The following is a 53,362-nucleotide window of genomic DNA, read 5'->3' as shown; positions in this document are numbered from 1 at the left end:
ATCTGGAGCCGTCGCTCGACGATCCTGCCGCAGTTCGTCGGCCTGACCTTCGGCGTGTACAACGGTCAGAAGCACGTGCCGGTGGCCGTCAACGAGGAAATGGTCGGTCACAAGTTCGGCGAGTTCTCGCCGACCCGGACCTTCCATGGCCACTCCGGCGACAAGAAAGCCAAGAAGGCTTGAGGATTGAACGATGAGCAAACCTAAGCGCGAACGGAGCCTCGCCGAGAACGAGGCCAAGGCGGTCGCCCGGATGCTGCGGGTGAGCCCGCAGAAGCTCAACCTGGTCGCCCAGCTCATTCGCGGCCGGAAGGCTGCCGCTGCGCTCGCCGATCTGCAGTTTTCGCGCAAGCGGATCGCGGTCGACGTGAAGAAGTGCCTGGAATCGGCTATCGCCAACGCCGAGAACAACCACGACCTCGACGTCGACGATCTCGTCGTGGCGCAGGCCTTCGTCGGCAACGGCCTCGTGATGAAGCGCTTCGCCGCCCGCGGCCGCGGCCGCTCGGGCCGTGTCTACAAACCATTTTCGCAGCTGACGATCATCGTTCGTCAGGTCGAAGCTGAAGCCGCCGCTTAAGGGCGCAGGAGAACACGATGGGTCAAAAGATCAATCCGATCGGTCTGCGTCTCGGCATCAACCGCACCTGGGATTCCCGCTGGTTCGCCGGCAAGCAGGAATACGGCAAGCTGTTGCACGAGGACGTCAAGATCCGTGAGATCCTGCACAAGGAGCTCAAGCAGGCGGCCGTCGCCCGCATCGTGATCGAACGTCCGCACAAGAAGTGCCGCGTCACCATCCACTCGGCTCGTCCGGGCGTGGTGATCGGCAAGAAGGGCGCCGACATCGACAAGCTGCGCAAGAAGGTCGCGGACATCACCTCGTCCGACGTCGTCATCAACATCGTCGAGATCCGCAAGCCGGAGCTCGATGCGACGCTGGTGGCCGAATCGATCGCGCAGCAGCTCGAGCGCCGCGTGGCGTTCCGCCGCGCCATGAAGCGCGCCGTGCAGTCGGCGATGCGTCTCGGCGCGGAAGGCATCCGCATCAACTGCTCGGGTCGTCTGGGCGGTGCGGAAATCGCGCGCATGGAGTGGTACCGCGAAGGTCGCGTGCCGCTGCACACGCTGCGCGCCGACATCGACTACGGCGTTGCGACCGCGTTCACGACCTTCGGCACCTGCGGCGTCAAGGTCTGGATCTTCAAGGGCGAGATCCTCGAGCACGATCCGATGGCCCAGGACAAGAGAATGGCCGAGGGCGAGACGGGTGGCAGCAGTGATCGTGGTGGCCGTCAGCGCCGCGATACGGCTGCTGCCTAAAGCCGCACAGGAATTTGAGGGCTTAAAGCCATGATGCAACCTAAGAAAACGAAGTTCCGGAAGGCGCATAAGGGCCGCATCCACGGCGTTGCGTCTTCGGGCGCGACGTTGGCGTTCGGCCAGTTCGGCCTGAAGGCGACCGAGCCGGAGCGCGTCACCGCGCGCCAGATCGAAGCCGCCCGACGCGCGCTGACCCGCCACATGAAGCGCGCCGGCCGCGTCTGGATCCGCGTGTTCCCCGACGTTCCGGTGTCGAAGAAGCCGGCCGAAGTCCGCATGGGCTCCGGCAAGGGTTCGCCGGAATTGTGGGTCGCCCGCGTCAAGCCGGGCCGGGTGCTGTTCGAGATCGACGGCGTCAACACCCAGACGGCGCGTGAGGCGCTGACCCTGGCGGCCGCCAAGCTGCCGATCAAGACGCGCTTCGTCGAGCGCATTGCGGAGTAATGGCCATGGCCCAGATGAAGATCGAAGACATCCGCGCGATGAGCCCCGACCAGCAGGATGAGGCCATCCTCAACCTGAAGAAGGAGCGCTTCAATCTGCGCTTCCAGCGCGCCACCGGGCAGCTCGAGAAAACCTCGCGCCTGCGCGAGGCCCGCCGTGACATCGCCCGGATCAAGACCGTCGCCGCGCAGACGCGCGCCAAGAAGAAGTAAGAGGCTTACGAAGATGCCGAAACGTACTTTGCAGGGCGTGGTCGTCAGCGACAAGCAGGCCAAGACCATCGTGGTGCGCGTCGATCGCCGCTTCACGCACCCGATCTACAAGAAGACGATCCGCCGTTCGAAGAACTACCACGCGCACGACGAGAGCAACCAGTTCAAGCCGGGCGACATGGTGTGGATCGAGGAATCGAAGCCGATTTCGAAGTTGAAGCGCTGGGTCGTGATCCGGGGCGAACACAAGAAAAGCGCCTGATCTGTCGGCTTTAGCCGACTGACCTCAGGGAAATGTTGAGCGCCGGCTGGGCTGGCGCAAGAGAGAAGAGGACGAGGTGCATCAATGATTCAGATGCAGACCAACCTCGACGTGGCCGACAATTCTGGCGCACGCCGTGTCATGTGTATCAAGGTGCTCGGGGGCTCCAAGCGCCGCTACGCCACGATCGGCGACATCATCGTCGTCTCGATCAAGGAAGCGATTCCGCGTGGCAAGGTGAAGAAGGGCGACGTGATGAAGGCCGTCGTGGTGCGCGTCCGCAAGGACATCCGCCGCGCCGACGGTTCGGTCATCCGCTTCGACCGCAACGCCGCCGTCCTGATCAACAACCAGTCCGAGCCGGTCGGCACCCGTATCTTCGGGCCCGTGCCGCGCGAGCTGCGCGCCAAGAACCACATGAAGATCATCTCGCTCGCGCCGGAGGTGCTGTGATGGCTGCGAAGATCCGCAAGGGCGACAAGGTCGTCGTGCTGACCGGCCGCGACAAGGGCCGCACCGGCGAAGTGTTCGAAGTGCGTCCCGAGGCCGGCACGGCGCTCGTGCGCGGCATCAACATGGTCAAGCGTCACCAGAAGCAGACGCAGGCCCAGGAGGGCGGCATCATCTCGAAGGAGTCGCCGATCCAACTGTCCAACATCGCGTATGTCGGCAAGGACGGGAAGCCGACCCGCGTCGGATTCAAGATTCTGGCGGACGGCAAGAAGGTCCGCATCGCCAAGAGCTCGGGAGCTGAGATCGATGGCTGAGGCCGCTTACACCCCGCGCCTGCGCGCGGAATATGACGCGAAGATCCGTACGGCTCTGACCGAGAAGTTCGGTTACGAGAACGTCATGCAGGTTCCGCGCCTGGACAAGGTCGTTCTGAACATGGGCGTCGGCGATTCCGTCAACGACCGCAAGAAGGCCGAGACCGCCGCCGCCGAGCTGACCCAGATCGCCGGCCAGAAGGCGATCGTGACCTATTCGCGCATCGCGATCGCGACCTTCAAGCTGCGTGAGAACCAGCCGATCGGCTGCAAGGTCACGCTGCGCAAGGCCCGCATGTACGAGTTCATCGATCGCCTGGTGACGGTCGCGCTGCCGCGCGTCCGCGACTTCCGCGGCCTGAACCCGAAGAGCTTCGACGGCCGCGGCAACTACTCGCTCGGCATCAAGGAGCACATCATTTTCCCCGAGATCGACTTCGACAAGGTCACGGAAGCCCGCGGTATGGACATCACCGTCTGCACCACGGCCAAGACTGACGAAGAGGCGAGGGCCTTGTTGACCGCTTTCAATTTCCCGTTCCGGCAGTGAGACGCTGACCTAAAGCCTCTCAAACGCGGATACCCAGGAGCCAAGCATGGCAAAGAAGAGTTCAATCGAGAAGAACAACCGGCGCAAGCGGATGGCGAAGAACGCCGCTCCCAAGCGCGCCCGGTTGAAGGCGATCATCGCCGACAAGACGCTGCCGATGGAGGAGCGTTTCGCCGCGACGTTGAAGCTGGCCGAGATGCCGCGCAACTCGTCGGCGACCCGCGTCCGCCTGCGGTGCGAGCTGTCGGGCCGTCCGCGCTCGAACTACCGCAAGAACAAGCTGTCCCGTATCGCGCTGCGCGAACTTGGCTCCAAGGGCATGGTCCCGGGCCTCGTGAAGTCGAGCTGGTAAGGAGGGTCGTTTAGATGTCCACGCACGATCCAATCAGCGATCTGATCACCCGTATCCGCAACGCGCAGATGCGCTCCAAGACCAAGGTCTCCACGCCTGGCTCGAAGATGCGCGAGAACGTGCTCGAGGTCCTCAAGAGCGAGGGCTACATCCGCGGCTACGCCACGCTCGAGCATTCCTCGGGCCGCAGCGAGATCGAGATCGAGCTGAAATATTTCGACGGCGAGCCCGTCATCCGCGAGATCGAACGTGTTTCCAAGCCCGGGCGTCGTGTCTACGCCTCGGTGAAGAACCTGCCGCGGGTCAACAATGGGCTCGGCATTTCGGTGTTGTCGACGCCGAAGGGGATCATGGCCGACCACAGCGCGCGCGACGCGAATGTGGGCGGCGAAGTCCTCTTCACGGTGTTCTGAGAAGGATTTTTCATCCATGTCACGTGTTGGCAAAAGGCCTGTGGCGGTTCCGTCGGGTGTGACCGCGACCGTCGATGGGCAGACCGTCAAGATGAAGGGGCCGAAGGGCCAGCTTCAGTTCGTCGTCCATGACGACGTCGAGGTGAAGCTCGAGAGCGGCCAGATCAAGGTCAAGCCGAAGACCGAGACCAATCGCGCGCGGGCGCTGTACGGCACCGCTCGCGCCCAGGTCGCGAATCTGGTCGAAGGCGTCACCAAGGGCTTCGAGAAGAAGCTCGAAATCACCGGCGTCGGTTACCGCGCCGCGATGCAGGGCAAGAACCTGCAGCTCGCGCTCGGCTACAGCCACGACGTGATCTACACGATCCCCGAGGGGATCACGATCACCGTGCCGAAGCCGACCGAGATCACGGTGGCGGGCAGCGACATCCAGCGCGTCGGCCAGGTCGCGGCCGAGATCCGCAGCTATCGCCCGCCGGAGCCCTACAAGGGCAAGGGCGTGAAGTATGTTGGCGAATTCATCTTCCGCAAGGAAGGCAAGAAGAAGTAACGGAGCCGGTCATGTCCAAAGCCAAGGTTACGAATGCCCGGCGCAAGCGGAGTGTGCGGCTGAAGCTGCGCCGCTCCGGTGGTGGCCGTCCGCGTCTGTCGGTGTTCCGCTCGTCCAAGCACATCTACGCCCAGGTCATCGACGACCTGAAGGGCGAGACGCTGGCGTCTGCCTCGTCGCTCGAGAAGTCGATGCGCGACGGCGGCAAGACCGGCGCCGACATCGATGCGGCGAAGGCGGTCGGCAAGCTGCTGGCCGAGCGCGCCGCCGAGAAGGGCGTCAAGGAAGTCGTGTTCGATCGCGGCAGCTACCTCTACCACGGGCGCGTCAAGGCTCTCGCCGACGCGGCGCGTGAGAGCGGGCTGAGCTTCTAACAGAATTTGAGGATTGAGGCGCAAGCCTCTGAAGGATTGGAAAAATGGCAGAACGCGAACAACGTGGTGGACGCGATCAACGCGGCGGCGGGCGTGAACGCAGGGAGCGCGAGGAGCGCGACAGCGAGTTCGTCGACAAGCTCGTCCACATCAATCGCGTGGCCAAGGTCGTCAAGGGCGGCAAGCGCTTCGGTTTCGCTGCGCTGGTCGTGATCGGCGACCAGAAGGGCCGCGCCGGTTTCGGTCACGGCAAGGCGCGCGAAGTGCCCGAGGCGATCCGCAAGGCCACCGAGTCCGCCAAGCGCAACCTGACCCGCGTCTCGCTGCGCGAGGGCCGCACGCTCCATCACGACATCGCCGGCCGTCACGGCGCGGGCCGTGTCTATCTGCGTGCAGCTCCCGCCGGTACCGGCATCATCGCCGGCGGCCCGATGCGCGCCGTGTTCGAGACGCTCGGGGTCCAGGACGTGGTCGCCAAGTCGATCGGCTCGTCGAACCCCTACAACATGGTTCGCGCAACCTTCGACGCGCTGAAGCATCAGGATTCGCCGCGTTCGGTCGCAGCCCGCCGCAACATCAAGGTGTCCACTCTGCAGTCGCGCCGTATCGGCGGTGATGCCGAGGCGGCTGCCGACTAACGGAAGCTTTCGGAGTAGACTCCCATGGCCAAGGCCGCAAAGACGATCAAGCTCGAGCAGATCGGCAGCGCAATCCGCCGCCATCACTCGCAGCGCTCGACGCTGATCGGGCTCAAGCTCAACAAGATCGGTCGCGTCAGCGAACTGCAGGACACGCCTGCGGTCCGCGGCATGATCGAAAAGGTTCACCATCTCGTCCGCATCGTCGACGAGAAGTAAGAAGCGGCGTGCGATCCCGAACGCGGGCTACCCGTTCTCGGTGAAGATCGTGCGCAAGACACAAGGAGAAGGGCGATGAAGCTCAGCGATATCGCCGACAACGCCGGCTCGCGCAAGAAGCGTATGCGCGTCGGCCGTGGCATCGGTTCGGGCAAGGGCAAGCAGTCCGGCCGCGGCGGCAAGGGCCAGACCGCGCGTTCGGGCGTGCGCATCAAGGGCTTCGAAGGCGGTCAGATGCCGATGCATCGCCGTCTGCCCAAGCGCGGCTTCAACAACATCTTCCGGGTCGAGTTCGCCGAGATCAATCTCGACCGGCTCCAGGAAGCGGTCGATGCCAAGAAGATCGATACCGGCAGCGTCGTGAACGTCGAGGCCCTGGTGAAGGCCGGCGTGCTGCGGCGCGCCAAGGCCGGCGTGCGGCTGCTCGGCCGCGGCGAGCTCAAGTCCAAGCTCAACATCGAAGTGCACGGCGCCACCAAGACCGCGATCGCCGCGGTCGAGAAGGCCGGCGGTTCGGTGAAGATCCTCGCCCCGGCCAAGGAAGAAGGCGAGGCGGCGTAACAACTGCGTCATCGGCCCGCGGCTCGCGGGCCTTTACGCATGAGGGACGTGGACTTATCGAAGCCGAGCCCCAGATAATGTCCGGCGTCCGCTATATAGTAGCCCGGCCGCGGGCATGACGGCGCAATAGGCGGCGGGAGAAAGTCCAAGATGGCCTCTGCAGCGGAACAACTGGCAGCCAATCTCAATTTCGGTGCGTTTGCCAAGGCTGACGAACTGAAGAAGCGCATCTGGTTCACCCTGGGTGCGCTGCTCGTTTATCGGCTCGGGACCTACATCCCGCTGCCCGGCATCGACCCCAATATCTGGGAGCAGGTGTTCCGCTCCCAGGCGGGCGGCATCCTCGGCATGTTCAACATGTTCGCCGGCGGAGGCATCCACCGCATGGCGATCTTCGCGCTGAACATCATGCCGTATATCTCGGCCTCGATCATCATCCAGCTCCTCACCACCGTCTCGCCGCAACTCGAGGCGCTGAAGAAGGAAGGCGAGTCCGGCCGCAAGCTGCTGAACCAGTACACCCGCTATCTCACCGTGATCCTGGCCGCGTTCCAGTCCTACGGCATTGCCGTCGGCCTCGAGGGCGCCGGCAACGTCGTCAGCGATCCCGGCATGTTCTTTCGGCTGTCGACCGCGATCACGCTGACCGGCGGAACCATGTTCCTGATGTGGCTGGGCGAGCAGATCACCTCGCGCGGCATCGGTAACGGCATCTCGCTGATCATCCTCGCCGGCATCGTCGCCGAGCTGCCCGCGGCGCTCGCCAACATGCTCGAGCTCGGCCGTCAGGGCGCGATGTCGACCGGCCTGATCCTGGTCGTGATCGTCATGGCCGTGGCCGTGATCGCCTTCATCGTGTTCATGGAGCGCGCCCAGCGCCGGCTGCTGATCCAGTATCCGAAGCGCCAGGTCGGCAACAAGATGTTCGAGGGCCAGTCCTCGCATCTGCCGCTCAAGCTCAACACCTCCGGCGTGATCCCGCCCATCTTCGCGTCCTCGCTGCTGCTGCTGCCGACCACGGTGGCGAACTTCAACGCCGGCAGTGGGCCCGAGTGGTTCCAGTGGATCACCACCCAGCTCGGCCACGGCCGTCCGCTGTTCCTGATCATGTATCTGGCGCTGATCGTGTTCTTCGCGTTCTTCTACACCGCGATCGTGTTCAACCCGACCGAGACCGCGGACAACCTGAAGAAGCACGGCGGCTTCATTCCGGGCATCCGCCCGGGCGAACGCACCGCGGAATACATCGACTACGTGCTCTCGCGCATCACCGTGCTGGGTGCGATCTATCTCGCGATCGTCTGCTTGATCCCGGAGATCCTGATCTCCTACGCCTCGGTGCCGTTCTACTTCGGCGGTACTTCGCTGCTGATCGTCGTCAGCGTCACCATGGATACCGTGGCGCAGGTGCAGGGCTATCTGCTGGCGCACCAGTATGAAGGCCTGATCCGCAAATCGAAGCTGCGCGGCCGCCGTCGCTAGAGCCGCGGCGTTATGAGGCGGCGCATCTCGCGCCGCCGATTCGCCGCGCCAACAACGCGCGGCGCCTGCGAAGCCGATCAACCAACCGCTCGTCCGCTTTGGCAGAGCTGCTTTCAATGCAGCGCAATCACTGATTTCAAAGCCCTTCTTGGCGTCCACCCATCTGCTCCCCTATGATATGGGTAGCGGTGCAACGCCGATTATGGTTTGCACTGTTCTTGGACTTCAAACACAGGTGCGCGACGTATCGCTCACCAATCCGGGGGGCGTACGCCGATGAGAATTATACTTCTGGGACCGCCGGGGTCGGGCAAGGGGACGCAGGCGCAGCTCTTGGTGCAGCGCCATGGCATCGTCCAGCTCTCGACCGGCGAGATGCTGCGTGCCGCGGTTGCGGCCGGCACGCCGGTCGGGCTGAAGGCCAAGGAGATCATGGCCAGCGGCGCCCTCGTGCCCGACGAGATCGTGGTCGGAATCATCTCGGATCGGATCGACCAGCCGGACGCCCAGAACGGTTTCATCCTCGACGGCTTCCCGCGCACCGTGCCGCAGGCCGAAGCGCTGGACGAGCTGCTCAAGAACAAGCGCCTCAAGCTCGACGCGGTGATCGAGCTCCGTGTCAACGAGAGCGCGCTTCTGAGCCGTGTCGAGACCCGCGTCGCCCAGATGCGGGAGCGCGGGGAGGAGGTCCGACTCGACGACACCCCGGAGGTCCTGACCAAACGGTTAGCCAACTACCGCAGCCAGACGGAACCGCTGATTCACTACTATTCCGAGCGGCGGAAGCTTTCGACCATCGACGGTATGATGGCCATCGACGAGGTCACCCGGGCCATCGACCGCCAGCTCCAGGCGTTGGGCGCGGTCGAGGCCAAGACCCAGACCAAGAGCGCGGCCAAGAAAGCCCCGGCCAAGAAGGCCAAGGCCGCGAAGAAATCGGCTAAGAGGCCGGCGAAAGCCGCCAAAAAGACCGCCAAGTCGGCTAAAACCGCCAAAAAGGCGGCCAAGAAGGCCGTGAAGGCTCCCAAGAGGGCGGCCAACAAGGCCGTCAAGAAAGCGGCGAAGAAGGCAGCCAAAAAGACCGCCAAGAAGGCGGTCAAAAAGGGTGCCAGGAAAGCTGCAAAAAAGGTCACGAAAAAGCGAGCCAAACGCTAGCAGCGGTTGACGAAAGCCCCCGGAATCCCCTAATAAGCCCCGCATCCAAGTCGGATAGTTTCAGACGATGCCGGGCCCCAGGAAGACCGGGGGTGGGCGTCGTGTTCGCGTTTGTGAACACCTGCCCGAGAACACAAGCACTTAAAGCCCGGTCCTGACGAGGATCGGCAACAGGAGAGAAGGCCTTGGCCCGTATTGCCGGCGTGAACATTCCCACCAACAAGCGCGTGCTGATCGCGCTCCAGTACATCCATGGCATCGGTCAGAAGATCGCTGGTGAGATCCTGGAAAAGGTGAAGATCCCCGTGGATCGTCGCGTCAATCAGCTCAGCGATGCCGAAGTGCTGCAGATCCGCGAAGTGATCGACCGCGACTATCTGGTCGAGGGCGACCTGCGCCGCGAGGTCGGCATCAACATCAAGCGTCTGATGGACCTCGGCTGCTATCGCGGCCTGCGTCATCGTCGCGGTCTGCCGGTGCGCGGCCAGCGTACCCACACCAATGCGCGCACGCGCAAGGGTCCGGCGAAGGCCATCGCCGGCAAGAAGAAGTAAGTTTTCGAATCTCATCGCGGCGTGTGGCGAAAGGGGATGACCCGTTCGCCACGCGCTTTTCGTTCCACAGGTGTAGCCGCTGGCATTACGGCGGCGTTTGAGATCTTCAGGAAAGGGACTCAATGGGCAAGGAAGCCACCCGCGTTCGTCGTCGCGAGCGCAAGAACATCGCCTCCGGCGTTGCGCACGTGAACTCGTCGTTCAACAACACGACCATCACCATCACCGACGCGCAGGGCAACACGATTGCCTGGTCCTCCGCCGGCACGATGGGCTTCAAGGGCTCGCGCAAGTCGACCCCGTACGCGGCGCAGGTTGCCGCCGAGGACGTGTCGAAGAAGGCGCAGGAGCACGGCATGCGCACGCTGGAAGTCGAAGTTGCCGGTCCCGGCTCGGGCCGCGAATCGGCGCTCCGCGCGCTTCAGGCCGCCGGCTTCACCGTTACCTCGATCCGCGACGTGACCACGATCCCGCACAACGGTTGCCGTCCCCGCAAGCGTCGGCGCGTTTGATACCGGGTTGCGGGTGCATCGGCGCCCGCAATGACTTTTGCAAGAAGCCGCAGGTGCGACCTGCGGCCTTTCTCCAACGCCAGTGTCTGCAATGGCAGTTCGACTGGCCTGTATGGGTGAAACAGTGACGATCCAGAAAAATTGGCAAGAACTGATTCGGCCGAACAAGCTCCAGGTCACGCCCGGCAGCGATCCCTCGCGTTTCGCGACCATCGTCGCCGAGCCGCTCGAGCGCGGCTTCGGCCAGACCCTCGGCAACGCGCTACGCCGCATCCTGCTCTCCTCGCTCCAGGGCGCGGCGGTGCAGTCGGTGCACATCGACGGCGTGCTGCACGAGTTCTCCTCGATCGCGGGCGTTCGTGAGGACGTCACCGACATCGTGCTCAACATCAAGGACATCTCGATCAAGATGCAGGGCGAAGGCCCCAAGCGCATGGTCGTGAAGAAGCAGGGCCCCGGCGTCGTCACCGCCGGCGACATCCAGACCGTCGGCGATGTCGTGGTGCTCAATCCGGACCTGCAGATCTGCACCCTCGACGAGGGCGCCGAGATCCGCATGGAGTTCACGGTCTCGACCGGCAAGGGCTACGTGCCCGCCGAGCGCAACCGTCCCGAGGACGCGCCGATCGGCCTGATCCCGGTCGACAGCCTGTACTCGCCGGTCCGCAAGGTCTCCTACAAGGTCGAGAACACCCGCGAGGGACAGATCCTCGACTACGATAAGCTGACCATGACGATCGAGACCAACGGCGCGATCTCGCCGGATGACTCGGTGGCTTACGCCGCCCGCATCCTGCAGGACCAGCTCAACGTGTTCGTCAACTTCGAAGAGCCGCGCAAGGAAGTCGCCCAGGAGATCATCCCGGACCTCGCCTTCAACCCGGCCTTCCTCAAGAAGGTGGACGAGCTCGAGCTGTCGGTGCGTTCGGCCAACTGCCTGAAGAACGACAACATCGTCTATATCGGCGACCTTGTGCAGAAGAGCGAAGCGGAAATGCTCCGCACCCCGAACTTCGGCCGCAAGTCGCTGAACGAGATCAAGGAAGTGCTGGCCCAGATGGGGCTGCATCTCGGCATGGAAGTGCCGGGCTGGCCGCCGGAGAACATCGACGAGCTCGCCAAGCGCTTCGAAGATCACTACTGAGAAATCGTCGTTCCGGGGCGGCTCGCGAGAGCCGAACCCGGAACCTCGAGATTCCGGATCGTCGCTTCGCGCCGTCCGGAATGACTGACAGGGCGAACGCAGGCAGCCCACCTGAGCAACATGTCCGACGAACCGTCGCGGCAGTTCTAAAACAAGGAATAGTTACATGCGTCACGGCAAGGTTCATCGGAAGCTCAACCGCACGGCCGAGCATCGCCGCGCGATGTTCGCGAACATGTGCGCTGCGCTGATCAAGCACGAGCAGATCGTCACCACGCTGCCGAAGGCCAAGGAGCTCCGTCCGATCGTCGAGAAGCTCGTCACCCTCGGCAAGAAGGGCGGCCTCTCCATGCGTCGCCAGGCCATCTCCGAGATGCGCGACAAGGACCAGGTCAAGAAGCTGTTCGACGTGCTGGCGCCCCGCTACAAGGATCGTCAGGGCGGCTACACCCGCATCATCAAGGCCGGCTTCCGCTACGGCGACAACGCGGCGATGGCCGTGATCGAGTTCGTCGACCGCGACGTCGATGCCAAGGGACAGGATTCCGGTCCGGTGCAGGAAAGGGAAGCCGAGGCGGCGTAAGCCGACCGGCAATAATGGTTCAGAAAGCGGCGCCCCCGGGGGCGCCGCTTTTTTGTTGGGCGCGGCCATTGTCTCCTGACAATCGCCCATTGCCTGGAAGGCCACGGATGTAGCGGCCAGCCTCGGTGCCTGGAGCTGTCACCCAATCAAACGTGCGATTGCGCAAGGCATCGCGTGCGGCGGGTACAAGCTCAGTCCGACGATGGCGTATGTTGTCATTGGATCGCATCCGGCGTCGAAAGGGTGGCGCGCTACGCTTTGCCCGCCTTGCGGCACTGCTGATATGGCGGCCGATCCTCACGCGTCGGTGAGGGACGATTGAAGCTGCTCGCGCAGCGCACGATATCTCCGCTAACTTCAATGGAGCCGACGCATGAACATCGACCTTTCTGGAAAAACTGCGCTGGTGACCGGCTCGACCGCCGGCATCGGTCATGCCATCGCCAAGGGCTTGGCGGCCTCCGGCGCCAGCGTCGTGATCAACGGCCGCGGCCAGGACAAGGTCGATGCGGCCGTGCGCAAGCTGGAGGGGACGGGCGCCAAGGTCCGCGGCATCGCCGCCGATGTCTCCACCGCGGCGGGCTGCAAGGCCCTCGTTGCGGCGCTGCCAAGCGTCGACATCCTCATCAACAATGCCGGCATCTTCGAGCCGAAGGACTTCTTCGAGATCCCGGATGAGGACTGGAGCCGCTTCTTCGAGGTCAACGTGATGAGCGGCGTGCGGCTGTCGCGTGCGTACATGAAAGGCATGCTCGCGCGCAATTGGGGCCGCATCGTCTTCATCTCCTCGGAGTCCGGGCTCAACATCCCCGTCGAGATGATCCACTACGGCATGACCAAGACGGCCCAGCTTTCGGTCGCACGAGGCCTCGCACAGCTCACCCGCGGCACCGGTGTCACCGTCAATTCGGTGCTGCCGGGGCCGACCATGTCGGAGGGCGTCGAGACTTTTGTGAAGGACCTCGCCAAGCAGAACGGCCAGTCCGTGGACGAGGCCGCCGCCAACTTCGTCAAGCAGCATCGTCCGAGCTCGCTGCTGCAACGCTTCGCCAGCGTGGAGGAGATCGCCAACATGGTGGTCTATGTCGCATCGAAGCAGGCGTCTGCCACCAACGGCGCGGCGTTACGGGCGGAAGGCGGCATCGTCAATACGATCGCCTGAGGTCGTGCATGGCAGCCTATGTGATCTCCGAAGTCGAGATGCGCGATCCCGATGGCTTCGAAGCCTATCGCGCACTTGCCGCCAAGACGATCGCACAGTACGGCGGGCGCTATCTCGTCCGCGGCGGCAAGGCCGAGTTGGCGGAAGGCAATTTGCCGCCGAAAGCCATCGTCATCGTCGAATTCGCATCGATGGCGCGGCTGAAGGAGTGGTATGCTTCGGCTGAATATGCCGAGGCCCTCAAGCTGCGGCAGACTGCGCTCGAGCGCCGGCTGCTGTTCGTCGAGGGTGCGGCGGTGCCGTAGGGTGTGCAAAGCGAAGCGTGCCCACCATTGTCGCGATTAGCGAGAGATGGTGGGCACGGCGCAAGTGCGCCTTTGCCCACCCTCCGAGGTCTGCGCTACCACCCCTCCAGCACGATCTTGCCGCGCGACTTGCCGCTCTCGAGCAACGCATGCGCGCGCTTGAGATTGGCGGCGTTGATGGTGCCGAACGTCTGGTCGAGCGTGGTGCGCAGCACGCCCTTGTCGATAAGGTCGGCGACGTCGTTGAGCAGATGATGCTGCGCGATCATGTCGGGTGTCTGGAACGAGGAGCGCGTGAACATCGATTCCCAGTGCACCGAGATTGCCTTGCCCTTGAATGTGCTCATGGTGAATTCCGGGGGATCGTCGATCAGGCCGAACCGCCCCTGCGGCGCCATGAATTCGGCGATCGCCTTGTAGTGCTGGTCGGTGAAGGTGAGGCTCGCCACCAGCGCGACTGGCGGCAGCTTGAGCTTCTCGATCTGCTCCTTCATCGGCTTGCCGTGGTCGATCACCGCATGCGCGCCGAGATCGAGGCACCATTTTTGCGAGTCCGGCCGCGTCGCGGTGGCGAGCACCGTGAGTCCGGTGAGGCGGCGGGCGAGCTGGATCAGGATCGAGCCCACGCCGCCGGCGCCGCCCGTGATCAGCAGCGTGCGCGGATCGACGCTCTTGCCGGGTACCGCGCCGAGCCGGTCGAACAGCAGCTCCCATGCGGTGATGGAGGTGAGGGGGAGCGCGGCGGCTTGCGCGAAGGACAGGCTCTTCGGCTTGTTGCCGACGATGCGCTCGTCGACCAGATGGAATTCGGCATTGGTGCCCTGGCGCAGGATCGAGCCCGCGTAAAACACTTCATCGCCCGGCTTGAACAGCGTGACCTCGGGCCCGACGGCGTCGACCACGCCGGCCGCGTCATAACCCAGGATCTTGGTCTCGCCCTCGGGCGGCGCGGCGCGCTTGCGCACCTTGTAATCGACCGGATTGGCCGAGATCGCCTTTACGGCAACGCGGATGTCGCGTCCTTTGGGCTCGGGTTGTGCGGTCTCGACATCGATCAGCGACTCCGCGTCCTCGATCGGAAGCGATTTCTTGTAGCCGACGGCTTTCATGGCGTGTCTCCATCAGATGGCGCGCAGCTTGGCATGGGCGCCTGACCTGCTAACTGTCTCCCTGGCTCCGATTTGGCAAGTACTGTAAATTCGGGGATATAGTCCCTGTTTGGATACTATTGGGAAAACGCGCATGAAACGGCGAAATTTTGCCCGTCGTCCGGGCTGCTCGGTCGAGGCGACGCTGGACCTGATCGACGGCAAGTGGAAGGGCGTCATCCTCTATCACCTGCAGAGCGGCACCCAGCGCTTCGGCGAATTGCGCCGCCGGATGCCGGGGATCACCCAGCGCATGCTGACGAAGCAGCTTCGCGCGCTGGAGGAGGACAAGCTCGTCATCCGCAAGGTCTATGCCGAAGTGCCGCCGCGCGTGGAATACTGTCTCTCCGAGCTCGGCGAGAGCCTCAAGCCGGTCATCGACATCCTGAAGGCCTGGGGAGAGAGTCACCAGCAACGGCTGTCCTGCGCGCCGCCGCCGGTCGTGGTGAGGAAGCCGAAGCGCGCGGCGTAAATTGTAGGGAAGCTGGCGCTGCATTTTCGGTGTCGTCCCGGCGAACGCCGGGACCCATACCCCCAAGGAGGAGTTTTAGCGGGAGCTGGTGACTCCGAGTCTTCGCCAAACTACTCCCTGTGGTTATCGCGACGAGCGCAAGCGCTCGCGCGGAGGTCCCGGGTTCGCGCTCGCGCGCGCCCCGGGACGACGTGCATGGCCTCAGAACGCGAACTGCGTGCGCATCGCGACCGCATCGAACTTCGAGCCGACGTCTGCGGTGGAGACCGGCGAGGCTTGCTTCGACACGGTGCCGTGCAGATAGTCGAGCATGAAGCGGACGTTGCCGTTGACATACCAGTTGAGCGCCAGCGTGTAGACATTCTGCCGGCCGCCGGCGATCCCGGTCGCCGTGCCCAGCTGATTGTTGAGGTCGACCGTCGAGAAGCGTCCCGCGATCTCCCACGCACCCCAGCCGCCGCCTTCGAGCGAGAACGGGTGCGCCGGCTTGACGCCGCCATAGGCCGCGTTCGCCGCGTTGTAGCTGCGGCCTTCGCCCGTCAGCACGTAGCCGGCCTGCGCGTAGCCGCCCTGGAATTTCAGGCTGGGTGCGCCGACCAGCGGGACGCCGGTGTTGGCGGTGCGGTCGATATTGTACCAGAAATACTCGCCTTGAACGATGAACGGCCCATAGGTCGCGGCCGCCTCGACGCTGTAGACCTGCGCGCCGGAGGCATTGGCGATCGCGCCGGTCGAGATCAGGGTCGTTGGATCAAGTCGGAGTTCCGGGCGATCGCTGAGCGTCACCGTCTGCGTGTTGGCGATGAGGTTGCGTGGCGGCTGGATCAGCCACTGGGCGTCGGCGCCGAAATGCACCGAATAGTCCTTGCCGCTGATGGGGTTGCCGGCAACGCGCGCGACTGCGCCATATTGCTCGCTCGTGCCCGCCGGCGCCGCGCTCGAAGCCGAATGGATCGCCCCGGTCGATGGCCCCGTGACATAGCCGCCGATCCAGAGCTGGTCGTTGTACCAGCGCGTACCGGCCGCGGAACGGAAGTCGCCGGCGGCGATATTGGTCGCGATGATACCGGCCGAGGCGCGCTCCATGAACATGATGTCGTTGGAGCTCGTGGCCTCGTCGAGCGTGTAGGGCAGGTCCATGATGCCGGCTTCGACCGCCATCTTGCCGCCGAACGGCTTCAGGCCGGTGTAGCTGAGATAGGCGTTTTCGACGCCGGAGACGCCGCCGCCGGGCAGTGAGCCCGGCGCCGTGCCGCCAAAGCCGTCGGAGGAGCCGCCGAAATCGTAGATCAGCGCGAAGTTCCAGTCGTTGAGGAACTTGCCGGTGACGCCGATGCGGGCGCGGCGGACGTTCTGGCCGCTGTCGAGCTTCTGCGGCACGGTGGCTGCCGTGTTGGGACGATAGTCGTAGCCGCCAACATCGTAATGCAAGCGGCTGGTGATGGCGACGCAATTGGCCTGGTCGGCGGTGCAGATGGTCGGCCGGTTGTTCGGCATGGTCACGACGACGCCGGACGCGGGCGCCGGTCCCTTGACGGGGATCGCCGCATTCGCGTTGGCCACGACCGCCTTCGCCTCCGATCGCGCCTCGGCCTTGGCTTCGGCTCTCGCCTTCGCCGTGGCGGCCGTGTTCGCGGCGGTCTGGCTCTGCAGCTTGTCGAGCTTCTGCTCCAGCATCTTCAGCTGTTGCTTGAGCAGCGCGATCTCCTGCTCGCTGCTGCTCGCCGATTGGGCCTGGGCCTGCGAGGCCGCCAGCGCGCCGGCGAGGCCGATCGCCGTGGCTGCAATCCTTGTCTTGCTCACGTCATCACTCCCTCGTTGGACGAACTTCCCTAAGTCGCAAGCGGAGCGCCTGGGAACGGTCGATGACTGCCCCGCGACGGCGCGTGTCGATTGCGCGGTTCCCACTGATGCAATTTCGCCTCAACCGAATCCGCCGTGAGACAGAATGCAAGATGACGCGCGTCATGCCAATGCGGGAGGCCCAGCCAATTGCCGTTTTGCACGTTCCGCTTGCATGTCGGAGCCGCCGGATGGAGGCCGAATATTGCCGCCCGGCGCCCTTCTATTGGGGGGCGAACGCGCCTATATTCCGGCGTCTTTTCCAAGAGGTAGGAATGTTTCGATCGATCTCGGCCGCCGTCGTCACGGCTTTGTGCATAGCCTTTTCCGCCCAGTTCAATCCGGCCGCGGCGCAAGACCGTCGGGTCCCGTCCTCGCCGGCCGAGCTGAGGCTGTCCTATGCGCCGATCGTGCAGCGGGTTCAGCCGGCCGTGGTCAACGTCTATGCCGCCAAGGTGGTGCAGAACCGCAACCCGCTGCTGGACGACCCGATCTTCCGTCGCTTCTTCGGCGTGCCGGGCCAGCAGCAGGAACAGGTGCAGCGCTCGCTGGGCTCCGGCGTCATCGTTGATTCGTCCGGCCTCGTCGTCACCAACGTCCACGTCATCGAAGGCGCGGACCAGGTGAAGGTATCGCTGTCGGACAAGCGCGAGTTCGAGGCCGAGATCGTGCTGAAGGATTCCCGCACCGATCTTGCGGTGCTGCGCCTGAAGGATTCGAAGGAGAAGTTTCCGGCGCTCGAATTCACCAACTCCGACGAGCTGCTGGTCGGTGACGTCGTGCTCGCAATCGGCAATCCGTTCGGCGTCGGCCAGACCGTGACCCACGGCATCATCTCGGCGCTGGCTCGTACACAGGTCGGCATCACCGACTACCAGTTCTTCATCCAGACCGATGCGGCGATCAATCCCGGCAATTCCGGCGGCGCGCTGGTCGACATGAACGGCCGGCTCGCCGGCATCAACACCGCGATCTATTCGCGCTCCGGCGGCTCGCAGGGAATCGGCTTTGCCATTCCCGCCAACATGGTGCGTGTCGTCGTCGCTTCAGCCAAGGGGGGTGGCAAGGCGGTGAAGCGTCCCTGGCTCGGTGCGAAGCTGCAGGCAGTGACGCCCGAGATCGCCGAGAGTCTCGGCCTGCGCTCGCCGACCGGTGCGCTGGTCGCCAGCGTGGTGTCGAACGGCCCCGCCGCGAAGGCCGGCCTGAAATCCTCCGATCTCATCACCGGGATCGACGGCCAGACCGTGGATGATCCCAACGCGTTCGACTATCGCTTCGCCACCCGTCCGCTCGGCGGCACCGCACAGATCGACGTGCAGCGTGGCGGCAGGCCGCTGAAGCTGACGGTGGCACTGGAGACCGCGCCGGATACCGGACGCAACGAGCTCGTCGTCACCGCGCGCTCGCCGTTCCAGGGCGCGAAGGTCTCGACCATCACGCCGGCGGTGGCCGACGAGCTGCATCTGGACGCCGACACAGAGGGCGTCGTGATCACCGACCTCGGCGGCGATAGCGCGGCTGCGAATGTCGGCTTCCAGAAGGGCGACATCATCCTGGCCGTCAACAACCAGAAGATCAGCAAGACCGGCGACCTCGAGAAAGCCGCCGCAGAACGTCCGCGGCTCTGGCGCATCACGGTGGTGCGCGGTGGCCAGCAGATCAACGTCACGCTGGGCGGATGAGTCCGAAGCGACCACAGCAGACGCCAACTCTCTTCGCCGCGGCGGGGCTCGACCATGAGGCTCCGCATCCGCTGCCGGACCGGCTGCGCCCGCGCGCGCTGTCGGAGGTCGTCGGCCAGGATCACATCCTCGGCCCCGACGGCGCGCTGACGCGCATGCTGGAGACGCGCACGCTGGGATCCCTGGTGTTCTGGGGCCCGCCCGGCACCGGCAAGACCACGGTGGCGCGGCTCCTGGCGGATGCGACGGACCTGCATTTCGAGCAGATCTCCGCGGTGTTCTCCGGCGTCGCCGACCTGAAGAAGGCGTTCGATGCCGCGCGCGCCCGCCGCGAGATGGGCAAGGGCACGCTGCTGTTCGTCGACGAGGTGCACAGATTCAACCGCGCCCAGCAGGACTCGTTTCTGCCCGTGATGGAGGACGGCACGGTGGTGATGGTCGGTGCCACCACGGAGAACCCGTCATTCGAGCTCAACGCGGCGCTTTTGTCGCGCGCGCGCGTCCTGGTGTTCCGCTCGCTCGATGCGGCTGCGATCGAGAAGCTGTTCGCACATGCCGAGGCGGTCGAGGGCAGGAAGCTGCCGCTTGATGCCGAGGCGAGGGCCGTTCTGGTGCGCATGGCCGATGGGGATGGCCGCGCCTCGCTGACGCTCGCCGAGGAAGTCTGGCGCTCGGCGCGGACGGACGAGATCTTCAACGCCGCACAGCTGCAGGAGATCCTGCAGCGCCGCGCGCCGATCTACGACAAGTCGGCCGACGGCCATTACAATCTGATCTCGGCGCTGCATAAATCGGTGCGCGGCTCCGATCCCGATGCGGCGCTGTATTATCTCTGCCGCATGCTGGATGCAGGCGAGGATCCGCTGTTCCTGGCCCGCCGCGTCGTGCGCATGGCGGTTGAGGACATCGGGCTTGCCGATCCGCAGGCCCTCGTCATCGCCAATGCCGCCAAGGATGCCTTCGACTTCCTCGGCCATCCCGAGGGCGAACTCGCCATCGCGCAGGCCGTCGTCTATCTCGCCACCGCGCCGAAATCGAACGCGGTTTACACCGCCTTCAAGGCCGCGATGCAAACAGCAAAGCAGGCCGGTTCGCTGCTGCCGCCGAAGCACATCCTCAATTCGCCGACCAAGCTGATGAAGTCGGAAGGCTACGGCGCAGCCTACGAATACGACCACGACACCCCCGACGCCTTCTCCGGCCAGGACTACTTCCCGGAAGCCCTGGGCCGCCAGACCTTCTACGACCCGCCCGAGCGCGGCTTCGAGCGCGAGATCCGGAAGCGGCTGGACTACTGGGCCAAGCTGCGCAAGGAGCGGGGCGGGTCGCGGTAGAAATGGCCATTTCGCCGTGACGGGAGCCCCCTTTTAGGGTACGCAGGCAGCCATGAGCCGCCGTATCAAGAGAATGAACCCAAAGCCGCGTTCGCGTGATGAGCGCGACGAGTCGCGTCCGCATCAGGCGCGGAGCGCGAAGAAGGCCGGGCCGCGTCCCGCTGGCAAGCCGGGCGGTAAACCCGGCGCCAAGCCGTCGCGCTTTGCCGCCGAGCGCTCCGAGCGGCGTCCGCCCAAGGCCAGACTGGAGAAGGTCGAATTCGAGAGGCCGGCGCCGGAAAAATCTGCCGAGGCGCTGCTGCCGACCAAGGTGCAGACCGTCAAAGTGACGGCCGACGAGAACAACATGCGCGTCGACCGTTTTCTCGAAGCGCGCTTTCCCGGCCTGTCGTTCTCGCACATCCAGCGCGTCGTCCGCAAAGGCGAGCTGCGCGTCGACGGCAAGCGCGTCGACAGCAAGGACCGTCTGGAGGAGGGCCAGAGCGTCCGCATTCCGCCGCTGAAGGTCGATGCGCCGAAGGCCGTCGGCGAGCTCTCGGAGGCCGCGCAGAAGACGCTCAAGGCGCTCAAGGAGATGACGATCTACGAGGATGACGACGTCCTCGTCCTCAACAAGCCGGCCGGCCTTGCCGTGCAGGGCGGCTCGGGCATGACGCGGCACATCGACCAGATGCTGGAGGTGATGCGGGATGCCAAGGGCCAGAAGCCGCGCCTCGTGCACCGTATCGATCGCGAAACCTCGGGCTGCCTGCTGATCGCCAAGACGCGCTTTGCCGCCTCGCATCTGACCGGCGCATTTCGTTCCAGATCTGCGCGCAAGGTCTATTGGGCGCTGGTGCCGGGCCTGCCCAAGCCGAAGCAGGGCCGCATCTCGACCTTCCTCGCCAAGGAAGAGAGCGAGGACGACACCATCATGCGCATCGCCCAGCACGGCGACGAGGGCGCCAGCCATGCTGTGACCTATTACGCGGTGGTCGAGACCGCCGGCAACAAGTTGACCTGGGTGTCGCTGAAGCCGGTGACGGGCCGCACTCACCAGCTGCGCGCCCACATGGCTCATATCGGCCATCCCATCGTCGGTGATCCCAAATATTTCAACATCGAGAACTGGCAGCTGCCGGGCGGCCTGCAGAATCGGCTGCATCTCTTGGCGCGCCGCATCGTCATTCCGCATCCGCGTGGCGGGGTGATCGACGCCACCGCGCCGCTGCCGCCGCACATGCAGCAGTCGTGGAATCTGCTCGGGCTGGATGCGAGCCGGTTCGACCCGATCGAGAACGCGCCGGAGGAGTAGGGGGCTTGGCGAGCGGCCCCGTGGCCCGCAAGTTCCCTCATGCCTGCTGCTCGCTTTATCGGCCACAGGGCTTATCCTAAAAGCCTGGCATCCAGCGACCGGAACCGAAGACTCACATGCGCGAATTGTTCGAAGAAGCAGCAAGCCAGCCTCCGCCGGATCCGCGGGAATCGGCGCGCGCATCCGCGCGCACGCCGCGGCGCAAGCGCTTCTACAAGGAGGCCGGCGTCACCGAGACCGAGGGCGGCTTTGCCATCACGCTCGACGGCAAGCCGATCCGCACGCCGTCGGGTCGCCAGGTGGTGATCCCTGCGCGGACACTCGCCGATGCCGTAGCCGGGGAATGGGCGGCTCAGGGCGAGAGCATCGATCCGGTGAGCATGCCGTTGACGCGCATTGCCAACAGTGTGGTCGAGGGCGTGGTGGATCGCGTCGAGCTCGTCGCCGAGGACCTTGCAAAATATCTCGAGTCCGACCTGCTGTTCTACCGCGCCGGCCACCCGGAAGGGCTCGTCGCCCGCGAGGCCGCGCATTGGGATCCCGTGCTGTTCTGGGCGGCGGAGACGCTCGGAGCGCATTTCATCCTGTCCGAGGGCGTCATGCATGTGAAGCAGCCGGACGAGGCGCTTCGGGCCGCCCGCGCGGCGCTGCCGGGGGATGCCTGGTCGGTCGCCGCGCTCCATGTGGTGACGACCCTGACCGGCTCGGCGCTGCTGGCGCTGGCCCTGGCCCATGGCGTGCGCGATGCCGGCCAGGTCTGGGATGCCGCCCATGTCGATGAGGACTGGAACAGCGAGCAATGGGGCGTGGACGAGGAGGCGGCCGCCCGCCGGGCCACGCGCCTCAGGGATTTCGAGGCTGCCGTGGCGGTTTTGGCGGCGGCACAGGCCTCCGTGGCCAAAGGTCCTTAACGAGAGGTTTACGACGGCGGCGTTAGGGTGGGGCTCCCTTGGGCCCCTGAGATGCCGACGCCGGTCACTTCCATCCTTCCCGTCAGTGCCGCCAGCCCCGCGGCTGATGCGACGACGCCTGAACTCGTGCTGCAGGCCGGCAGCGTCGTGGACGCCAGGGTCCTCAGCGTGATGGCCGACAATCTGGTGCGGATCGCGATCGCCAACCTCTCGATGGATGTGATGTCGGAGGTGCCGCTGACGCCGGGGCAAAATCTCCAGCTCGCGGTGTCGCAGAACGACGGCACCATTCGTCTCGCCGTCATCAACGGGGCGGGCGAGGCGGCGACCGATCAGATCACGCTGACGCCGCGTGCGGCGTCGCTGGTTGAAAGTCCGCCGCTTGCGCCGTCCGCGAGCGCGGCACGCGCCACGCTGACGCCGGCGGAGCAGGTCGCCGTCACCGTCGCCTCCGCCGAGGCCGTCACCAGGCAGGGCAGCCAGGCGCCGCTGTTCGCCAATCTAGCGGCCGTCGTCACCGGCAGCGATCTGCCGGCGGGGCTGAAGCAGGCGGTGCTCGACGTGCTGGCGCAGCAGACGCCGCTCGACACCGCCCTCGATGGCGGCGATATCGAATCCGCCTTCCAGAAATCAGGCCTGTTCCTCGAAGCCTCGCTTGCCGCGGGCGCGACGCCGTCCTCCGGTACCGTGCCGGATCTGAAAGCAGCGCTGCTGGTGTTGCGCCAGACGCTGGCCACGATTGAAACCGCGGCGCCGCAGACCCAGGCCGCCGCGCTTCCGACGAGCGCCACGCCGACAGCGCAGGTCGCCGCCGCGCCGGTCGCGTTGCCGCCATCCGGCCCCGACGTCGCCCAATCACCGCAAACGCCCCGCAACGCCAATCCCGCCGCTGCCGTGCTCGCCGACATCGCCGGCGGCCCACCGCAGGCCGCGATGCCCAAGACCATGTCCGCAGGCCTTGCCGCGACCCTGCTGCAGGAGGTCACGCAAAACCTGCCGCGCCTGACCGGCAACGTTCCGGGCTCGAACAAGGCCGTGCCCGACGGCCACATCTTCGAATCCTCCGCGCGCGCGACACCGCCGCCGTTCCGTGGCGCACTGCCGGCGCCACAGCCCATCGCATCGCCATCGCTCGCGCCCGATACGCCGCTCCCCGCAACGGTGCATCGCCTGCTCGACGACACCGACGCCGCAATCGCGCGGCAAACGCTGTTGCAGGTCGCCTCGCTCCCTGATCGCACCGACGCCAGCGGTCATCGGATCGACCCGGCCGTGCCGCAGTGGAATTTCGAGATTCCCTTTGCGACGCCGCAAGGCACCGCGATGGCGCAGTTCGAGATCTCGCGCGACGGCGGCAACGAATCCGCCGATCCCGCCAAGCAGGCCTGGCGCGCGCGCTTCACGCTGAACGTCGAGCCGGCCGGTCCCGTTCATGCCTTGATTACGCTGAGCGGCGACAAGACCTTCGTGCGGATGTGGGCGGAGCGGCCGGCGACCGCACAGCAGCTCCGCGCCGGCGTCGGTGAGCTCAATCAGGCCCTGATGAGGGCCGAGCTCAAGCCCGGCGACATCGTGGTCCGTGATGGTACCCCGCCGCAGCCGGCGCCGGCCCGCGCCGGCCATTTCCTGGATCGCGCCACATGAGCGATCCATCCAAGCTCGCGATCGCGCTGCATTACGAGAAGGGCACCAACGCGCCGGTCGTCGTTGCCAAGGGCAAAGGCACGATCGGCGAAAAGATCGTCGAGATCGCCAAGGCCCACGACATCCCGATCGAGGAAAACGAGGTCCTGGCCGGCGCGCTGTCCAAGGTCGAGCTCGGCGAGGAGATCCCGCCGGATCTCTACAAGGCCGTCGCCGAGGTGCTGGTGTTCGTGCTGCGGCTGTCGGGCCGAGGACGCTGACGCGCTGTCATCGTTTCACCACGATAGCGGCTGCATGGTCGCGGTCGCTTTCACTGCTCAACGGATATCGCTCTTGATCACCCGCCGTTCCGCCCTCGGCCTTCTCGCCGCATCTGCCATCCTGCCGCAACGCGCGCTCGCGCATGTCGCGCCGCCGCGGAACGAGATCCGTGACAGTCTCGCAAAGCGCTTCACCGATCTCGGCACGTCGGGCACCTTCGTCGGTTACAAGGTCGAGGATTATCTGGTCGTCGCCAGCGACAAGGAGCGCTCGGGCGAGGGGAAGCTGCCGGCCTCGACCTTCAAGGTTGCGAATTCGCTGATTGCGCTGGAGACCGGCGTCGTCACTGATCCCGACAAGGACGTGTTCCCATGGGACGGCGTGACGCGTCCGATCGAGGCCTGGAACAAGGATCACACGCTGCGCAGCGCGATCGCGGTGAGTGCCGTGCCGGTCTATCAGGAGATCGCGCGCCGCATCGGCCAGGAACGCATGCAGAAATACGTCGATGAGTTCGACTACGGCAATCGCGATATCGGCGGCGGCATCGACCAGTTCTGGCTCACCGGGAATTTGCGTATCGACCCGGTCGAGCAGGTCGATTTCGTCGATCGGCTGCGCCGCCGCGCGCTGCCGGTCTCCAAGCGTAGCCAGGATCTCGTTGCCGACATCCTGCCGGTGACCAAGGTGGGGGACAGCGTCATTCGCGTCAAGTCCGGCCTCTTGGGCGCCGAGCGCGGTGAGCCATCACTCGGCTGGATGGTCGGCTGGGCCGAGAAGGGCGAGGCGCACACGGTGTTCGCGCTCAACATGGATTGCAAGGAGCCGCGGCTCGTCGGTGAGCGCATGCCGCTGACGCAAGCCTGCCTTGCCGAGATCGGCGCGATCTAACTAGCGCTGCCGCGCCAGTCTCCGGCGTCATTGCGAGGAGCTCTTGCGACGAAGCAATCCAGAGTCTCTCCTTTGAGGCAGTCTGGATTGCTTCGCGGAGCCTGTCATCGGGCCGCGCGTCGCGCGGACCCGGTGGCTCGCAATGACGGAGGATATGGTGCGGACGCCGGCGCCCAAGGCGGAGCTGCCGTAGAGTGGGCAAAGGCGCGCAGCGCCGTGCCCACGATCTCTTTCCGTCATCCGCAATTCGTGGGCACGCTTCGCTTTGCCCGCCCTACGGCAGCGGTGCAAGCCGAACTGCCACTCACCCCAGCTTGAACAACACCTGCAGGAACTCCTCCACCGCCTTGCGCGACTCCGCGGCCGTCTTCGGATTGCCACCGACATGCGGATTGAGCTCGACGCAGGAGTCCTTGTAGGTGAAGGGCGCGTTGGTGTCGCCGTTCATCAGCACGCCGCCGTCGCCTTCCTTGATCTTGCAGTTGCGCACGGTCTGCGCATTGGCGGACACCGCAACGGTGCTGACGCCGAGCAGGCCGCTGTCGAATCCGTGCGCGCTGTCGGGGTATTCGGTCAGCACCACGTCGTGCCCGGCCGACTTGAGCCGTTCGACGAACGCCTTGCAGCTCTTCACGGGATTGTAGTCGTCGGGCGTGCCGTGGAAGATGCGGATGGGACGCGCCGCGACCTCGCTGTCGCCGACATAGGTCGTCGAGCAATCCGGGTAGAACGGGACGTAGGCCGCGAACTGGATGCCGGACTTGTTCCAGAGCTTGTTGAAGCGGTCGAGGCTCGCATAGAGCGTTGCCTGTCCGCCGCGCGAAAAACCCATCAGCACGATGCGATCGGGATCGACGCGCGGGTGCTTGGCAAGGATCTCAAGCGAACGGTAGATGTCGATGATCAGATTGAGCCGGCCGAGCAGGGCCTGGTTCGGTCCGACCACCGTCAGCCCGCGGCCGGTGAAACCGTCGATCACGAAGGTCGAGATGCCCATGGCGTTGAAGGCGTGCACCCAGGCCTCGGTGGTGGCGCCGACGCCGCTCGAGCCGTGCATCAGCACCACGACGGGAAGCTTGCCGGTGCCTTGCGCGACGCGGAATTCGCCGGCGACCGTCACCGGCTTGCCGGCGGCGGCATCGCCGCTGAGGAATTGCTGGTCGGAGAGGGTGAGGGAGGGGATCGGGTAGATCTCGGCGCGGGTGGCGACTTCCTTGGGCAGGGATTGCGCATGGGCGAGCATGGTGGACGCGTAGAGCGCAATGAGCGTTGCAGCGACGCGGAATGCCGTCGGCATCGGATCCTCCCTGGTGATTTTGCGGGAGTAGAACAACGCAGCCGCGCCCTGTCAATTTGACACCGGCTGTCGCTGGGCTCAGGCCTTGTCGGCCGTCTTCTTCGCCGTGAGCGCCTGGTCGATTGCAAAGCCGCCGATCTCGCTCATCGCCTGCGAGATCACGTCGCCCCTGCGGGCAAAGCCGGCGGAGAGGACATCGAACTGAGTCCGCGCCAGCCGCAGCACCTCGATCGGCACCGAGACCACGGTCTCGTTGAAGCTGTCGACCGAGGCGCGCAAGCTGTCCAGCTCGGTCGTGAGCTTGCCGATATGGCTCTCGGCATTCTGCATCAGGTCGATCAGCTTGCCGCGCTCGGCGTCGAAGGCGGCACGCTCGGCTGCGGCTGCCGCGGTGACCTCGGCAAGCTGTGCCCGCAGCGCCTCGATCTGGCCGACCATGGCATCGGAGGCGAGCTCGGCGGCCTCGCGCAGCTCGGCGTTGCGGGTGCTCTCGATCTGCTGCTGGTGATAGAGCCGCTCGGCCGACATCGCCCGCTGGCCGAGCTGCTCGATCAGGCTCGCGGCGCGCAGCAGCATCTCGCCGTTCCGCCCCGACACCATGCTGGCCATCCGCCGCAGGAAGTCGATGGTTTCGGACGATGAGTTCGGCGGCAGGGGGACGACCGTCGCGGACATGAGGTGATGCTGAGCCAGGGCCTGGGGACCGCCGCCGTACCGACTGGGCTCACGCAACATTCGGCGCCTGATCGCAAGCGCGAAGCAAGCCTGAATCGGCCGGCCCGGTCAACTGGCCGGCGCCGGGGTTCAGGCCTCCTTTTGCCGCCCGATCCGGCCCAGATGGGTGAAGCCGAAACCGGCGGAATATTTCAGGCCATAGCCGAGTGCCCGGTCGATGCCGATATGGGCGAGCCAGATCAGAGCGATGGACAAGGTGAGCGGCGAGCCGAGGCCGAAGCCCAGCGTCAGCAGCGCCACCGGCGCCATATAGCTGTGGGCGGCGTTGTAGACCAACGCGCCGAATTTGGCGTCGGACAGGTATGCCAGGAAGCTGAGATCGGGGACGAAGAAGAGCAGGGCAAAGACCAGCCAGGAGCCGTCCCAGGCCCAGTAGAGCATCACCATCCCGATAAACAGGGTGAGGCCCTCCAGCCGGAGCAGGATGTTGACGCCGCCCGTTGCCGCACCGGTCTCGGCCATTCTCTCGTCCATGCTCGCCTCCCGGGCAAAACTTTGTAATCTCTCACGCTTTTGGCCCGGACAGGGCAGCCCTGCGGCGCGGAAAGGCGCTTTCCGGTCCGCAAAATGCCGTGTTAGAACCCCGCATCACTTAAGAACTGGCGGGAGCAAATGAAACACATCCTGGACGCCCTTGAAGATCGTCGTGCCGGCGCAAAGCTCGGCGGCGGGGAGAAGCGCATCGAGGCGCAGCACGCCCGCGGCAAGCTGACCGCGCGCGAGCGCATCGAGCTCCTGCTCGACAAGGGATCGTTCGAGGAGTTCGACATGTTCGTCGAGCACCGCTCCACCGAGTTCGGCATGGAGAAGACCAAGGTGCCGGGCGACGGCGTCGTCACCGGCTGGGGCACGGTGAATGGCCGCAAGACGTTTGTCTTCGCGAAAGACTTCACCGTGTTCGGGGGCTCGCTCTCCGAAACGCATGCGCTGAAAATTACAAAACTCCAGGACATGGCGATGAAGGCGAGGGCGCCCATCATCGGCCTCTATGACGCGGGCGGCGCCCGCATCCAGGAGGGCGTCGCCGCGCTCGCCGGCTATTCCTATGTGTTCCGCCGCAACGTGCTGGCCTCGGGCGTGATCCCGCAGATCTCCGTCATCATGGGCCCCTGCGCCGGCGGCGACGTCTATTCGCCTGCGATGACCGACTTCATCTTCATGGTGAAGAACACCAGCTACATGTTCGTCACCGGCCCCGATGTCGTGAAGACCGTGACGAACGAAGTGGTCACCGCCGAAGAGCTCGGCGGCGCTTCCGTGCACGCCACGCGCTCCTCGATCGCCGACGGCGCCTTCGAGAACGACGTCGAGACGCTGTTGCAGATGCGTCGCCTGATCGATTTCCTGCCGTCCAACAACACCGACGGCGTGCCGGAATGGCCGAGCTTCGATGACATCGGCCGGGTCGACATGTCGCTCGACACCTTGATCCCCGACAATCCGAACAAGCCCTACGACATGAAGGAGCTAATCCTGAAGGTCGTGGACGAGGGCGATTTCTTCGAGATCGCGGACATGTTCGCCAAGAACATCGTCACCGGCTTTGGCCGCATTGCGGGGCGCACCGTCGGCTTCGTCGCCAACCAGCCGATGGTGCTGGCCGGCGTGCTCGACTCTGACGCATCCCGCAAGGCGGCACGCTTCGTCCGCTTCTGCGACGCCTTCAACATCCCGATCGTCACCTTCGTCGACGTCCCGGGCTTCCTGCCGGGCACGAGCCAGGAATATGGCGGCCTGATCAAGCACGGCGCAAAACTGCTGTTCGCCTACTCGCAATGCACCGTGCCGCTGGTCACCGTCATCACCCGCAAGGCCTATGGCGGCGCCTTCGACGTCATGGCCTCCAAGGAAATCGGCGCCGACATGAACTACGCCTGGCCGACGGCGCAGATCGCGGTGATGGGCGCCAAGGGCGCGGTCGAGATCATCTTCCGCAGCGACATCGGCGACCCCGACAAGATCGCCGCCCGCACCAAGGAATACGAAGACCGCTTCCTGTCACCCTTCATCGCCGCCGAGCGCGGCTACATCGACGACGTCATCATGCCGCACTCGACGCGCAAGCGCATCGCAAGGGCGCTGGCGATGCTGAAGGACAAGAAGGTGGAAACGCCGGCGAAGAAGCACGACAATCTGCCGTTGTGAGGGAAGGGCACGTCGGTGGCAATTTGGCGTCGTCGATCGAGATTATGGCGGCGCGCCATTGGATTGCGGCGCCTGATCTTGGGCGTGTTGTCCTCAGTCCTGGCGATGGACATCTCGTGCTTCGCGCAGGGCAACGAGATGACCGTCACTGCCCGGGCGTCGGAGGAGACCGTTATCGAAGGCTACGCCGACGCCGACAATACGTGCGCGCCGGTCGAACTCCCCCGACTCTCGCTCGTGAAGTCACCGGAACATGGAATCGTCTGTTATCGTATTGAGGATTTCGAGGTGGCGGGCGACTCTGGAAGGGATCAAGCCTGTATCGGGCGCTGGATCCGCGGCATAAGCATCTTCTACTTGGCACGACCCGGTTATAGCGGGCCGGATAGTCTGCGCTATGAAGCGATCACCGATCGAAGGCGGGACCGAGTCACTGTTCGCGTCAGGGTCTTGCCCGACGCTGCAAGCGCTTCCAATTTATCGGTCGATCCCGGTGGTTCTTCGCGCGAGCCCGCTATGTCGATTGGGCCTATCCCTGCGTGTGTGATTCCGGTGTCCTAGGATGCCTTACAACTGAACTTCGTTTGTCCCTCGATCTGCGCGCTCACACATCCAATGACCGAAGACGATCCGACCGACGAAATCTCCGACATCGAAGATCGCATCGAGCGGCTCGCCGAGATCGCCGAGCGGTGCCGGAAGTACATTCTGGCGTCCAAGATCGCCATCGGCGGCGGTGCCGCGCTGCTGGTGGTGACGATCCTCGGTGTGTTTGGCTTCGGTCAGACCGCGGCGCTCGGATCGATTGCGCTGGTGCTGGGCGGGATCGTCTCGCTCGGCTCGAACGTCTCGACGTTGCGGCAGACGGACGACGCCATCAGCGCTGCCGAGGCGCGGCGGGCGGCGTTGATCGGCAGCATTGATCTGCGCGTCGTCGCCGATGCGCCGCTGAAGCTGGTGTGACGCATTCAGCGCCAGCACGCCTTATGCGGCGGACTTGAGCGTCAGCTCCGACAATTCGGTGCGGCATTCGGCGGCGAAGGCCTGAAGCCGGTCGGCGGTCTGGCGGTCGAGGATGGCCTTGGCCAGCCGCTCGGCGCGGGCGATCTGTCGCTTGAGATATTCGATGCGGACCATGGGTCACCTTTCGAAACTGCTTCCTTTCGCTGGCGAATGTATCCCGGACACGGGATTGGTTATGTGAGGCGCATCACGTTTTGCGCGCCGCATCCGCCGCAGCGAAATGCGCCATCTGGTCGGCGTGGGCCTTGATGAACGCCGGGCGGCCGGTCGCGCGCGCGACGTAGGCGCGGCAGGCGGGACTGTCCGCCAGCCCTCCGAAACCATCGACGACGCGCAGCACGTCCGACATCAGGATGTCGGCGACGGAGAAGGAGCCGGCCAGCCATTCGCGGCCGGCGAGCACCGGCTCGAGATGCTTCAGCCGCAGCTTGAGGAAGTCGTCGACGAATTTCCACGCCGCGGTGTCGGTCGGATGTCCCATGAATTGCGACATGCCCCAGGGCAGGCTCGCCATCTCCACCGAGTTGAGTGCCGCGAATACCCATTCCGTCGTCTCGGTGCGGCCGCGCGGATCGGTGGGCATCAGCTTCTCGCTCAGCCCGCCGAGATGCAGCAGGATCGCGCCGGTCTCGAAGATCGAGAGGTCGCCGTCGGTCAGCCACGGCACCTGGCCAAACGGCTGGTGCACGAGATGCGCAGCGCCGCGATCGTCGATAGGCGTGCTGGCGACGCGATAGGGCAGGCCGGCCTCTTCGAGCGCCCAGCGCACGCGCAGGTCGCGCACGAAACCTCGCGGCGCTTCGGGAACCCAATCGAACGTGGTCAGGGTGAGGTCGGCCATCTGCTGTCTCCGTGTCCGGTTTCAAAGCAAGGACGAGCGAGGAGCGTTCGTTCCGACACTCCCGCCAACTCTTTTTGTCGCCGGCCGCTGAAGCGGCTAGGTTCGTGCCAAACAACAGGAGGAAACCCGATGCCAGCAGCCTTCCTCGTCGTTCGCGCCATCGTTCCCGACGCCGAAAAGCGCGCCGCCTTCGATCGATGGTACGAGACGGAACATTTGCCCGACGCGGTGAAGGCATTTGGCGTCGGCAAGGCTTGGCGATTCTGGAGCCTCGACGACCCCTCGCTGCACCAGGCGATGTATCAGTTCGACGACGAGGCCAAGCTCGCAGCAATGCTGAAGGGGGACCGCTTGCAAAAGCTCGTCGCCGATTTCATCCGCGACTGGCCGGACGTCAAGCGCTCGCGCGAGACGCTGGTGCTCGCGCAGGAGTTTTCGAAGTAGCGCGCGCCGAATGTCCGCAGCGCAACGAATCTGAACACGAGATTCAGCCTTGGTTCATGTCGTGACCGCGACACTTCCTCTGCATCACTTGCAGCTAGCCTAGAGGATATGCTCATGGAGCGTCGGAACTTTTTGAAACTTGCATTGGGGGTGACGGCGGGCGCGGCCGCCTTCGCCGCGACCGCCGCGCAGGCTGCGCCGCTGTCGCCGCAGCCGCTCGGTGATCCCGCTCGCACGCCGCAAGGCAATCCCGACGCTCATCCTGCCGTCACCACCAGCGAGGAAGCCGCCAAGCTGACGCCCGAGCAGGTGCACTGGCATGGCCATCACCGCCACTGGGGCTGGCGCCGCCGTCATTGGCGCCGGCATTACCGGCGCTGGCACCGCCGCCATGGCTGGTGAGCCCGGCAAGGCGTGAATTGGACGGGGATCGCAGCCGGCGATCCCCGTTTCGATTCCGGGGGCTGCAATTTTCACGAGCGAGCGAATCGTCGTCAGCAGCCGCCGCAAAGAAAATGGCCGCGCAGGCTTTCGCCGCGCGGCCATCTCTACGATGCGGAGAGATCAGAACGGACGGCAGCGGCCGGCGTACCAGCGGAAGCCGTAGGGGCACACGCGCGCACGCGGCACGACGACGACCGGTGGGGCTACATACACGGGAGCCGGGCGCACCACGACCGCGCCGCGCATCGGACGGCAATTTCCATAGGGACCGCGATAGAACCCACGGCCGCAGCCCTCGGCGGCGCTGGCCGCCTCGCTGAAACCGACGACCGCGCTGGCGAGCATGGCGGCTGCGAACAGGTATTTCATTTGATCTTCCTTCTCGTCCTTTGGGGCAAGTCTTTGCGAGCTAGGCGCTCATGAATCAAAAGACACGATTCGACATGTCAAATCTTGCAACATATCGACACGGCGCGATCCAAACCTGCCAATCAGGACCTGAATGCGGCATGAACGTTCCCTCAGCATGCTGCTTGAGGCGACAGACATGGCGCCGGGGGCTGTGAGGGCTCGGCCGCACTGTGCCGCGCTGCGGGAGGCACTCGGCGCCCACTGTCAGTCCTTCGGCTTACCGAACAGCGCGGCAAACTGCTTCTCGCCGGTGCGGGTGAAGTTCACCACGCGGCTGCCGGGCGTCGCGTCACGTGCCGCCCATTTCAGCTCGGCGAAGCGCTGCATCATCGCGGCCCCGAGCGTGCCGGCAAGGTGATGCCGCCGCTCGCTCCAGTCGAGGCAGGCCTTGCACACCGGACGGCGCGGGTGGGTGAGCATGTCGGATGAGATCTGCAGGTGTTTTGCGAGAAACCGCTCGCCCTCGGCCGTCAGCTCGATGTCCTGCTTCTTCTGCCGGACCAGATTCCGCTCGCGCAAGGAATCCAGCATCTGCACGCCGAGATCGCCAGCGAGATGATCGTAACAGATCCGCGCGCGCCGCAGCGCCGGATCCTTCGGCCCGGTGCGCACCCGCATGTGGCCGGTCCGCGCGGCGAGACCCGCGAGGCCTTCGAGCACGCCGGCGACGTCGTCGTCGGTGAGGCGATAGTAGCGGTGGCGGCCCTGCTTCTCCGGCTCGACCAGCCCGCCGACCTCGAGCTTGGCCAGATGCGAGCTCGCCGTCTGCGGCGTGATGCCGGCCTCCTGCGCCAGCTCGCTCGCGGTGAGCGCGCGGCCGTTCATCAGCGCCGTGAGCATGTTGGCGCGGGCGGGATCGCCGACCAGCGAGGCGACCATGGCAATGTCGGGTCCTGATTTCATGCTTCGATGGTAGCCGAAGCATAGTGGTCGGGCAAGGGCGTAGCCTGTTGCTGCAAACACGTCATTGCGAGCGAAGCGAAGCAATCCAGTTGCTTCAGCGGCGAGAGTGTTGCTCGCGCTTCGCGCAAGGAAAGATCAGGAGCCCCTCATGTCCGTCACCGTCTTCATCCGTTACCAGCTCGATCCGTTCAAGCGCGCGCAGTTCGAGGAATATTCCAAGCGCTGGCTCACCATCATCCCGAAATGCGGCGGCGACCTGATCGGCTATTTCATGCCGCACGAGGGCACCAACAACATCGCGTACGCGCTGATCACCTTCGAGAGTCTCGCCGCCTATGAGGCCTACCGCGCCCGGCTGCGGCAGGATGCGGAGGGCATGGCCAACTTCCATTTCGCCGAGGACCACAAATTCATCCTCGCCGAAGAGCGCACCTTCCTGCGCAAGGTGGTAGTGTAGGCCGGATAGCAGCAGGAGATGCCCATGATCGCCGTGATCTTCGAGGTCTGGCCCAAGCCCGAACACCGCCAGGACTATTTCGACCTCGCAGCCGATCTGAAGCCGCTGCTGCAAACCATCGACGGCTTCATCTCGGTCGAGCGCTTCGAGAGCCTGACCGACAAGGGCAAGATCCTGTCGGTGTCGTTCTGGCGGGACGAGGCCGCGGTGCAGGCCTGGCGCAACACGATGGAGCACCGCCGCACCCAGGCCAAGGGCAGGGCACAGATCTTCGCCGATTATCATTTGCGCATCGCAAGCGTCATCCGTGACTACAGCATGAACGATCGTGAGCAGGCGCCGAAGGACAGCCGGGCGGTGCACGACGCGCGCTGACGCATGATCCGGGAGAGTGCGAAGCGGTTTTCCGGAAAGATCATGCGCAAACAACAACCTGAAGTGCGCTGACGATTCATCCAGGTCTCGTCGCGCTTCAGGCGCGAAAGGGGTATTCAATCCATGGTGGACATCTCGCGCAGGTTGTGAGATGTCTATACCGCGCTTCCTGTTTTTTGGGGGCGCGTGTCGTTGCAGTCAGAAATTGATTTCAATCCGCCCTCGATCGATGGGCGGACAAAATGCGCCGAGCGGTTAGAGCGAGGTGTTGCATATGACGATTTTCACCGGGCCTCCCTCCGATGCCATTCGAAACAAGCCCATCACGAATGAACTGAAGAACGTGCTCGACACCGCGGCCGTGGCGGCGGGGATCGACACGATCCGGATTACGTCGGGCGGACAGGATGCGATCGGTCATGGAACCCGTCGCACGGGATCCACACGCCACGATCTCGGGCGCGCCGCCGACGTGCAATGCCTCGTCGGTGGTCAGGCATTGACGTTCACCGACGACGCGGCGCCGCCGGGCATCTTGCGTTTCGTGACGGCTGCGGCTGCGGCGGGCGCCACCGGCATCGGGGCAGGCGTCGGCTACATGGGCAACCGGACGATTCATATCGGCTTCGGCACCTCCGTCGACGATCACAACAGGCTGACCTGGGGCGCTGGCGGTCGATCGGCCACGGCTCCGCAATGGTTGCGCGACGCGGCGCAGGATGGCTGGGATGCGGGCGGAGCCGTGCCGCCCGCGGCACCGGTCGCCGCTGGCGCTCATCCCGGACGTTTCGTGGTGATCGCGCGCGATGGACTGAAGCTGCGTGGCGGGCCGGGCACGAATTTCGATCCGGAAAGGACGTTGCCCGCCGGCACGGAGCTGAATGTCGTAGCGGTCTCCAACGTCGATCCCGCCTGGGTCCGCGTCGACCTGGAAGGCGACGGTCTGCTCGACGGCTATGTCTTTGCAGCCTTCCTCGCCGAGGTCGGGGCTGCGCCCGATTGAGGCCGGTCACAGGGCCCATCGTTTCCTTGTTCCAGCGACGGAGTTCATCATGGTGAGCGTCGACGATATCAGGTGGTTCAAGCAGCAATTTCGCACGCAGATCGAGGCCGCCTTGCCGGGTACGCCCTTCGATGTCGACATGATCGCTGCGATCGCGTGCCAGGAAACGGGCTACATCTGGTCCGTGATCCGCAAGAAGAACCTTCCGCTCGATCGCATCCTCGCGCTCTGCGTCGGCGACACCATCGATTTCCAGGGACCGGGCAAGGGACGGCAGGCCTTCCCGCGCAACAAGGCACATCTGCTGGGAGAGCCGCACGGGCGTGAGATGTTCGATATCGCGCGCGACGGCCTCGAACAGATGTCGGCCTTTGTCCGCGGCTACGAGCGTGCCGTGGCCAATCCCGACAAGTTCTGCCACGGGTTCGGAATGTTTCAGCGCGATCTCCAGTTCTTCAAGGACGATCCGCACTATTTCCTGGAGCGGCGCTACGAGAACTTCTCCGATACGCTCGCGCAATGTCTCGGAGAGCTGGAGCGCGGGGTGAGGAAGCTCGGCTTCCAGTCCAGGACGAAGCTGGCCGATCTCGAATTCTGCGCCGTCGCCATTGCCTACAACACCGGTGGCTACAATCCGGCGAAGGGCTTGAAGCAAGGCTTCAAGGACGACAGCGGCAAATTCTACGGCGAGCAGATCTTCGACTTTCTGACGTTGTCGCGGACGGTCGACGGCGCCGCGGTGCTGGCGCCGGGACGTTATGTCGTGATGGCTCGCGGCGGCCTGAAGCTGCGTGGCGGGCCGGGCACGAATTTCGACTCCGAAAGGACTCTGCCGCCCGGCACCGAAATCAACGTCGTCGAGACCAGCAGCCAGGATCCGGCATGGGTGCGGGTGGACCTGGAGGGCGACGGCCTGCTCGACGGTTACGTGTTTGCAAGCTTCCTCGCGCCAGCCCAGCAGCATATGGCTGGAAGAGAGGATGTCCCCGAGCCGGCCTGACGTGGCGGGTTCACTGAGCGTGTCCGCAACCATCTTGTTGGACGAGTGCGCCGCCTGAGGCGGCGCACTGGCGATCGGCGCGGTGCATCCCCATCTCTGCGGCGCAACTCATCGACATGGGGAGAAGAAACATGCACGTCACCACGGCGGACAAGCGCGCGGCCTTCAGGAAGCTGCACGAGAGCGGCTGCTTCATCCTGCCCAATCCGGTCGATGTCGGCAGCGCCAAGGCGTTGCAGCATCTCGGTTTCAAGGCGATCGCCTCATCGAGCGCGGGCTTTGCCTGGACCATCGGCAAGGCCGACAACCACGTCAACGTCGAGGACGTCTGTCAGCATCTGGCAGCATTGAGCTCGGCCGTCGACATCCCCGTCAACGCCGATTTCGAGGGCGGCTTTGCGGTCGAGCCGGACAGGGTCGCGGACAATGTCGAGCGCTGCGTGCGCACCGGCGTCGCCGGCCTGTCGATCGAGGATTCCACCGGCGACAAGGACAAGCCGATCTACGAGCGCGCGCTCGCGGTCGAGCGCATCGAGGCCTCGCGCAAGGCGATTGGCGACAGCGGTACCCTGCTGGTCGGGCGCTGCGAAGCCTATTTGTGGGGCGTGACCGATCTCAAGCTGGTCATCGACCGGCTTACCGCCTATGCGGACGCCGGCGCCGACTGCCTTTATGCGCCGGGCCTGAAGACCCGCGAGGACATCAGCGCCGTGGTGAAGGCTGTCGCACCAAAACCGTTCAACCTCCTGATCGGTGGGTCCGGCCTGTCACGGAGCGAAGCCGAGGACCTCGGCGTGCGCCGCATCAGCGTCGGCGGCTCGCTCGCCCGCGCCGCCTGGGGCGGCTTCATGCGGGCGGCGAAGGAGATGGCGGAGAAGGGCACGTTCACCGAGCTCGGCAGCGGCTATCCCGGCGGCGAGCTCAACAAGATGTTTGGCTAGCGCATGATCCGCTGACCTGCGCAGCGGTTCTCCGACACGATCAGGCTCGGATAGAACCAAACGAAAAAGCGGCGGGACTTTCGTCCCGCCGCTGTCGCAGATTGTTGCAATTCGTTACTTCGTGCTCTCGGACGGTGCGGCCGGATCAGGCGCCGCAGGCTTGCTCGGCGCTGCACCCGTGGTCACGCCCGGCTCGGTGTTGGCGCGCGGCGTCACGTCGCGCATGCCGGGAGGCGCGGCCGGATTGATGGCAGGCGCCTGCTGTGCGGTCTGCGTCGCCGGCGGGTTGCTGGCCTGGTTGCCATTGGTCGTATTGTTCAGGCCGTAGAACACGGCACCCAGCACCAGTGCAATCGCAACGGCGAATAACGCAACCTTGCCGCTGGAGGCGGGGCCTTCGCCAAGCTCGGGATCGACCTGAAGGTCTGCATCCCGGCGCGCCGCGCGAAGATACTCATCGTCGGCGAGGTTGGCGCGGTACGGATCGTTGGGAAAACGGTCGTCAGCCATGGATTGGGTCTCCTCGGTTATGACGCCCGGACAACCCGTGGATGCGAGATTCCGTTCCGCGTCTCCTCATGCTTTCGTCGCATGTTGCCCTGCCGCCGGGAATCGGGAACCTCTGTTCCGGGAATGGACCCGGGTTCCATGGTTGCGACGAGGGAACAAGCACAAGGGAACAGGGCAATGTGGACTCTGCCGCCGAGCGATACCGTGCTGCATTTCCTGTCGCTGGTTGCGATCGCCGCTCAGGGCATGACGGCTGCGCTCGCGGCCGGACGACGCAGCATGGACTGGCTGGGTGTGTGCTTCCTCGGCTGCATCACCGCGCTTGGCGGCGGCACGTTGCGCGATCTCTTCCTCGGACATTATCCGCTGGCCTGGGTGCAAAACCCGATCTATCTCGCGCTGGCCGGCGGTGCGGCCTTCCTCACCATCCTGTTCGCGCGTCTCGTGCACCGGCTCAAGGTCGCCTTCATCGTGCTCGACGCCATCGGGCTCGTCGTCTTCACCATGACCGGCTGCGACGTCGCCTGGCAGATGGACGCCTCGCTGCCGATCGTGATCGTCTCGGGCATGGTGACGGGCTGCGCCGGCGGCGTCCTGCGCGACGTGCTCTGCAACGACGTGCCGCTGCTGTTTCGCTCCGAGCTCTACGCCAGCGTCTCGGTGGTCACGGGCCTGTTCTACGCCACCGCGTTCGGCCTCAAGCTCAACGCCGAGCTCTGGACCCTCCTGACCTTCGCGCTCGGCATCAGCTTCCGCCTGCTGGCGGTGCGCTACAAATGGGAGATGCCGAAGTTTGTCTTCACGGAGGATGAGGACAAGGAGCGGTGATTTCGCCCCGCTCTTTCCCGGTGATTGCGAGCGCAGCGAAGCAATCCGAAGATGTGTCCGCGGAAACAGTTGGGATTGCTTCGCTGCGCTCGCAATGACGAGGAGGCCGTAACGAGCTACTCCTGCTTCCTCGCCTTCGCGACCTGCGCCGGCGTTACCAGCAGCCCGGCATTGCCCCAGGAATTGCGGATGTAGTTCGTCACCGCCGCGATCTCCTCATCGGACAGCTGCTTGGCATAGCCCGGCATCTCGCCGGTGTTGGGGGCGCGCGGCGTGGTCACGGTATGGGCGCCGTCGAGGATGATGCGCAAGGTGGAGGACGGATTGATCGATTGCAGCAGCGCATTGCCCGGCAGCGGCGGATAGATTCGTGGGGCGCCCGAGCCGTCGGCCTCGTGGCAGGCGATGCAGAATTTTGCGTAGACGGCCTGGCCCGCCTTCATCTCGGCCTCGTCGGGCGGCGTCACGATGGTCTCGCGCCGCGCCGGCGGCAGGCTCTTCAGGTAAACCGCGATCGCGCGCACATCGGCATCGCTCATCTTCGACGTCGAATTGACGATCACCTCGGCCATCGGCCCGCCGGCATGGCTCCTGGCATTGCGGCCGCTCTGTAGATATTCGGCGATGTCCTGTGCGCTCCACGACTGCAGCCCGGTGCGCACCGCGCCATCGAGCCGCGGCGCGTACCAGCCGCCGAGCGGGCTGCCTGCGAGGGCCTGCGCGGTCTTGTCCGCGCCGAAATAATTCTTCGGTGTGTGGCAGGCGCCGCAATGACCGAGCCCGGTGACGAGATAGCCGCCTCTGTTCCAGGTCGCGCTCTTGCTCTGGTCCGGCTCGAACAGGCCGGGCTTGAAATACATGGCGTTCCAGATCCGCATCAGGCCGCGATAGCCGAACGGCCAGCGCAGCTCCGGCGGCTTGTTGCGGTTCGCGACAGGCGCGAGCGTGCCGAGATAGGCGCGGATCGCCAGCGTGTCGTCCTTCGTCATCTTCGTGAAGTAGGGATAGGGGAAGGCCGGGTAATAGTTCGAGCCGTCGGGCGCGATGCCGCTGCGTACCGCGCGCACGAAGTCCGCGTCCGTCCACGCGCCGATCCCGGTCTCGCGGTCCGGCGTCAGGTTCGGCGCGTAGATCGCGCCGAAGGGGGTGTCGATGCGCTTGCCGCCGGCGAACGGCTTTGCCGGATCGGCCGTGTGGCAGCCCGCGCAGTCGCCGGCCTCGACCAGCGTCCTGCCATAGGCGATCAGTTCCGGCGACGGCTCGGCCGCGCTTGCAACCGCACCGCACAACGCCAAACCGGCAACAGCCAAGCCAGTCAGAATCGTCCGCATCGAAAGCCTCTCCTGCGACCAATCGCCCGCATCCGGCATGGCGGGCGCGTCATTCATTTCGCCACAGTGGGGGTATGGTGACACAAATTGAAAACGGCATGCGTGTTTCAGGCCACGAAGTTGCGATTTTTACCCAGGCCTTCCTTTGGTCCAGATTTGTGATGCGCCGCGTTAAATATCCGACATAGAGTGGCGGAGGTGGTCGGCGCGCCCTAGCTAAAAACAACGGGAAGGCAACGGCTTAAGTCAGCAAGACCTGAACAGGGCGATAAAGAGGACAGCATGGGCATCAACCAGGGTCCGATCAGTCTCGATCAAAAATACACCCAGGAAACCGGGCACGTCTTCACCACGGGCATCCAGGCCCTGGTCCGCTTGCCCATGGCCCAGATCCGGCGCGACCGTGCGGCGGGCCTCAACACGGCAGGCTTCATCTCCGGCTATCGCGGCTCGCCGCTCGGCGGCTACGACCAGCAGCTGTTTGCCGCCCGCAAACACCTTGAGCAGTACAACATCAAGTTCCAGCCCGGCGTGAACGAGGATCTGGCGGCGACCGCGGTCTGGGGCTCGCAGCAGCTCAACCTCTCGCCCGGCGCCAAATACGACGGCGTCGTCGGCATCTGGTACGGCAAGGGCCCCGGCGTCGACCGCTGCGGCGACGTGTTCCGCCACGGCAATGCCGCAGGCTCGGCCAAGAACGGCGGCGTACTGTGTCTCGCCGGCGACGACCATGGCGCAAAATCCTCCACCGTTCCGCATCAGTCCGACCATGCCTTCATGTCGGCGCTGATGCCTTATCTCTATCCTTCGAGCATCCACGAGATGATCGAGATGGGCCTGCTCGGCATCGCGATGTCGCGCTATTCGGGCTGCTGGGTCGGCATGAAGGTGATCACGGAGACGGTGGAGACCACCGCCGAGATCGACCTCACCGACGAGATGAAGCCCTTCGTCATCCCCGCCGATTTCGAACTGCCGCCCGGCGGCCTCAATCTGCGCTGGCCCGACGACCGCTTCGAGCAGGACCGCCGCCTGCAGGACTACAAGGGCTTTGCCGCGATCGCCTTTGCGCGCGCCAACCGGGTCAACCGCGTCACCATGGATTCGCCGAACGCCCGCTTCGGCATCATGGCCTCGGGCAAGAGCTACGAGGACGTCCGCCAGGCGCTGCGCGAGCTCGGGATCACCGAGGAGGTCGCGGCAAAAATCGGCCTTCGTCTCTACAAGATCGGCATGCCCTGGCCGCTGGAGCCGGAAGGCGTGCATGAATTCGCCGTCGGCCTGGAGGAGATCTTCATCGTCGAGGAGCGCCGCGAGATCGTCGAGAACCAGGTCAAGCAGGTGCTGTTCAACTGGCGCGACGACGTGCGCCCGCGCATCGTCGGCAAGATGGACGAGCACGACAAGCGCTTCCTGACCTTCGCCGCCGAGCTCAGCGTCGCCTCGCTTGCGACCTCGCTCACCGAGCGACTTCTCAAGCTCGATCTCAACCCCGAGATCGCTTCGATGCTCCGCGCCAAGGCCGACTGGTTCAACGGCCGCCAGGCGACCCAGATGCAGGCGGTCGCACCCGTCTCCCGCACTCCGTATTTCTGCTCCGGCTGTCCCCACAACACCTCGACCAAGGTCCCCGAAGGCAGCCGCGCGCTCGCCGGCATCGGTTGCCATTTCATGGCGCTGTGGATGGACCGCTCGACCGAGACCTTTACGCATATGGGCGGCGAGGGCGTGCCGTGGGTCGGCATCGCGCCCTTCACCAACGAGAACCACATCTTCGCCAATCTCGGCGACGGCACTTATTTCCACTCCGGGCTGCTCGCCATCCGCCAGGCGGTCGCCTCCAAGACCAATATCACCTACAAGATCCTCTACAACGACGCGGTCGCCATGACCGGCGGCCAGCGCCATGACGGCGATCTCTCGCCGCAGCAGATCACGTTCCAGCTCCACGCCGAGGGAATTCGCGAGATCTATCTGGTCTCGGAGGCGCCCGACGCCTATCCGGCCGACACCATCGCGCCCGGCGTGAAGAAGTACCATCGCGACGAACTCGACAACGTCATGAAGATGTGCCGCGAGTACAAGGGCACGTCCGCGATCGTGTTCGTGCAGACCTGCGCCGCCGAGAAGCGCCGCCGCCGCAAGCGCGGCCTGATGGAGGACCCGGCGCGCCGCGTCATGATCAACCCGGCCGTCTGCGAAGGCTGCGGCGACTGCTCGGTGCAGTCGAACTGCATCTCGGTCGAGCCGCTGGAGACCGAGTTCGGCCGCAAGCGCACCATCAACCAGTCGTCCTGCAACAAGGACTATTCCTGCCTCAAGGGTTTCTGCCCGTCCTTCGTCACCGTCGACGGCGGCAAGCCGCGCCACCGCGCACCCAGCGAGCTTGCCGATATCGGCGAGCTGCCGGAGCCCGCCTCGCGGCCGACGCTCGACAAGCCCTACAACATCGCGGTCGGCGGTGTCGGCGGCACCGGTGTGCTCACCATCGGCGCGCTGCTCGGCATGGCCGCCCATATCGAGGGCAAGGCCTCGATGATCCTCGACATGTCGGGCTTGGCGCAAAAGGGCGGGGCGGTGCTCAGCCACGTCCGCCTGTCGGATCATCCGGCGGAAGTGACGTGCTCGCGCATCGTCACCGGCACGGCCGATCTCGTGCTCGCGGCCGACGAGGTGGTCGCGGTCGCCAAGGACACGATCTCGCTGTGCGACACCAGCCGCACCCGCGGCATCATCAACAGCCACGTCATTCCCACCGCCGATTTCGTCCTCAACCGCGACTTCAACTTCCAGACCCGCAAGCTGAACGGGCTCCTGGAAACGGCGCTGCACAAGGACTCCGTGTTCTTCGATTTCACCAAGCCGGCCGAGCAACTGCTCGGCGATGCCATCGCCACCAACATGATGATGATGGGCTATGCCTATCAGAAGGGCCTGTTCCCCCTGTCCGCGGAATCGATCGAGCAGGCCATCGAGATCAATGGCGTCTCGATCAAGATGAACAAGGAAGCCTTCCGCCTCGGCCGCCTCGCGGTCGCCGATCCCGCACGTCTTGCCGACATGCTGAAGGGGACCGACGAGGTGGTTGCGCCGAAGACGCTGGACGCGATGAGCCTCGACGAGGTCATCGAGCACCGCGCCAGGCACCTCACGGCCTATCAGAACGGCCGCCTTGCAAAACGCTATCGCAAGCTGGTCGACCAGGTTCGCGATGCCGCGGTGAAGGGCGGCTATGGCGATGCGTTGCCGCGCGCGGTCGCAGTGAACTATGCGAAGCTCCTGGCCTACAAGGACGAGTACGAAGTCGCGCGCCTCTACACCGACGGCGCCTTCGAGCAGCAGCTTCGCGACCAGTTCGAGGGTGACTTCAAGTTCAGCTTCAATCTCGCGCCGCCGATACTGGCGAGCGGTGTCGACGCGCTCGGTCGTCCCAAGAAGCGTGCCTTCGGCCCGTGGATGCTGAAGGTCTTCCGCGTGCTGGCGAAGTTCAAATTCCTGCGCGGCACGGCACTCGACATCTTCGGTCGCAGCGCCGACCGCAAGCTCGAGCGCGATTTGATCGCCGGCTACGAGAAGGACGTCACGACCGTGCTCGGTCTGTTGTCGCCCGTCACCGTTGACACCGCGGTGGAGTTGCTCTCGCTGCCCGACCGCATCCGCGGCTATGGCCCGGTGAAGGAGAAGGCGGTGGCGGATGCCAAGGCGCGCTACGCCCAACTGGCTGCGGACCTGGCGAATCCCCCGCCGGCGCCGCGGCAGATCGCGGCGGAGTAGCCCCGTGTCCATCCGGGCGAGGTCACCTATCTCGTAAGCGGGACCGTCGACAGCAGATGAAGCTGCCCTATGAGGAAGGTTCCGTATTTGCAATGCCGCTTCCAAACGGTGGATTTGCCCGTGGAGTCGTAGCCAGAATGCCCCGCAACGGAAAAGTTCTGCTGGGGTACTTTTTCGGTCCGCATCTCGAAGCGCGGGGGGAGGCGACGCTCGATGACCTTCATCCTGATCTTGCCGTCGCCAGAATCCGCTTCGGAGACCTGGGGCTGATCGAGGGTCGGTGGTTGATCCTTGGCAATATCCCGAGTTGGAATCGGGCAGATTGGCCATTCCCCGACTTTGTCAGGCGCGATCCAATCTCGAGAAAGGCTTGGCTGGTGCGGTACGTGAACGACGATCCGCTTCGCAGCGTGTCCGAACTTCTCTCGAACTATGAAGACCTTCAGCTGCTGGACAGTGACGGCCTGTTCGGTGCAGGAGCGGCGGAAGCAAGGATTTCGAAGCTTTTGCTTGCTCAGCTGCATTAGTGGGCGGCCGCCTCTCCCGTAGCCCGGGTGAGCGAAGCGATACCCGGGGCAGTGCTCGCGGGATCCCGGATGTCGCTTCGCTCATCCGGGCTACACCCCACCGTACCATCCGTTGTGCTGTCCGTCGGGCAAAACACCCATCCCGTAGGTCAATCCGTCAGCGCAAAAACATTCCGCTTTACCGAAATTCGGAATTGTCGTATCACCCCGCCACCTCATCCCTCTCAGAGGGGCGTATCGCGATCGTCACGAAACGCGGGGTGAGCGGCGGTGGACTCGGGCTGCGTCGCACGGGCAATCGTCTCGTGCACACGACAGGCGCGGTCTCGCGTACGGCAAAATCGTGTGGTCCTGACGCCCGAGGTCTGGCGTCAAGTCTTGCGGTCACCCGCAAGGCGACGGGGGCAATAGTGCAACGCTCCCCGGGGAGAGCGCGGGATAAGCCGTCAAACCACTGCGCAGGGAAGGCCGGATGTTCGGCCGCACCTGTATGCCGCTGTGCATCTGTTCTTCGCGCATTCGCGCACAGCGGACCGTGGGTGCCCAGCCGGCACCCGGTCTTCCCTGCGCCCTCTGTTTTCGGAGGGAGCAAGACGGACGCAAAGCTCGGGCGAAACGCGCCGCGAGGATGCGGGGGTGTGTCTGGCCGTCATTGCGATGTCGAAGGAATCAGCCCTGCATAACCGTCATCCTGAGGTGCGAGCCTCTTCGGCGAGCCTCGAAGGACGACGGCCCGACTGTAGCCGCGCAGAGGCAGCTCGGCCGTTCATCCTTCGAGGCTCCCCAAGCGGCGCGTTGCGCCGCTTGCCTCGCGCCTCAGGATGACGGTGCCGGTGTTGCGCCGAGCCGCTGCCCTCTCGCAGGGCGGAATATTTCCGCGCTTGCCAATCCGCCCGGTGCGGTTCAGAAAAACGGGGCAATAAGAAACGCGAGCGGAGACCTCTGTTTTGACCATCAAGGGCAAGGCCTACATTGCCGGGATCTATGAGCACCCGACCCGGCATGCGCCGGACAAATCCACCGCCCAGCTCCATGCCGAGGTCGCCAAGGGCGCGATCGAGGATGCCGGGATCAGCAAGGACGATGTCGACGGCTATTTCTGCGCGGGCGATGCGCCCGGCGGCGCCTGGCCGATGGTCGATTATCTCGGCCTCAACACCAAGAAGCTCCGTCACGTCGATTCCACCGAGACCGGCGGCTGTTCCTATATCATCCATCTCGGCCACGCCGCCGAAGCGATCGCCGCGGGCAAGTGCTCGATCGCGCTTGTTACGCTCGCCGGCAAGCCGCGCACCGGCGCAATGCCGCCGCGCGCGGCCGGCGCCGAGGTCGATTTCGAGTCCGCCTACGGCGCGACCACGCACAATGCCTATGGCATGTGTGCCATGCGCCATATGCACGACTATGGCACCACCAGCGAGCAGCTCGCCTGGATCAAGGTCGCAGCCTCGCATCATGCGCAGTACAATCCGCATGCCATGCTCAAGGACGTCGTCACCGTCGAGGACGTGCTGAACTCGCCGATGATCTCCGATCCCCTGCATCGCATGGATTGCTGCGTCGTCTCCGACGGCGGCGGCGCGATGATCGTCACGACGCCCGAGATCGCCAAGAGCCTGAAAAAGCCGCTCGTGCGCCTGATCGGCCATGGCGAAGCCATGAAGGGTCCGCGCGGCGGCAAGGATCTCGATCTCACATACTCCGCCGGAATCTGGTCCGGCCCGCGCGCGTTCGAGGAGGCCGGCATCACGCCGAAGGACATCAAATACGCCTCGATCTACGACAGCTTCACCATCACGGTGCTGATGCAGCTCGAGGATCTCGGCTTCTGCAAGAAGGGCGAGGGCGGCAAGTTCGTCGCCGACGGCAATCTGATCTCGGGCGTCGGCAAGCTGCCGTTCAACACCGACGGCGGCGGCCTCTGCAGCAACCACCCCGTCAACCGCGGCGGCATGACCAAGATCCTCGAGGCTGTCAGGCAGCTGCGCGGCGAGGCGCATCCGAAGGTGCAGGTCAAGAATTGCGATCTCGCCATCGCCCACGGCACCGGCGGCCTTTTGGGTGTTCGCCACGCCGCCTCGACGGCCATTCTGGAGCGCGTGTGATGAGCGAAGCAAAGAAGTACCCGGCCCCGGTGACGAACCCCGAGACCGCTGCGTTCTGGGACGCGGCGAAAGAGGGCAAGTTCATGATCAAGCGCTGCACCGCCTGCGGCGAAGCGCACTACTTCCCGCGCTCGATCTGTCCGTTCTGCTATTCCGACAAGACGGTGTGGGAGGAGGCCTCGGGCGAGGGCACGATCTACACTTGGAGCCTGATGCGGAAGTCGCCGACCGGCCCGTACGCCATCGGCTATGTCACGCTGAAGGAGGGGCCGTCAGTGCAGACCAATTTCGTCGACTGCGATCTCACGACGCTGAAGATCGGCCAGAAGGTGAAGGTGGTGTTCAAGCCCACGGATGGCGCGCCGCTGCCGTTTTTCACGCCGGCCTGATTGCTTTCTTCCTTCTCCCCTTGTGGGAGAAGGTGGCGCGAAGCGCCGGATGAGGGGTATCGCTCTGTAAAGCCAGCTTTCGATGCGGAGGCAACCCCTCACCCAAACGAGTTTGATGCGGGCAGCATCTGGCCCTCTCCCACAAGGGGAGAGGGCGCATCAATAGGCGCCGCCGCCCGCTGAAACAACGCCGGGAGGAAACCACAAAAATGTCCGCCAGATACGAAGAACTCAAAGGCCTGAAGAACCTCGGCCAGAAATACGCCTACGGCGATCGCGAGGTCATGCTCTACGCCTACGGCATCGGCCTCGGCGCCGATCCCATGGACGAGAACGAGCTCGCCTTCGTCAACGAGGGCACGTTCACGCCGCGGCCGCTGAAGGTGGTGCCGACCTTTGCGTCCGTCGCCGCCTGGGGCTCGGGGCCTGGCGAGATGAATCTCAATCGCGTCATGGTGGTGGACGGCGAGCGCGACATTACCTTCCACCAGCCGCTGCCGGTGGCCGCCAACATCACCGCCGATTCCTCCGTGCTTGAGGTCTATGACAAGGGCAAGGACAAGGGCGTCGTCATCGTGCACCAGACCGTGCTGAAGAACGAGAAGGGCGAGAAGCTGGCAACGCTGGTGGCCTCGCGCTTCGCCCGCGGCGACGGCGGCTTTGGCGGGCCGAACCTGACCCAGCCCGATCCGCACAAGATTCCCTCGCGCGCGCCCGACAAGACCATCGACATCACCACGCGCCCGGATCAGGCGCTGGTCTATCGCCTCTGCGGCGACCGCAACCCGCTGCACTCCGATCCGGAGTTTGCCAAGAAGGCCGGTTTTCCGCGCCCGATCCTGCACGGCATGTGCACCTACGGCATCACCTGCCGCGGTGTGCTGCAGACCTATGCCGACTACGATGCCAGCGCCTTCCGCCAGCATGTCGCGCGGTTCTCCTCGCCGGTCTTTCCCGGCGAGACCGTGACGATGGATCTCTGGAAGGACGGCAACACGATCTCGTTCGAAGCGAAGGTGAAGTCGCGCGGGGTTACCGTGATCAAGAACGGCAAGACCGTGCTGGGTTAGGCCAGTCTCGTGCCCCGGACGCAGCGCAGCGCGCCTTCGCGGTGCGCTGCAGAGGCGGGGCCCATAGAGCCCAGGCGAAGAAAAGAACTGGGTCCCTGTGTCTGAAAAGCCTGTCATAATGATGGTGGGCGGGAAGCCGTTGGGTCCTTGGCGCTTGACGCCGTGAGCCGGCTCGGTCTCCCGCCCGTTCCATTCAACAACCTGAACAGTTGCACGAGGCTGCGCCAACAGACCTCGCATCACAGGGACAGGCACCGTGATCATATCCTCTCGTTGCGTCGGAATCGACGTCTCCAAACATCATCTCGATATTTTCGATGAGGCCGTCGGTGTATCGGAACGCATCGACAACGCGACACACGCCATCACACAGCTGGTGGCGCGTTGGCGATGCGATGCGCTGGTCGTCTTCGAGGCTACGGGGGTCTACGACCTCGAGCTTCGTGAGGCACTGCATCGGGCCGGCATCCGCTTTGCCCGTATCAATCCGGCCCGTGCCCGCGACTTTGCCCGTGCCAGCGGCCAACTCGCCAAGACCGATCCGATCGATGCGCAGATGCTGGCGGCCTTCGCCCGCGCCATGAAGCCCGCCACCGAGCAGGCCGCGACACCCGCCCGCAACGCTTTGGCAAAGCTTGCAAAACGGCGGGACCAACTGGTTGCTATGCGAGCCCAGGAAAAGAACCGCCGCAGCGAAGCCGAGGACCGCGCCATGGCGGAACGCATCGCTCGCCTCATCGAGGTCCTCAATTATGAGATCGCTGAAATCGAGACCGAGATCAATGCGCTCGTCAAAGCCGAGCCGGAGCTTGCGGACGATGCACAGCTGATGCGCTCGGTGCCCGGCGTGGGGCCCGTCGCCTGCATGCAACTCCTCACCCAGATGCCCGAACTTGGGCGTCTCGGGCCGAAGGAAGTGGCCGCTCTTGCCGGCCTGGCTCCCTTCAATGTCGATAGCGGGGCTTATCGAGGCAAGCGCAAGATCGGCGGCGGACGAAAGCGCGTCCGCGACGCCCTCTACATGGCTGCTCTCAACGCCATTCGCCGCGCCGACCGCTTCAAGGCCTTTTACGACCGGCTGCGCCAAGCCGGCAAACCAGCGAAGCTCGCCCTCATTGCTGTCGCCAGGAAGCTGCTGACCATCCTCAACGCTATGCTGCGCGACCGAAAAATCTATAAGGTCGCACCGTCAACATAACAGTTGCCGGATCTACGCGCGCTTGAGCCGCGCTTGTCCGGGACGACGAGAACCGAGATCCGATGACCCATCCCTCACCCTGGCGCGCGACGGTGCTGACGCTGTTTCCGGAGATGTTCCCGGGGCCGCTCGGCGTGAGCCTCGCCGGGCGGGCGCTGGCTGGCGGGCTCTGGCAGATCGAGACACGGGACATCAGGGCTTCCGCTACCGACCGCCACCGCAGCGTCGACGATACCCCGGCCGGTGGCGGCCCGGGCATGGTGCTGCGGGCGGACGTGCTGGCGGCGGCCATCGACGCGGCGGAGATCGGCGAGGGGCGGCCGCGCCTGCTCATGAGCCCGCGCGGTCGGCCATTGACCCAGGCGCGGGTGACGGAGCTCGCCCGGGGCCCAGGCCCCCTGATCGTGTGCGGGCGCTTCGAGGGCATCGACCAGCGCGTCATCGACGGGCGGGGCCTGGAGGAGGTCTCGATCGGCGATTACGTGCTGTCCGGGGGCGAAATCGCAGCTTTGGCCCTGATTGACGCCTGTGTCCGGCTGCTGCCGGGGGTGATGGGCAAGGAAGCCTCGGGAACCGAGGAAAGCTTCTCCGACGGCCTTCTGGAGTACCCCCAATACACCCGCCCGCAGCTGTTCGAGGGGGTTCCGATCCCGGAGATCCTGACCTCCGGCGATCACGCCAAGGTCGCCGCCTGGCGGCGGGCGCAGTCCGAGGCCCTCACGGAGGCCCGGCGGCCCGATTTATGGGCCCAAATCCCGCCCAGGCCGGCGAATCGGGCCGGGCGCCAAAAAACGCCAAAAAACAAGACAGACGGGTGACAAACGCTCCGGCTTGCCTTATAGCAGCGGCCAAATCCGCAATGGCTGGATAGACGAATTTTGCGCAGCCCCCCGTTTCCAGGGCTGGGCGCGCCGATGGAGATTTACCCATGAACCTGATCCAACAGCTTGAAAAAGAGCAATTCGACAAGCTCTCCGCCAGCAAGGAGATTCCCGAGTTCGGCCCCGGCGACACCGTGATCGTCAACGTGAAGGTCGTCGAAGGCGACCGCACCCGCGTGCAGGCCTATGAAGGTGTCTGCATCGGCCGTTCCGGCGGTGGCCTCAACGAGAGCTTCACCGTCCGCAAGATCTCTTACGGCGAAGGCGTGGAGCGCGTGTTCCCGGTGATGTCGCCGATGATCGACTCGATCAAGGTGGTGCGCCGCGGCAAGGTGCGTCGCGCCAAGCTCTATTACCTCCGCAGCCTCCGCGGCAAGTCGGCCCGCATCGTCGAGAAGACCGAGCACGCCAAGGCCGTCAACGAATAAGCTCGCTTACAGGCAAGTTTTCGAAAGCGCGGGGCTCGGCTCCGCGCTTTTTTGTTGGCCAAATGCCCTCCGGCCCCGTCATTGCGAGCGAAGCGAAGCAATCCAGAGTCTATCCGCGGAAGCAGTCCTGGATTACTTCGTCGCAAGGGCTCCTCGCAATGACGACACAGCTAGGCTCTCGCGCTTTTACCGCTGCGTGCTATATAGCCTCTAGAATGTTTCCAGATCCGACCAGCCTCGTCCCCGTCAAGCGCATCGTCATCGACGACCGCTCGCGGCTGCCCGGCCGGTTCTTCGGACGCTTCGCGACCTCGGCAACGTCAGAGCTTACGCGCGCAGCCTAAAAGCTGCGCTGACGATTTTGTTGCCCCGCGCGCCACCCGCGCCCATCCGCTTCACACATTCTTTCGGAGCTGACGCTCATGTCCAAGCCGACCACCCTGTACGACAAGATCTGGAACGACCATCTGGTGCACGAGGCCGAGGACGGCACCTGCCTGCTCTACATCGATCGCCATCTGGTGCACGAGGTGACCTCGCCGCAGGCGTTCGAAGGCCTGCGCGCCACCGGCCGCAAGGTTCACGCGCCGGAGAAGACGCTCGCCGTCGTCGACCACAACGTGCCGACCACCGACCGCACCAAGCCGAATCCCGATCCTGAAAGCATCGAGCAGATCAAGGCGCTGGCGGAGAACGCCAAGGAATTCGGCATCGAGTATTACAACGAGTTCGACAAGCGCCAGGGCGTCGTCCACGTCATCGGCCCCGAGCAGGGTTTTACGCTGCCCGGCACCACGATCGTCTGCGGTGACAGCCACACCTCGACGCATGGCGCGTTCGGCGCGCTCGCGCACGGCATCGGCACGTCCGAGGTCGAGCACGTGCTGGCGACGCAGACGCTGATCCAGAAGAAGGCGAAGAACATGCGCGTCACCGTCGACGGCAAATTGCCTGATGGCGTGACGGGCAAGGACATCATCCTCGCCATCATCGGCGAGATCGGCACCGCCGGCGGCACCGGCTACGTGCTGGAATACGCCGGTGACGCGATCAGCGCGCTCAGCATGGAAGGCCGCATGACGGTCTGCAACATGTCGATCGAAGGCGGCGCCCGCGCCGGCCTGGTCGCACCCGACCAGAAGGCGTTCGACTTCCTGCGCGGCCGGCCGAAGGCGCCGAAGGGCGCCGACTGGGATGCGGCGATGCGCTATTGGGAGAAGCTGCGCTCGGACGACGGCGCGCATTTCGACCACGAGCTGCGGCTCGATGCGGCAAAGTTGCCGCCGATCGTGACCTGGGGCACCAGCCCCGAGGACGTCATCTCGGTGACCGGATTCGTGCCGGATCCCGACAAGATCGCGGACGAAGCCAAGCGCATCTCCAAGCATCGCGCGCTGAAATATATGGGCCTGACCGCGGGTACGAAGATCACCGACATCAAGGTCGACCGCATCTTCATCGGCTCCTGCACCAATGGCCGCATCGAAGACCTGCGCGCGGCGGCAAAGATTGCTGAGGGCAAGACCGTTTCAGCGCATGTCAACGCCATGGTCGTGCCGGGCTCCGGCCTCGTGAAGGAGCAAGCCGAAGCCGAGGGTCTGGACAAGATCTTCATCAAGGCCGGCTTCGAATGGCGCGAGCCGGGCTGCTCGATGTGCCTTGCGATGAACCCGGACAAGCTCGCCCCGGAAGAGCGCTGCGCCTCGACCTCGAACCGCAATTTCGAGGGCCGCCAGGGTTTCAAGGGCCGCACCCACCTCGTCTCACCGGCAATGGCAGCAGCAGCCGCGATCGCGGGCCACTTCGTCGATGTCAGGGACTGGCGCTAAGCCTGTCCCTCCAATTTGAGCGATCGCGGCAAGCCGCCCTTAAATGATCGCCTGACACTCTCGTCCTCGCGAAGATTTCGCGAGGACGCGCGCCATGGCCAACAAGCCTGAATATGTCGACCTGATCGGCGAGGCCACGCGCCAGCACCGTCGGCGCGCGGCCCCCTTGCGCATCGCCGCCAAGCCCGAGGTCGAGGAGACCTCGAAGCTCAGCCGCTGGCCGCCCGCGATGTTCAAGCAGTGGAAGCTGGACAATCTGATGCGGTGGAAAGCTTCGTCGTGGAAGCTGAAGGATTGGCTGTAATTTGGCCCGTCATTCTGGAGCGCCCGAAGGGCGAATCTGGAATCTCGAGATTCCGGGTCTGGCGCTGACGCGCCATCCCGGAATGACGGCCTAACTCACATCACCAATAGTAGCGATACGGATGGTGCCAGCGATGCCAGCGGCAGATGCGGCGCGGGCCGTAATAGGTCCAGACGATCCGGCAGCGGCGAGGGTAATGATAGTAGGAGTAGGCGGGATAATAGCCGCCGACATAATAGCGCCGGTGGAAGTGGCGATGGCCGTAGTGAGGCCGATAGATCCCGTAGCGATGAAATCCGCCATAGCGGTGAACGCCGCCATAACGATAGCCACCGCCGTGGAAGGCCGGCGCGGCGCGGAAGCCGCCGATATGAGCGCCATGGAATCCACCGCCACGGAAGCCGCCGATGTGTCCTCCGCCACCCCGGAAGCCACCGCCGCCGTGGAAATGTCCGCCGCCGCCATGTCCACCGCCGCCGTGACGAACCTGCGTGACGAGATCGTCGGTCGCGGCCTTCGTCGCAGGTGACGTCGCCGGATTGATCAAGGTCAGCGCTTCGGCACGGCGCGCGGTGCCGGCCGACAGCATCAGCGTCGCGGCCGCCGCAATCCCGAGCAGACGCATCGGGCCTATCCTGAAACCCAAACTCCTCAGCATGGAATCCTCCCTGAATCTGGACAGCGGAGTTGCGATGCTCGTTCCCGGCCCGCGTCATCCCTGTTCAATTGCAGTCGCTCCCGGGATTAAATTGCGGACAGCGATGTGAACGCGCCATGAATGAACGAGGCCCGAAGTTGCGACGCGGTGCCGCGACGAGAGGAGTTTTGAAAGATGACCGTCTACGCAATCGCGCAGCTGAAGATGACGGACCGCGCGACCTATGACCGCTATCAGGCGCGATTCTTCGAGGTGTTCAGGAAGTTCAATGGACGGCTGCTCGCCGCCGATGAGCAGCCGCGCGTGCTCGAAGGAACCTGGCCGCACGACAAGCTCGTCATGATGTCGTTCCCCGACGAGGCCGCTTTCCTCGCCTTCTCGAGCTCACCCGACTACGAGGAGATCTCGCGCGACCGCAAAGCCGGCGCGCAGGCAACCGTGCTGCTGGTCAAGGGATTTGCGCCCGCCGG

General features: G+C 64.8%; 66 protein-coding genes (1 of these 66 running past the window's edge). 54 read left to right on the top strand and 12 right to left on the bottom strand.

From position 1 onward, the window contains the following. From rpsS to TSA1_RS14640, 24 genes are all read left to right on the top strand, one after another. Window positions 1–183, top strand: the 3' portion of a protein-coding gene (gene rpsS, locus TSA1_RS14755; RefSeq protein WP_008136357.1) for a 30S ribosomal protein S19. It extends 96 nt beyond the left edge of the window; only the last 183 of its 279 coding nucleotides appear in the window; its start codon lies beyond the left edge, outside the window; its stop codon occupies window positions 181–183. Window positions 184–193: 10 nt separating this feature from the next. Continuing rightward, entirely contained in the window at window positions 194–580 is a 387-nt protein-coding gene (gene rplV, locus TSA1_RS14750) for a 50S ribosomal protein L22 (protein ID WP_008136353.1), read from the top strand. Between the two features lie 17 nt (window positions 581–597). Next, the gene (rpsC, locus tag TSA1_RS14745; protein WP_092294149.1) at window positions 598–1,323 is read left to right on the top strand and encodes a 30S ribosomal protein S3; all 726 of its coding nucleotides are present in this window, start codon (window positions 598–600) and stop codon (window positions 1,321–1,323) included. A 30-nt stretch (window positions 1,324–1,353) separates the two neighbouring features. Then, a complete protein-coding gene (gene rplP / locus TSA1_RS14740) occupies window positions 1,354–1,767 on the top strand; it encodes a 50S ribosomal protein L16 (protein ID WP_008136349.1) in 414 nt (137 codons plus the stop codon). 5 nt (window positions 1,768–1,772) lie between these two features. Next, window positions 1,773–1,979, top strand: coding sequence for a 50S ribosomal protein L29 (gene rpmC, locus TSA1_RS14735; protein WP_100181128.1), 207 nt, complete (start codon window positions 1,773–1,775; stop codon window positions 1,977–1,979). A 13-nt stretch (window positions 1,980–1,992) separates the two neighbouring features. Beyond that, entirely contained in the window at window positions 1,993–2,241 is a 249-nt protein-coding gene (gene rpsQ, locus TSA1_RS14730) for a 30S ribosomal protein S17 (RefSeq protein ID WP_097658742.1), read from the top strand. Between the two features lie 84 nt (window positions 2,242–2,325). Next, a complete protein-coding gene (gene rplN, locus TSA1_RS14725; RefSeq protein ID WP_007603030.1) occupies window positions 2,326–2,694 on the top strand; it encodes a 50S ribosomal protein L14 in 369 nt (122 codons plus the stop codon). Next, window positions 2,694–3,008, top strand: a complete 315-nt coding sequence (gene rplX / locus TSA1_RS14720) for a 50S ribosomal protein L24 (protein WP_100176999.1) — start codon at window positions 2,694–2,696, stop codon at window positions 3,006–3,008. The genes rplN and rplX overlap by 1 nt, the downstream gene beginning before the upstream one ends. Then, the gene (rplE, locus tag TSA1_RS14715; protein WP_018647250.1) at window positions 3,001–3,558 is read left to right on the top strand and encodes a 50S ribosomal protein L5; all 558 of its coding nucleotides are present in this window, start codon (window positions 3,001–3,003) and stop codon (window positions 3,556–3,558) included. Before rplX ends, rplE begins: the two co-directional genes overlap by 8 nt. 46 nt (window positions 3,559–3,604) lie before the next feature. After that, a complete protein-coding gene (rpsN, locus tag TSA1_RS14710) occupies window positions 3,605–3,910 on the top strand; it encodes a 30S ribosomal protein S14 (protein WP_100176998.1) in 306 nt (101 codons plus the stop codon). Between the two features lie 14 nt (window positions 3,911–3,924). Further along, window positions 3,925–4,323 carry a 30S ribosomal protein S8 gene (gene rpsH, locus TSA1_RS14705; RefSeq protein ID WP_018322269.1) on the top strand — a complete coding sequence of 133 codons (399 nt, stop codon included), beginning with the start codon at window positions 3,925–3,927 and terminating at the stop codon, window positions 4,321–4,323. 16 nt (window positions 4,324–4,339) lie between these two features. Further along, window positions 4,340–4,873: a 50S ribosomal protein L6 gene (gene rplF, locus TSA1_RS14700; protein WP_097658744.1), complete on the top strand. Its 534-nt coding sequence runs from the start codon at window positions 4,340–4,342 to the stop codon at window positions 4,871–4,873. Window positions 4,874–4,884: 11 nt separating this feature from the next. Continuing rightward, window positions 4,885–5,247, top strand: coding sequence for a 50S ribosomal protein L18 (gene rplR / locus TSA1_RS14695; RefSeq protein ID WP_007603036.1), 363 nt, complete (start codon window positions 4,885–4,887; stop codon window positions 5,245–5,247). 44 nt (window positions 5,248–5,291) lie between these two features. Beyond that, the gene (gene rpsE, locus TSA1_RS14690) at window positions 5,292–5,885 is read left to right on the top strand and encodes a 30S ribosomal protein S5 (protein ID WP_025036985.1); all 594 of its coding nucleotides are present in this window, start codon (window positions 5,292–5,294) and stop codon (window positions 5,883–5,885) included. A gap of 24 nt (window positions 5,886–5,909) precedes the next feature. Further along, window positions 5,910–6,104, top strand: a complete 195-nt coding sequence (gene rpmD / locus TSA1_RS14685) for a 50S ribosomal protein L30 (RefSeq protein WP_100176997.1) — start codon at window positions 5,910–5,912, stop codon at window positions 6,102–6,104. 75 nt (window positions 6,105–6,179) lie between these two features. Then, complete coding sequence (rplO, locus tag TSA1_RS14680; protein ID WP_100176996.1) at window positions 6,180–6,665, top strand: 50S ribosomal protein L15; 486 nt, start codon at window positions 6,180–6,182, stop codon at window positions 6,663–6,665. Window positions 6,666–6,815: 150 nt separating this feature from the next. Continuing rightward, window positions 6,816–8,147, top strand: a complete 1,332-nt coding sequence (gene secY, locus TSA1_RS14675) for a preprotein translocase subunit SecY (RefSeq protein ID WP_100176995.1) — start codon at window positions 6,816–6,818, stop codon at window positions 8,145–8,147. A 276-nt stretch (window positions 8,148–8,423) separates the two neighbouring features. Beyond that, window positions 8,424–9,302 (top strand): adenylate kinase, encoded by an 879-nt coding sequence (locus tag TSA1_RS14670; protein ID WP_100176994.1) that lies wholly within the window; start codon window positions 8,424–8,426, stop codon window positions 9,300–9,302. A 185-nt stretch (window positions 9,303–9,487) separates the two neighbouring features. Beyond that, window positions 9,488–9,856 (top strand): 30S ribosomal protein S13, encoded by a 369-nt coding sequence (gene rpsM, locus TSA1_RS14665; RefSeq protein ID WP_008549231.1) that lies wholly within the window; start codon window positions 9,488–9,490, stop codon window positions 9,854–9,856. Between the two features lie 122 nt (window positions 9,857–9,978). After that, window positions 9,979–10,368 carry a 30S ribosomal protein S11 gene (gene rpsK / locus TSA1_RS14660; protein WP_007603045.1) on the top strand — a complete coding sequence of 130 codons (390 nt, stop codon included), beginning with the start codon at window positions 9,979–9,981 and terminating at the stop codon, window positions 10,366–10,368. Window positions 10,369–10,480: 112 nt separating this feature from the next. Then, complete coding sequence (locus tag TSA1_RS14655; protein ID WP_100176993.1) at window positions 10,481–11,512, top strand: DNA-directed RNA polymerase subunit alpha; 1,032 nt, start codon at window positions 10,481–10,483, stop codon at window positions 11,510–11,512. A 166-nt stretch (window positions 11,513–11,678) separates the two neighbouring features. Beyond that, window positions 11,679–12,095 (top strand): 50S ribosomal protein L17, encoded by a 417-nt coding sequence (gene rplQ / locus TSA1_RS14650; protein WP_100176992.1) that lies wholly within the window; start codon window positions 11,679–11,681, stop codon window positions 12,093–12,095. 373 nt (window positions 12,096–12,468) lie between these two features. Continuing rightward, entirely contained in the window at window positions 12,469–13,257 is a 789-nt protein-coding gene (locus tag TSA1_RS14645; protein ID WP_100176991.1) for an SDR family NAD(P)-dependent oxidoreductase, read from the top strand. Window positions 13,258–13,265: 8 nt separating this feature from the next. Next, on the top strand, window positions 13,266–13,562 hold the full coding sequence (locus tag TSA1_RS14640) for a DUF1330 domain-containing protein (protein ID WP_100176990.1): 297 nt from the start codon (window positions 13,266–13,268) through the stop codon (window positions 13,560–13,562). Between the two features lie 95 nt (window positions 13,563–13,657). Here the strand turns inward: TSA1_RS14640 and TSA1_RS14635 are convergent, their stop codons facing one another. Beyond that, a complete protein-coding gene (locus tag TSA1_RS14635; protein WP_100176989.1) occupies window positions 13,658–14,671 on the bottom strand; it encodes a zinc-binding alcohol dehydrogenase family protein in 1,014 nt (337 codons plus the stop codon). A gap of 133 nt (window positions 14,672–14,804) precedes the next feature. On the opposite strand from TSA1_RS14635, the gene TSA1_RS14630 reads away from it, so the two are divergent. Continuing rightward, complete coding sequence (locus tag TSA1_RS14630) at window positions 14,805–15,182, top strand: winged helix-turn-helix transcriptional regulator (RefSeq protein WP_100176988.1); 378 nt, start codon at window positions 14,805–14,807, stop codon at window positions 15,180–15,182. A 201-nt stretch (window positions 15,183–15,383) separates the two neighbouring features. Here TSA1_RS14630 and TSA1_RS14625 read toward each other — a convergent pair whose 3' ends face one another. Then, the gene (locus TSA1_RS14625; RefSeq protein WP_100176987.1) at window positions 15,384–16,985 is read right to left on the bottom strand and encodes an OprO/OprP family phosphate-selective porin; all 1,602 of its coding nucleotides are present in this window, start codon (window positions 16,983–16,985) and stop codon (window positions 15,384–15,386) included. Window positions 16,986–17,299: 314 nt separating this feature from the next. Between TSA1_RS14625 and TSA1_RS14620 the strand changes: the two genes are divergently transcribed. The 7 genes from TSA1_RS14620 to TSA1_RS14590 all read left to right on the top strand — a co-directional run bounded on the left by TSA1_RS14620 (window position 17,300) and on the right by TSA1_RS14590 (window position 25,041). Continuing rightward, complete coding sequence (locus TSA1_RS14620; protein WP_174718909.1) at window positions 17,300–18,706, top strand: DegQ family serine endoprotease; 1,407 nt, start codon at window positions 17,300–17,302, stop codon at window positions 18,704–18,706. Then, window positions 18,703–20,040 carry a replication-associated recombination protein A gene (locus tag TSA1_RS14615; RefSeq protein WP_100176986.1) on the top strand — a complete coding sequence of 446 codons (1,338 nt, stop codon included), beginning with the start codon at window positions 18,703–18,705 and terminating at the stop codon, window positions 20,038–20,040. The genes TSA1_RS14620 and TSA1_RS14615 overlap by 4 nt, the downstream gene beginning before the upstream one ends. Before the next feature lie 52 nt (window positions 20,041–20,092). After that, a complete protein-coding gene (locus TSA1_RS14610; protein WP_100176985.1) occupies window positions 20,093–21,334 on the top strand; it encodes an RluA family pseudouridine synthase in 1,242 nt (413 codons plus the stop codon). Window positions 21,335–21,450: 116 nt separating this feature from the next. Further along, the gene (locus tag TSA1_RS14605; RefSeq protein WP_100176984.1) at window positions 21,451–22,245 is read left to right on the top strand and encodes an ATP12 family chaperone protein; all 795 of its coding nucleotides are present in this window, start codon (window positions 21,451–21,453) and stop codon (window positions 22,243–22,245) included. 51 nt (window positions 22,246–22,296) lie between these two features. After that, window positions 22,297–23,889 (top strand): flagellar hook-length control protein FliK, encoded by a 1,593-nt coding sequence (gene fliK, locus TSA1_RS14600; RefSeq protein WP_174718908.1) that lies wholly within the window; start codon window positions 22,297–22,299, stop codon window positions 23,887–23,889. Beyond that, complete coding sequence (locus TSA1_RS14595) at window positions 23,886–24,149, top strand: EscU/YscU/HrcU family type III secretion system export apparatus switch protein (RefSeq protein WP_028140989.1); 264 nt, start codon at window positions 23,886–23,888, stop codon at window positions 24,147–24,149. Before fliK ends, TSA1_RS14595 begins: the two co-directional genes overlap by 4 nt. Window positions 24,150–24,222: 73 nt before the next feature. Beyond that, window positions 24,223–25,041 (top strand): penicillin-binding transpeptidase domain-containing protein, encoded by an 819-nt coding sequence (locus tag TSA1_RS14590; protein WP_100176983.1) that lies wholly within the window; start codon window positions 24,223–24,225, stop codon window positions 25,039–25,041. Window positions 25,042–25,345: 304 nt separating this feature from the next. On the opposite strand, the gene TSA1_RS14585 is transcribed toward TSA1_RS14590, so the two are convergent. From TSA1_RS14585 to TSA1_RS14575, 3 genes are all read right to left on the bottom strand, one after another. Further along, window positions 25,346–26,338 (bottom strand): dienelactone hydrolase family protein, encoded by a 993-nt coding sequence (locus TSA1_RS14585; RefSeq protein ID WP_100181125.1) that lies wholly within the window; start codon window positions 26,336–26,338, stop codon window positions 25,346–25,348. A gap of 78 nt (window positions 26,339–26,416) precedes the next feature. Next, a complete protein-coding gene (locus TSA1_RS14580; protein ID WP_100176982.1) occupies window positions 26,417–27,013 on the bottom strand; it encodes a hypothetical protein in 597 nt (198 codons plus the stop codon). 129 nt (window positions 27,014–27,142) lie between these two features. Then, window positions 27,143–27,547: a DUF4260 domain-containing protein gene (locus TSA1_RS14575; protein WP_100176981.1), complete on the bottom strand. Its 405-nt coding sequence runs from the start codon at window positions 27,545–27,547 to the stop codon at window positions 27,143–27,145. A gap of 138 nt (window positions 27,548–27,685) precedes the next feature. On the opposite strand from TSA1_RS14575, the gene TSA1_RS14570 reads away from it, so the two are divergent. The 3 genes from TSA1_RS14570 to TSA1_RS14560 all read left to right on the top strand — a co-directional run bounded on the left by TSA1_RS14570 (window position 27,686) and on the right by TSA1_RS14560 (window position 30,181). Beyond that, window positions 27,686–29,218, top strand: a complete 1,533-nt coding sequence (locus TSA1_RS14570) for an acyl-CoA carboxylase subunit beta (protein WP_100176980.1) — start codon at window positions 27,686–27,688, stop codon at window positions 29,216–29,218. A 63-nt stretch (window positions 29,219–29,281) separates the two neighbouring features. Beyond that, entirely contained in the window at window positions 29,282–29,779 is a 498-nt protein-coding gene (locus TSA1_RS14565; protein ID WP_100176979.1) for a hypothetical protein, read from the top strand. A 54-nt stretch (window positions 29,780–29,833) separates the two neighbouring features. Beyond that, complete coding sequence (locus TSA1_RS14560) at window positions 29,834–30,181, top strand: hypothetical protein (RefSeq protein WP_100176978.1); 348 nt, start codon at window positions 29,834–29,836, stop codon at window positions 30,179–30,181. Between the two features lie 21 nt (window positions 30,182–30,202). On the opposite strand, the gene TSA1_RS39675 is transcribed toward TSA1_RS14560, so the two are convergent. Both TSA1_RS39675 and TSA1_RS14555 read right to left on the bottom strand, forming a co-directional pair. Continuing rightward, window positions 30,203–30,355, bottom strand: a complete 153-nt coding sequence (locus TSA1_RS39675) for a hypothetical protein (protein ID WP_174718907.1) — start codon at window positions 30,353–30,355, stop codon at window positions 30,203–30,205. A gap of 73 nt (window positions 30,356–30,428) precedes the next feature. Beyond that, window positions 30,429–31,082 carry a glutathione S-transferase family protein gene (locus TSA1_RS14555; protein WP_100176977.1) on the bottom strand — a complete coding sequence of 218 codons (654 nt, stop codon included), beginning with the start codon at window positions 31,080–31,082 and terminating at the stop codon, window positions 30,429–30,431. 129 nt (window positions 31,083–31,211) lie between these two features. On the opposite strand from TSA1_RS14555, the gene TSA1_RS14550 reads away from it, so the two are divergent. Together TSA1_RS14550 and TSA1_RS14545 are read left to right on the top strand one after the other, a co-directional pair. Further along, window positions 31,212–31,526 (top strand): hypothetical protein, encoded by a 315-nt coding sequence (locus tag TSA1_RS14550; protein ID WP_174718906.1) that lies wholly within the window; start codon window positions 31,212–31,214, stop codon window positions 31,524–31,526. A 114-nt stretch (window positions 31,527–31,640) separates the two neighbouring features. Continuing rightward, the gene (locus TSA1_RS14545; protein ID WP_100181124.1) at window positions 31,641–31,928 is read left to right on the top strand and encodes a twin-arginine translocation signal domain-containing protein; all 288 of its coding nucleotides are present in this window, start codon (window positions 31,641–31,643) and stop codon (window positions 31,926–31,928) included. Window positions 31,929–32,090: 162 nt separating this feature from the next. Here the strand turns inward: TSA1_RS14545 and TSA1_RS14540 are convergent, their stop codons facing one another. Beyond that, the gene (locus tag TSA1_RS14540) at window positions 32,091–32,339 is read right to left on the bottom strand and encodes a GCG_CRPN prefix-to-repeats domain-containing protein (protein WP_097658768.1); all 249 of its coding nucleotides are present in this window, start codon (window positions 32,337–32,339) and stop codon (window positions 32,091–32,093) included. Window positions 32,340–32,585: 246 nt separating this feature from the next. Next, the gene (locus TSA1_RS14535; protein WP_174718905.1) at window positions 32,586–33,284 is read right to left on the bottom strand and encodes a winged helix-turn-helix domain-containing protein; all 699 of its coding nucleotides are present in this window, start codon (window positions 33,282–33,284) and stop codon (window positions 32,586–32,588) included. Window positions 33,285–33,432: 148 nt separating this feature from the next. Between TSA1_RS14535 and TSA1_RS14530 the strand changes: the two genes are divergently transcribed. The 5 genes from TSA1_RS14530 to TSA1_RS14510 all read left to right on the top strand — a co-directional run bounded on the left by TSA1_RS14530 (window position 33,433) and on the right by TSA1_RS14510 (window position 37,060). Next, window positions 33,433–33,741: an NIPSNAP family protein gene (locus TSA1_RS14530; protein WP_100176975.1), complete on the top strand. Its 309-nt coding sequence runs from the start codon at window positions 33,433–33,435 to the stop codon at window positions 33,739–33,741. Window positions 33,742–33,765: 24 nt separating this feature from the next. After that, the gene (locus TSA1_RS14525; protein WP_100176974.1) at window positions 33,766–34,116 is read left to right on the top strand and encodes an antibiotic biosynthesis monooxygenase family protein; all 351 of its coding nucleotides are present in this window, start codon (window positions 33,766–33,768) and stop codon (window positions 34,114–34,116) included. Window positions 34,117–34,390: 274 nt separating this feature from the next. Beyond that, window positions 34,391–35,119, top strand: a complete 729-nt coding sequence (locus tag TSA1_RS14520; RefSeq protein WP_100176973.1) for an SH3 domain-containing protein — start codon at window positions 34,391–34,393, stop codon at window positions 35,117–35,119. 49 nt (window positions 35,120–35,168) lie between these two features. After that, window positions 35,169–36,119: an SH3 domain-containing protein gene (locus tag TSA1_RS14515; protein ID WP_100176972.1), complete on the top strand. Its 951-nt coding sequence runs from the start codon at window positions 35,169–35,171 to the stop codon at window positions 36,117–36,119. Window positions 36,120–36,250: 131 nt separating this feature from the next. Further along, window positions 36,251–37,060: an isocitrate lyase/PEP mutase family protein gene (locus TSA1_RS14510; protein ID WP_100176971.1), complete on the top strand. Its 810-nt coding sequence runs from the start codon at window positions 36,251–36,253 to the stop codon at window positions 37,058–37,060. 114 nt (window positions 37,061–37,174) lie between these two features. Here TSA1_RS14510 and TSA1_RS14505 read toward each other — a convergent pair whose 3' ends face one another. Next, window positions 37,175–37,570 carry a hypothetical protein gene (locus tag TSA1_RS14505; RefSeq protein WP_100176970.1) on the bottom strand — a complete coding sequence of 132 codons (396 nt, stop codon included), beginning with the start codon at window positions 37,568–37,570 and terminating at the stop codon, window positions 37,175–37,177. A 177-nt stretch (window positions 37,571–37,747) separates the two neighbouring features. On the opposite strand from TSA1_RS14505, the gene TSA1_RS14500 reads away from it, so the two are divergent. Further along, window positions 37,748–38,398: a trimeric intracellular cation channel family protein gene (locus TSA1_RS14500; RefSeq protein ID WP_100176969.1), complete on the top strand. Its 651-nt coding sequence runs from the start codon at window positions 37,748–37,750 to the stop codon at window positions 38,396–38,398. A gap of 116 nt (window positions 38,399–38,514) precedes the next feature. On the opposite strand, the gene TSA1_RS14495 is transcribed toward TSA1_RS14500, so the two are convergent. After that, window positions 38,515–39,729, bottom strand: coding sequence for a c-type cytochrome (locus TSA1_RS14495; RefSeq protein WP_100181123.1), 1,215 nt, complete (start codon window positions 39,727–39,729; stop codon window positions 38,515–38,517). 282 nt (window positions 39,730–40,011) lie between these two features. Here TSA1_RS14495 and TSA1_RS14490 point away from each other — a divergent pair, with 282 nt between their 5' ends. From TSA1_RS14490 to TSA1_RS14440, 10 genes are all read left to right on the top strand, one after another. Next, complete coding sequence (locus TSA1_RS14490) at window positions 40,012–43,503, top strand: indolepyruvate ferredoxin oxidoreductase family protein (protein WP_100176968.1); 3,492 nt, start codon at window positions 40,012–40,014, stop codon at window positions 43,501–43,503. A gap of 56 nt (window positions 43,504–43,559) precedes the next feature. Continuing rightward, window positions 43,560–44,030 carry an immunity 26/phosphotriesterase HocA family protein gene (locus TSA1_RS14485; protein ID WP_100176967.1) on the top strand — a complete coding sequence of 157 codons (471 nt, stop codon included), beginning with the start codon at window positions 43,560–43,562 and terminating at the stop codon, window positions 44,028–44,030. A gap of 947 nt (window positions 44,031–44,977) precedes the next feature. Next, window positions 44,978–46,135, top strand: a complete 1,158-nt coding sequence (locus TSA1_RS14475) for a thiolase domain-containing protein (protein ID WP_100176966.1) — start codon at window positions 44,978–44,980, stop codon at window positions 46,133–46,135. Continuing rightward, entirely contained in the window at window positions 46,135–46,524 is a 390-nt protein-coding gene (locus tag TSA1_RS14470; protein ID WP_100176965.1) for a Zn-ribbon domain-containing OB-fold protein, read from the top strand. Before TSA1_RS14475 ends, TSA1_RS14470 begins: the two co-directional genes overlap by 1 nt. A gap of 209 nt (window positions 46,525–46,733) precedes the next feature. After that, window positions 46,734–47,594, top strand: coding sequence for a MaoC family dehydratase (locus TSA1_RS14465; protein ID WP_100176964.1), 861 nt, complete (start codon window positions 46,734–46,736; stop codon window positions 47,592–47,594). A 256-nt stretch (window positions 47,595–47,850) separates the two neighbouring features. Next, a complete protein-coding gene (locus TSA1_RS14460; protein ID WP_100176963.1) occupies window positions 47,851–48,792 on the top strand; it encodes an IS110 family transposase in 942 nt (313 codons plus the stop codon). A 62-nt stretch (window positions 48,793–48,854) separates the two neighbouring features. Continuing rightward, window positions 48,855–49,610, top strand: coding sequence for a tRNA (guanosine(37)-N1)-methyltransferase TrmD (gene trmD, locus TSA1_RS14455; RefSeq protein ID WP_100176962.1), 756 nt, complete (start codon window positions 48,855–48,857; stop codon window positions 49,608–49,610). A gap of 110 nt (window positions 49,611–49,720) precedes the next feature. Further along, window positions 49,721–50,101 carry a 50S ribosomal protein L19 gene (rplS, locus tag TSA1_RS14450; RefSeq protein WP_100176961.1) on the top strand — a complete coding sequence of 127 codons (381 nt, stop codon included), beginning with the start codon at window positions 49,721–49,723 and terminating at the stop codon, window positions 50,099–50,101. Between the two features lie 422 nt (window positions 50,102–50,523). After that, window positions 50,524–51,930, top strand: coding sequence for a 3-isopropylmalate dehydratase large subunit (gene leuC, locus TSA1_RS14445; protein WP_100176960.1), 1,407 nt, complete (start codon window positions 50,524–50,526; stop codon window positions 51,928–51,930). 94 nt (window positions 51,931–52,024) lie between these two features. After that, entirely contained in the window at window positions 52,025–52,234 is a 210-nt protein-coding gene (locus TSA1_RS14440) for a hypothetical protein (RefSeq protein ID WP_100176959.1), read from the top strand. Between the two features lie 100 nt (window positions 52,235–52,334). Here the strand turns inward: TSA1_RS14440 and TSA1_RS40265 are convergent, their stop codons facing one another. Then, window positions 52,335–52,892 carry a hypothetical protein gene (locus TSA1_RS40265; RefSeq protein WP_210421892.1) on the bottom strand — a complete coding sequence of 186 codons (558 nt, stop codon included), beginning with the start codon at window positions 52,890–52,892 and terminating at the stop codon, window positions 52,335–52,337. Between the two features lie 174 nt (window positions 52,893–53,066). On the opposite strand from TSA1_RS40265, the gene TSA1_RS14430 reads away from it, so the two are divergent. Continuing rightward, a partial coding sequence (locus TSA1_RS14430; RefSeq protein ID WP_100181122.1) for a DUF1330 domain-containing protein occupies window positions 53,067–53,362 on the top strand: 296 nt, incomplete at its 3' end.

Source organism: Bradyrhizobium nitroreducens, from assembly GCF_002776695.1.
In the GTDB taxonomy this organism is placed as follows: Bacteria; Pseudomonadota; Alphaproteobacteria; order Rhizobiales; family Xanthobacteraceae; genus Bradyrhizobium; species Bradyrhizobium nitroreducens.
Note: the sequence above shows the minus strand (reverse complement) of the source record. Positions and strands in the feature narration are given on the sequence as shown.

Coding starts and splice junctions, on each gene's coding strand:
- TSA1_RS14550 (WP_174718906.1), top strand. CDS start 31,212: ATGCCAGCAGCCTTCCTCGTCGTTCGCGCCATCGTTCCCGACGCCGAA.
- TSA1_RS14540 (WP_097658768.1), bottom strand. CDS start 32,339: ATGAAATACCTGTTCGCAGCCGCCATGCTCGCCAGCGCGGTCGTCGGT.
- rpsE (WP_025036985.1), top strand. CDS start 5,292: ATGGCAGAACGCGAACAACGTGGTGGACGCGATCAACGCGGCGGCGGG.
- TSA1_RS14610 (WP_100176985.1), top strand. CDS start 20,093: ATGAGCCGCCGTATCAAGAGAATGAACCCAAAGCCGCGTTCGCGTGAT.
- TSA1_RS14615 (WP_100176986.1), top strand. CDS start 18,703: ATGAGTCCGAAGCGACCACAGCAGACGCCAACTCTCTTCGCCGCGGCG.
- TSA1_RS14640 (WP_100176990.1), top strand. CDS start 13,266: ATGGCAGCCTATGTGATCTCCGAAGTCGAGATGCGCGATCCCGATGGC.
- TSA1_RS14470 (WP_100176965.1), top strand. CDS start 46,135: ATGAGCGAAGCAAAGAAGTACCCGGCCCCGGTGACGAACCCCGAGACC.
- rpsC (WP_092294149.1), top strand. CDS start 598: ATGGGTCAAAAGATCAATCCGATCGGTCTGCGTCTCGGCATCAACCGC.
- TSA1_RS14580 (WP_100176982.1), bottom strand. CDS start 27,013: ATGTCCGCGACGGTCGTCCCCCTGCCGCCGAACTCATCGTCCGAAACC.
- rplF (WP_097658744.1), top strand. CDS start 4,340: ATGTCACGTGTTGGCAAAAGGCCTGTGGCGGTTCCGTCGGGTGTGACC.
- TSA1_RS14495 (WP_100181123.1), bottom strand. CDS start 39,729: ATGCGGACGATTCTGACTGGCTTGGCTGTTGCCGGTTTGGCGTTGTGC.
- trmD (WP_100176962.1), top strand. CDS start 48,855: ATGACCCATCCCTCACCCTGGCGCGCGACGGTGCTGACGCTGTTTCCG.
- TSA1_RS14560 (WP_100176978.1), top strand. CDS start 29,834: ATGACCGAAGACGATCCGACCGACGAAATCTCCGACATCGAAGATCGC.
- rpmC (WP_100181128.1), top strand. CDS start 1,773: ATGGCCCAGATGAAGATCGAAGACATCCGCGCGATGAGCCCCGACCAG.
- TSA1_RS14440 (WP_100176959.1), top strand. CDS start 52,025: ATGGCCAACAAGCCTGAATATGTCGACCTGATCGGCGAGGCCACGCGC.
- TSA1_RS14535 (WP_174718905.1), bottom strand. CDS start 33,284: ATGAAATCAGGACCCGACATTGCCATGGTCGCCTCGCTGGTCGGCGAT.
- TSA1_RS14465 (WP_100176964.1), top strand. CDS start 46,734: ATGTCCGCCAGATACGAAGAACTCAAAGGCCTGAAGAACCTCGGCCAG.
- TSA1_RS40265 (WP_210421892.1), bottom strand. CDS start 52,892: ATGCTGAGGAGTTTGGGTTTCAGGATAGGCCCGATGCGTCTGCTCGGG.
- rpsK (WP_007603045.1), top strand. CDS start 9,979: ATGGGCAAGGAAGCCACCCGCGTTCGTCGTCGCGAGCGCAAGAACATC.
- TSA1_RS14645 (WP_100176991.1), top strand. CDS start 12,469: ATGAACATCGACCTTTCTGGAAAAACTGCGCTGGTGACCGGCTCGACC.
- TSA1_RS14515 (WP_100176972.1), top strand. CDS start 35,169: ATGGTGAGCGTCGACGATATCAGGTGGTTCAAGCAGCAATTTCGCACG.
- TSA1_RS14520 (WP_100176973.1), top strand. CDS start 34,391: ATGACGATTTTCACCGGGCCTCCCTCCGATGCCATTCGAAACAAGCCC.
- rplV (WP_008136353.1), top strand. CDS start 194: ATGAGCAAACCTAAGCGCGAACGGAGCCTCGCCGAGAACGAGGCCAAG.
- leuC (WP_100176960.1), top strand. CDS start 50,524: ATGTCCAAGCCGACCACCCTGTACGACAAGATCTGGAACGACCATCTG.
- rplP (WP_008136349.1), top strand. CDS start 1,354: ATGATGCAACCTAAGAAAACGAAGTTCCGGAAGGCGCATAAGGGCCGC.
- rpmD (WP_100176997.1), top strand. CDS start 5,910: ATGGCCAAGGCCGCAAAGACGATCAAGCTCGAGCAGATCGGCAGCGCA.
- TSA1_RS14500 (WP_100176969.1), top strand. CDS start 37,748: ATGTGGACTCTGCCGCCGAGCGATACCGTGCTGCATTTCCTGTCGCTG.
- TSA1_RS14620 (WP_174718909.1), top strand. CDS start 17,300: ATGTTTCGATCGATCTCGGCCGCCGTCGTCACGGCTTTGTGCATAGCC.
- rplX (WP_100176999.1), top strand. CDS start 2,694: ATGGCTGCGAAGATCCGCAAGGGCGACAAGGTCGTCGTGCTGACCGGC.
- rplE (WP_018647250.1), top strand. CDS start 3,001: ATGGCTGAGGCCGCTTACACCCCGCGCCTGCGCGCGGAATATGACGCG.
- TSA1_RS14555 (WP_100176977.1), bottom strand. CDS start 31,082: ATGGCCGACCTCACCCTGACCACGTTCGATTGGGTTCCCGAAGCGCCG.
- rplN (WP_007603030.1), top strand. CDS start 2,326: ATGATTCAGATGCAGACCAACCTCGACGTGGCCGACAATTCTGGCGCA.
- rplO (WP_100176996.1), top strand. CDS start 6,180: ATGAAGCTCAGCGATATCGCCGACAACGCCGGCTCGCGCAAGAAGCGT.
- TSA1_RS14570 (WP_100176980.1), top strand. CDS start 27,686: ATGAAACACATCCTGGACGCCCTTGAAGATCGTCGTGCCGGCGCAAAG.
- TSA1_RS14510 (WP_100176971.1), top strand. CDS start 36,251: ATGCACGTCACCACGGCGGACAAGCGCGCGGCCTTCAGGAAGCTGCAC.
- secY (WP_100176995.1), top strand. CDS start 6,816: ATGGCCTCTGCAGCGGAACAACTGGCAGCCAATCTCAATTTCGGTGCG.
- TSA1_RS14525 (WP_100176974.1), top strand. CDS start 33,766: ATGATCGCCGTGATCTTCGAGGTCTGGCCCAAGCCCGAACACCGCCAG.
- TSA1_RS39675 (WP_174718907.1), bottom strand. CDS start 30,355: ATGGTCCGCATCGAATATCTCAAGCGACAGATCGCCCGCGCCGAGCGG.
- TSA1_RS14605 (WP_100176984.1), top strand. CDS start 21,451: ATGCGCGAATTGTTCGAAGAAGCAGCAAGCCAGCCTCCGCCGGATCCG.
- rplR (WP_007603036.1), top strand. CDS start 4,885: ATGTCCAAAGCCAAGGTTACGAATGCCCGGCGCAAGCGGAGTGTGCGG.
- rplS (WP_100176961.1), top strand. CDS start 49,721: ATGAACCTGATCCAACAGCTTGAAAAAGAGCAATTCGACAAGCTCTCC.
- rpsH (WP_018322269.1), top strand. CDS start 3,925: ATGTCCACGCACGATCCAATCAGCGATCTGATCACCCGTATCCGCAAC.
- TSA1_RS14485 (WP_100176967.1), top strand. CDS start 43,560: ATGAAGCTGCCCTATGAGGAAGGTTCCGTATTTGCAATGCCGCTTCCA.
- TSA1_RS14585 (WP_100181125.1), bottom strand. CDS start 26,338: ATGCCGACGGCATTCCGCGTCGCTGCAACGCTCATTGCGCTCTACGCG.
- TSA1_RS14635 (WP_100176989.1), bottom strand. CDS start 14,671: ATGAAAGCCGTCGGCTACAAGAAATCGCTTCCGATCGAGGACGCGGAG.
- fliK (WP_174718908.1), top strand. CDS start 22,297: ATGCCGACGCCGGTCACTTCCATCCTTCCCGTCAGTGCCGCCAGCCCC.
- TSA1_RS14545 (WP_100181124.1), top strand. CDS start 31,641: ATGGAGCGTCGGAACTTTTTGAAACTTGCATTGGGGGTGACGGCGGGC.
- TSA1_RS14490 (WP_100176968.1), top strand. CDS start 40,012: ATGGGCATCAACCAGGGTCCGATCAGTCTCGATCAAAAATACACCCAG.
- TSA1_RS14630 (WP_100176988.1), top strand. CDS start 14,805: ATGAAACGGCGAAATTTTGCCCGTCGTCCGGGCTGCTCGGTCGAGGCG.
- TSA1_RS14575 (WP_100176981.1), bottom strand. CDS start 27,547: ATGGACGAGAGAATGGCCGAGACCGGTGCGGCAACGGGCGGCGTCAAC.
- TSA1_RS14505 (WP_100176970.1), bottom strand. CDS start 37,570: ATGGCTGACGACCGTTTTCCCAACGATCCGTACCGCGCCAACCTCGCC.
- TSA1_RS14655 (WP_100176993.1), top strand. CDS start 10,481: ATGGGTGAAACAGTGACGATCCAGAAAAATTGGCAAGAACTGATTCGG.
- rpsQ (WP_097658742.1), top strand. CDS start 1,993: ATGCCGAAACGTACTTTGCAGGGCGTGGTCGTCAGCGACAAGCAGGCC.
- rpsN (WP_100176998.1), top strand. CDS start 3,605: ATGGCAAAGAAGAGTTCAATCGAGAAGAACAACCGGCGCAAGCGGATG.
- TSA1_RS14670 (WP_100176994.1), top strand. CDS start 8,424: ATGAGAATTATACTTCTGGGACCGCCGGGGTCGGGCAAGGGGACGCAG.
- TSA1_RS14530 (WP_100176975.1), top strand. CDS start 33,433: ATGTCCGTCACCGTCTTCATCCGTTACCAGCTCGATCCGTTCAAGCGC.
- TSA1_RS14595 (WP_028140989.1), top strand. CDS start 23,886: ATGAGCGATCCATCCAAGCTCGCGATCGCGCTGCATTACGAGAAGGGC.
- rplQ (WP_100176992.1), top strand. CDS start 11,679: ATGCGTCACGGCAAGGTTCATCGGAAGCTCAACCGCACGGCCGAGCAT.